Here is a 57,671-nt window from a genome sequence, read left to right as displayed (position 1 = left end):
TACTCTATGAAGCTTGTTAATATTCTCTTTTAATAGTTCTTCTGCTTTATTATAGGCCTTGTCGATTAAACTTCTCATTTCTCTATCTATGGCCGCAGCTACCTCTTCACTATAGTTTCTTGCTCTACCAAAATCTCTTCCTACAAATACTTCTTCCTCATCAGTACCATAAGTCATAGGACCTAAATTACTACTCATGCCATAGTGAGTTACCATTTTCCTGGCTAATTTAGTTGCCCTTTCAATATCGTTTTGAGCTCCAGTGCTTATATCCCCTAGAACTAAAGCTTCTGCAACTCTACCTCCTAATAAGGAAATCAACTCATCCTCCATTTTACTTTTAGTCATAAAATATCTATCTTCCTCTGGTAGATATGCAGTAAACCCTCCTGCCATCCCTCTTGGTATAATCGTTACCATATGGACTGGATCCGCATTGGGCAAAAGCCTAGATGTAATAGCGTGGCCAGCCTCATGATAAGCTGTTAATCTTTTTTCCTCTTCGCTAATAACCCTACTTTTCTTCTCAGGTCCAGCAACTACCTTAATAGAAGCTTCGTCTATGATATCCATAGGAATCTTCTTTAGATTCTTTCTCGCTGTTAGCAACGCTGCTTCATTAGTTAAATTTTCTAAATCTGCTGGAGAAAAACCTGGGGTCCTTTTTGCAACCACTTTTAAGTCTACATCTTCTTCTAAAGGTTTATTTCTAGTATGCACTTTTAAAATCTCTTCTCTAGCCTTTATGTCAGGTAAGCCTACGTATATTCGTCTATCAAATCTTCCTGGCCTTAAAATCGCCGGGTCTAATATATCGGGCCTATTGGTAGCTGCCATAACAATTATTCCTTCGTTAGTACCAAACCCATCCATTTCCACTAACAGTTGGTTCAAAGTTTGCTCTCTTTCATCATGGCCCCCACCAAGACCTGCTCCTCTTCTTCTACCTACTGCATCAATTTCATCTATAAATATAATGCATGGTGAGTTCTTCTTGGCTTGTTCAAACAAATCTCTAACCCTACTTGCTCCAACACCGACAAACATTTCAACAAAGTCAGAACCAGAAATACTAAAGAATGGTACACCTGCTTCTCCTGCTACAGCTTTACTTAAATAAGTTTTACCCGTACCTGGAGGTCCTACTAATAACACTCCTTTAGGAATTCTAGCACCTATTTCAATGTATTTTCTTGGATTTTTTAAAAAATCTACTACCTCTTTAAGTTCTTCTTTTTCTTCTTCTAAACCTGCTACATCCTCAAAGGTTATTCTATCTCCATCTTCTTCTTTATGCATTCTAGCTTTACTCTTTCCAAAAGACATTACCCTACTGCCTCCACCTTGGGACTGTTGCATGAAAGCAAACCAGAATACAACAATTATTAAAACCATGAAAATAGTTGGTAACGCAGTAATAAACCAAGGTTCAGAGGGTACAGGTTCTGCCCCATAACTCTCTATTTGACCAGATTCAACTCTTTCTTTTAAATAATCTACATAAAAAGTATCTTCCATATGTGTAGGTATCATAACTGTATACTGGGTTCCATCCTTTAATTTTCCTTTTAGTGTATCTCCTACAGTTATTATGCTTCCTACTTCATTGTTTTCTAAATGTGCTAAAAACTCAGTTACATCTATTTCCTTAACTTGCTCTACATCTTTCCCAATCATAGTAACTACAAAAATAATTATGATAAGTAGAAGCAAATATAGACTTGTTCCTCTAAAAAATTTTCTCAATCCAAGTCCTCCCTTCTATCTAATGCCAAGATTATATTCCTAGATTATAGCATATTTTCTGTTAAAAAACAACATTCTCACTCTTGTTTCATCTAACTATAAACTTCTTCCTTTAATGCTGCCACATATGGCAAATTTCTATATTGCTCAGCATAATCAAGACCAAAACCTACTACGAATTCATCAGGAATTGAAAAGCCTCTATAATCCACAGGCACATTGGCTTTTCTTCTATCTGGTTTATCTAAAAGGGTTACAATCTTAACGCTTTTAGCCCCTCTTTTTTTCAAATTATCTGTCAAATATGATAAAGTAAGGCCTGTATCTATTATATCCTCTACAATTAATATATCCTTATTTTCTATACTACAATCTAAGTCCTTAATTATCTTTACTATTCCTGTTGAAGTAGATGATTTGCCATAACTAGATACTGCCATAAAGTCCATCAAAACTGGCATATCAATATTCTTAGCTAGTTCAGCCATAAACATTACTGCTCCTTTTAATATACCCACTAACATTAAGTTTTTACCTTTATAATCTTCGGTAATTTGTTTACCTAGTTCTTTTATTTTTGCTTCTATTTCTTCTTCAGTTAATAATATCTCCTTTATAATATCCTCCATTTTTATCCTCCTTAAACCTAAAATTCTTTCAACAGCTGGATTACTAACACATTTTTTGTATCTTTAGTTATCTTAAATATATCACTAGTTCTATAGCCAACTACCCATAAAATATTTTCTTCATCAGTTATTAGTGGGATACTATCCCTTTTTTCTTTAGGGATTTTTTCATCAATAAAATAATTCTTTATTTTTTTACTTCCTTTCATTCCATAGGGTATAAAACGATCTCCATTTCTTCTATTTCTAATATATAGATCGCCTACTATTTTATCATAATCAAAGTATTTTACAAACTTACCTTTAATATCTGTTTTTATTTCTTCAATAGGTAATATCCTCAAATTTAAACTAAGTTGAAGTTCATCTATATATGTAAAACCTTCATGTTTTATTTTAAACAAAAAATCCCCTTGTTCAACACTTTTTCTCTTCTCTATTATAAAATCTTCATAGCTTGTCTTAGCTACGGTATTATTGACTAAGTCAATGCTCTTTCCTGTCCCCCTTTCTAAAAAAAGTGTTAATATATCTAAAATATGCCTATGGGTAAATCCTTGCAAGTCCCCATTTATTTCCAATATACAATTTCTTATAACCCTTTGTTGAATACTCCTATCTTCTTTAACAAATAAACTTCCATCTAGAATTATACTATTCTTTTCTCTTTTTTTCACCAATTTACTATAAGTTTCTTTAGAATATCTTTCTAAAAAATTACTATCAACAGATACAACTTCTGATGTTCTCCAGAGAGTGTCTATTATATTGGGATTAAAATATTTTTTTATATAGGGTATTAACTCTAATCTAATTCTGTTTCTATTATATATTGGCTCTAAATTGGTTTTATCAAGTCTAGTCTTAATATTTCTATCTAATAGATATTTTTCTATCTCGCTTCTTTCTATACCCAAAATTGGCCTTATTATATCTTCATTTTTATATTCCATTCCTTTTAATCCATCTATGCCAGTGCCTCTAAAAAATCTCATCAATAGTGTTTCAGCTTGATCGTTCTTATTGTGAGCAACAGCAATTTTACCTCCACCAATACTAGATAGTATTTCTCTAAAAAAACCATAACGTAAAGCCCTTCCAGCTTCTTCAGATGATAACCCCATTTCTTTCGCATATTTCTCCATATTTACTCTCTTTGAGTAATAAGGTAGATTTAAATCTTTGGCCAACTTTTCTACAAATTTTTCATCTGCTAAAGCCTCTTCACCTCGTACACCATGGTTTACATGGGCTATAAAAATATTAAAGTTCATATCCTCTTTTATATCTAATAGTATGTGAAGCAATGCCATAGAATCCGGCCCCCCAGAAAGGCCTATTACTATATTATCATTTTCTTCAATCAATCCATATTCTTTTATAGCTTCTAAAACTTTATTTTTCACAAATATCACCTATATATATTATACATAATATCGCTATTAACTTAAAATAGATTTTATCCCAAAAATAACAACAAAAACAAAACTGACTATACTAACTATTAATATATAGTCAATTTTGTCTAAACCTTCATAATTCTTCTCTTCCTTCAATAGAAAAGAAAGGGAATTTAAATATTGATTATACTTTGCAAACTTTCCTTGCAACCCATTCATTAAAAATTGTCTTTCTTTTCTTGTTATTGGGAATTTATCTATCTGATCTAAAACCTGCTCCAAGCTAAATACTAATGGATTATACTCATTCCTTCCTATCAAAGCTACCATAATCATAGTTACACTAAACAATGTACTTTCATCTTGATTATATTTACCTTTTACCTTCCAAGAATTTATATTGTAGGTGGGAGTGTACTCTTTAGTAGGCATGCCTTCTTCTGTTAAACTTCCAAAATCCACGAAATATATCATCCCTTTTATATCTATGATTATGTTCTCCAATTTAATATCCGTATATCTATAGCCTAATCCATTGATTTTTTCCATGATATTCACTAAAATATATCCTATTTTAAATATTTTCTTTGCAGCAATTTCTTTATTGCTACCTATTTCCTTTAGGTTCTTCCCTTGAATAAAATCCATTACAATAAAATAATGTTTTTTCTTACCGGTCTGCCAATCATCAAAGTCATATACCTCTGGTATAAAAGGGAGGTCTTTCAATTTTAACATTGCATTGTATTCATTAGTTGAGGAAAACAAATCTTCTGAAATTTTAACAGCCCTTATATTCCCCTTTTTATCTGTTGCCCTATATACTTTCCCAAAATTACCAGAACCTATTAGTTGGATAAGTTTATATTCGTTTCTATTCCATTTCCCTTTTATTATCATTAGACCACCTATACTATATATTGGTTAATAGAATATTCTTCCTCTTCTGCAAATGCCTTTATTGCTCCCTCAAGGGCATAACCTGTAGGAGTAGTACCACCTGTATCTATATTTTCAATTTTCTCTTTTAGTTCATCTATATCCATTGTAAAATCACATAGTAGCTGATAATATCCGTCTTTGCCTGGAAATGTCATAAACCCTACATGATTTTCTCCCTTTCTTTCTTTTAAAAACATCAACAATTCTAATACACTTTTTCTAGCTATGTTAATTTTATTTTTCATACTACCGCTTGTATCTAAAAGAATTAAGCATTTTAAATTAATTTCATTTCCTATTTTATCTATCATATTGATTATTTTATTTCTGTCATTAGGATTTATTTCATTTAGGTCAACATCCATTAGTTCTTTAAGTTCATTACTTACTACTTCCTCTATAGAGCTATAAACAGAATTAATAGTAACTCTACTTAATGTTTCTGAAAGATTGTCTAGGCTGGTTAGTTCACATACCCCTCCACCTCTTTCTGCCATACTTTCCAGTTCCAATATAGAATCCTTATTTCTATTATTATCAATAATCCCTATAGTATTTACCCTTATGTTGTTAGTTAGGGCCAGCTCGGCCATATCGGATGGATCTGGTCCTACATTAGATTGACCATCAGATATAACTATAATTTGATCTAACATGTTTTACCTCCTTTAATTTTTACTTGGATTATTGACAAGTTTTAAAAATATATTCACTTTTTCTCTATACCGTCTTCCAAACCTTTGTTACTAATAAAGTCATATCGTCTTTTATCTTACCATTACTTGCTTGTTTAACCGCTTCCATTATTTCATCAGCAATTTTCTTCGGATTTAAACTGTCTATTCCACCAATTACATCCTTCATCCACCTTTCTCCATTTTCTGTTGCTTCATTAGCTTCTAATACACCATCAGACATCATTATAATAATGTCTCCATCATCCAAATATTTTTCATAAACATTGAAGTCTACATCTTTTAAAATCCCTACTGGCAGTGATTGACAATTTATTATTTCTACCCTGTCTTTTTTTCTAATAAAAGTAGCTGGTGCCCCTGTTTTAATTATCTGTAATTTCCCAGAGTATAAATCTATTAAAGATATATCAAATGTTGTAAATACCTCATCGTTGGATTTTAACATTAATATGGAATTAATGGTTTTTAGGGCCAATTCCTTATCAAATTTAGCTTCTAGAAACTTTTCTAATAAATTTATTGCTATACTACTTTCATTATTAGCTTTTCTGCCTATTCCCATGCCATCACTTAAAGCCACAAAATAGCTGTTTTCTCCTTCTCCAAAGGTATAATTATCGCCTGATACTTCATTATAATAATTAGTTTTTGAAACTATTTCTGTTAAAGCATTATATCGATTACATCTTATTAATTTGAATCTTTGTCTCTCCTTCTTTGATTGGCTCATATTAAATTCTCCTTTTAGTGGAATCCCCAAAGTATCTGAGACTATTCTTCTAATATTGTCTTGACTATTTTCTTTTTTATAGGGTTTGTCCACTTCTACATATACTTCAATATTATGGTCTTCTAATTCTGCTACAATTACATCTCTTGCGTTTACCTTATTGTTTTTTAAATTAGTCAATACTTTTTCTTCAACATCTTCTTTAAAAATGGGATTAATGTATATATCTTTAGCCATATCTTCCATTATTTTTGATATTCCTTCTAATTGTTCAGAGACTAATAATCTATTTTCAATTATCTTATCTTTCCACATATTGTTGATCTTAAGATTTTCAAAATGCCTTTGTATTTCCTTGATTATTTCATCTTTATTTATACAATAGTCCTTTATAAAGGAAGGTAAATTTTCATCTTTTAAGGGTATCTTCTCTTCCAATAAGCTTACCGTCTTAAACATAGAATGGTATGTAGTATAAAATCCTTCTTCCCAACAAAACTTCTTCATCCCACAGTTAGAACAAATAGAATTAGCGACATCATCGATTAATTCGTAAACTTCCTTAACATTATTAATATTATTATTCTCTATTGAATTTTTAAAAGTTTGGCCTAATTCTTTAAATACTTCTGATATTTCATTCAATCTTTTTACCGTCATTTCATCCTTCCTATGGGAATAATTTTTTACTTTAGACCTTTTTGTTATAAACTCCATATTACTAAATATATAACCTTCTAGTGGCTTATATAGAAAACTAAAAAGAACAATAGATATAATCAATTCTTTTATATATAAAAAACTTGTTCCATAACCATTTATATAAAAAGATATAATTCCATTCCCTAATAAAAATCCCAAAACAGAGCCTGTCCTACCTAAATCTTTAAAAACTCCAGCTAACAAGCCTGCTAGTCCATATATAGCAAGAAGAAATGGCATTTCTGGTTGAGATACGTAGGATATCATCCCTAGAATCATTCCTACAGTTCCTCCTATAAAAGCTCCTTCTGTATACCCAAAAAATAGAATACATAATATACTTATTATATTTTTAATAGAAGCACCAAATAAAGAAATATTGTGAAAACCTGAGAGTATTAAGGCTAAAGTTATAAAAGCGCATATAATTCGTTCATTGGTATATATGCTACCCATTGCTTCTGCAGAAAAGCTATATAGAAAAATATATGTTAGAGTAAATACTACTAGTCCTTCAAATATGATGATGAATAAGTCGTAAACAAATATATTGTTTAATGTTAATAAAAATACAGATTTAATAAGTACAAAAATGATCCCTGTTATAATGGATGATTTTATTGATGAAAAAGTTTTTACTGATTTAACTCGATTAAATATAATCCAAATAGTCAGCATTGCGACAATATAGTCTATTCCATTTAATCCATGAAAAGAAATTAATCCTAATATAGAAAAAACACAAACAAAAATATTGGATCTTCCCGATAAGATGTAAGCAGCCATAAAAGTTAAACCAAATGGCGTCAATTTATCGATTATACTTGCTCTGCTAATGAAGAAAGCTAAAATAACAGGTAGTACATAACTCCAATTAATAACAAATGGACTTTCCTTCTTTTTCCCCTTAGCTGAAACATATTCTGTATTTAGCATTTCTATTCCCCCTATTTCTTAATCTTTTAAATACATACTATCAAAATTAGGGAAAATATTTTGTCAATACTTCTTGCTAAAACATAAGAAATTTTTGACATAATAGATTCATATATTCTATTATTTTCTAATCTAAAGAAAGAAAAAGATAGGGCTTGTTCTTGTAAAAATAGAGGTTCAAATCCTTAATGGAAAACAAATACATCTGATGTATATTTTTGTTTGAAGTCTTGCATATATCACTACAATCTAAATATCCACTTAATATAGTTTAATATAAATTTAAGGTTAAGTTGAAAAAAACAAATAAAAAAACCGGATTAATCCGGTTTTATAAGTCCATGCTTTTCCCTCTATACCTTTGGCCAAGTCCTCTCCTACCTTCCCTCATCTTTAGCTGATCTTGTTTTTCATTACTATCCTTTAAGAACTTAGACAACTTATCTTCAAAAGACATGTACTTTTGCTTTTCATCAGTTTTATTCCAATCGATTTCAACAGGATTGTTTGTTTTAGGTTTGGCTTGTCTAATGGAAAGGCTTATTTTCCCATCCTCAGATATTGATAAGATTTTCACTTTAACTTTTTGGTCTTTTTTCAAGTAGTCGGCTACCTTTTCAACATAGTCATCAGATATTTCAGAAATATGCACCAATCCACTTTCCCCTTGGGGCAATTGAACAAAGGCACCAAAATTCGTAATACCTGTGACTCTGCCCTCAACTACTTTTCCAACAGTTACGGGCATAAATAAACAATTCCTCCTTATAAAAAATATATTCTTACTCTAGTATATATTAGAAAACCATTATTGTCAATGAATTCTACCTTTTAAAGAAGCTAAACGGACTTTTATCCTTTTTCTTATCTATATAAATTATTTCCCTAGGTCTAACCATTCTTAGATCTTCCCTAGCAATCTTTTCAACAAATGTTAAAGAATCTTTGTTTTTAATCTCTTCATTTAATTCCTCTATATCTTTTTCAAGCTGAGCAATCTCCTCTTCCTCTTCTAGCTTTTTACTAGTTAAATCCTTGATCATAACGCTTTGGCTGATCAAAGTTTTACCAATCCAAAAAACTAAGAATAAAATTATTAAATGTCTTAATCTAAAACCTGCTTTTCTCCTTCCTTTTCTTTTCATATTACCACCACCTACATAATATATTCTACATTCTTTTAAAAAATCCTTTATTTTTTATTAGATATAATTTTTTTATATCTCTTTATTTCATTTATTGCTTCACTAGGAACTTTTCTTATTCTATTTATCTTTTTTATCTTAGGAGATAAAACATTCTTAATTTTTCTAAAAGGTAAGCTAATGGTTCTAAAAATACGACTAATTATAGTAATAATTCCTTTAAATAATTTTACCCACAATGGAAATATCAGTTTGCTCAACAATTTCAGGTAAATAAATCCCCCTAGAAAGAAACCGATAAAAATATATCCTCTTAAACTTGCCCAGTTACTTTTATTTATAATATAAAAAAATATAAATGATATCCCTATCCAAAATAATAAATCTTCTAAGATAGTAACTATTTTCTTTGGTTTGAAATAATACCTAGTAATCCTATATATATCATAGGCTAAGCCCGATATCAATCCTCCATATATAGAAGTTAAAAATATATAAAGCTGAATTTTTATTGTAGTATCCATACCTTACCCCTTACCTTATTTAAAAATCTTCCCAATAATATTTCCTTTCTGAGATAATTCCTTATCTATATAATTAATTCCATTGATTATCCCATCTATTTTTATATTCCCATCATCTAAATTTAATTTACCTACATTAAGTCCTTCTCCTTTTATAACCATACCTCCTTTTATTGTTCTAAGAATAATAGTATTATCATTGAAACTATCCACTTGTTCTACTCCCGTAATAGTAACTCTATTCCTATCTTCTACTAATATATTCTGATTTTTAAAATTCACCTTTGTTTCAGTCAATCCAATCCCCTCCCACTCTATTCTTTACTAATATTTATGAAAAAAAAAAGGCTTTTAGAACAAAGCCTTTAATCTATAGTTTTATATAATTCTTCTGCTTCATCTTTCTTAACATTATCATCAACTTTCAATACTTCAATCTTCATAGAGCCTGTACCAAAGTTGATTTGCACTATATCCCCTATCTTAACTTCATCTCCAGGCTTAGCTAATTTTTCATTTATATAAATCCTCCCCTGTTCACAAGCTTCTTTAGCTACAGTTCGCCTTTTGATTATTCTAGAATTCTTTAAGTATTTATCTATTCTCATGAAGCCACCTCCTTACTATGAAAAAAATCAGGTCTTAGACCTGATTTTTACTTATTTACAGCTTCCTTTAATCCTTTTCCTGCTTTAAATACAGGAGCTTTTGAAGCTGGTATTTGGATTACTTCTTCTGGGTTTCTTGGATTTCTACCTTCTCTTGCTTTCCTATCTCTTACTTCAAAGGTTCCAAATCCAACTAATTGTACTTTGTCACCACCAGCTAAAGTTTCTTCTACTACTTCCATGAAAGCATTTAATGCACTTTCTGCATCCTTTTTAGTTAAATTACTTTTTTCTGCTATGCTAGCAACTAGTTCAGCTTTATTCATAGTTAATTCCTCCTCTTATCCTAATCTTAATAATACTCTACTTAAGTTATTCTATACTGATTTTAAAAATCCTTCTTAAAACAATATATTTTTTGCCAAATTGCTAAAATATATGTAATTTAGCTTCATTCCATAGTATATCCATTTCTTCTAAAGTCATTTCTTCTAATTTTTTACCCATTTTTCTACTCTTTATTTCCATAATTTCAAACCTGTCAATAAATTTATTTACTGTTCTATTTAATGCAACTTCCGGATTAATATTTAAAAATCTACATACATTGACTACAGCAAATAATAAATCTCCTAATTCTACTTCTAACTTCTCAACATCACCACCTTTAAAGGCATTAATAGATTCAATAACCTCATAATATTCTTCCTTTACCTTGTCTAGGGCTCCATCTACACTCTCCCAATCAAATCCTATTTGTCCTGCCCTTTCTTGAATTTTATAGCTTCTCATCAATGAAGGAAGTTTAGGTATATCTTTTAATATACCGGTATAAGTTGATATTCCTCTTTCCTTATACTTTAGTTTATTCCAATTATATATTACTTCGTCAGATTTTTCTACTTTTTTTTCACTAAATACATGAGGATGTCGAAAAATTAATTTTTTATTGAGTTCAGTTGTAATATGGTAAAGGTTAAATATTCCTTCTTCTGAGGCTATTTGGCAATGAAAGATTATCTGAAAAAGAAGGTCTCCTAGTTCTTCAACAAGTCCATCCCTATCTTCTCTATCAATTGCATCCACTACCTCATAAGCTTCTTCAATAATAGATTGCCTTATAGACTCATGGGTCTGCTTAGAATCCCAAGGACATCCTTTCTCGCTTCGTAATAACTTCATTGTATTAATAATATCGGCAACATCATATATTTTTTTAATTATTTTATCCACTTTGGGAATATATATACTAGTTAAAGAGTCTATCTCATCAATTCTATCTAATTCATACATAGGAATTTTATAAAGTTTCTCTTCTCCCTTTATTCCTGCCCTATTGACTATATATATTTCATATTCATCCCCATATACTTCCGAAAGCACAAGCTTTATGTCGGAAGCGACTCTCCTATTATACACTTGTGTTATAATATAATCAATATTAATATCGATATCATTAAAATCAAATACAGTTCCATCAACTATTTTAAGACCGTTGTTAATAGGGTCTCTCTTTATTAGTTCAATTGTAGGTTCTATAAAACTAACACCTGTTAATATTTCCACCTCTAAATTCTCATCTTTTCTTTCTAGTAGAAGCTCTACTGTTTTCTCTGCAACCATAGGGTTACCCGGAACTAAATAATTAATAGATTTATAAGTCTTAGCCTTATTAATCAAATCATTTACTATATATTTATATACATCTAAAAATCCTTCTTCCTTTTCATAAACATAATCATAGGACTGGTATTCTATATTATTTACTTTAAAATATTCTACTGTAGGGTGTTTCTCTGTCCTTAAAAAGTTTTTATCTCCACTTTCTATTCTTTTTACTACACCTAAAGTTAGAGATTCCACATCACCAGGCCCTAAACCTAAAATATATATTTTACTCATATTTATTCTCCTTCGTTTAATAAAATTAACTTCTCATTAACTTAAACTTTACCAATAGGTTAGCAATTTTATCTCCTTTTGGCAATAGTTTGAAATCTTCATAGGTTAATGAACCAGTTAGTATAAGAAGTATAAAATAAGTTATTGCTGCAAAGATTATAGCTAGTATAGTAGATAGTTTATCTCCAATAATATTAATTAAGCTGGTATGAACTAATTTTGCAACTAATAACATCCCTATAGATGATGTCAAAGGTTTTAAAAATATTTCTCTAAAACTCAATTTTAATCTAGTATACTTCCGAACAGCCATTAAGTCAAGGATTGCAGCAATCAAATAGGCGGCTACAGTAGATACGGCTGCTCCTTTTACATTTATGGTTCTAATTCCTGTTAGGGTATAGGTTAAAAATACTTTAACTGCCGCCCCTATAGCTAAATTGACTACAGGTACTAATGGTTTCCCTAATCCTTGCAATATAGCCGTTAAGGACTGGACTAAAGTCAAAAATATAACCCCGAAAGAAAGTATGGATAATATTTCTCCAGTACTAATTATTTCCCATTTGCTTAATTTAAAATATAATAATCCAATAATAGGTTTTGCAAGGATAAACAATCCCAAAGCAGCAGGCAAACCAATTAACAAGGTAATTCTTATGCCTGAAGCGGTAATATTTCTAATTGCTTTATAGTTTTTCTTCATATTAGCAGTAGCAATGGCTGGAACTAAAGATATCGCTAAAGCTGTAGAAAAAATTAAGGGTAAATTGATTAAAGTTTGGGCATGCCCTGTAAGTTGACCATATAGAGCATTGGCTTCCTCCTTAGTAAACCCTATGCTACTCAATCGTTTAAACACCAATAATGTATCTATAGAGTTCATTATGGGAACTATAGCTGCCCCTATAGTTATGGGAATAGCTATGATCAATAAATCCTTTATTATTTTATTTACTGATTCTTCTTCTGCTTCTAAACTATTTTTTATTTCCTCTCCAATATCTCGTCTTTTAAATATATACATGAATATCATTGTTATAGCACCTGTTATAGCCCCTATGGAACCTCCAAAGGATGCTCCTCCTGCTGCTATGGGCAACCCTCTATCTAATAAATAATAGGTCACCAATAACCCTGCAACAACCCTAAAAAGCTGCTCCACAATCTGAGATAGTGCAGTTGGCGTCATAGTCTGTCTTCCTTGGAAATATCCTCTGAAAGCTGCCATAATAGGCACAAAGAATAGAGCTGGTACCAATGCTATAAGAGCATAATAAGCATCTTCATTCCCTAAGGATTCGACAATGTTTTTGGCATTAACAAAAACAAATAATGAAGTAAGTGCGCCAGCTATCAATAATCCTAAAAATGCTACCTTAAATACCTTATGAGCTCCCCTATGATCCTCTATGGCCCTTTTTTCCGAAACCAACTTTGCTACAGCTACGGGGAAACCTGCAGTTGATATAGTTAGCAGTAGTACATAAAGAGGATAAGCAGTTTGATAATATCCTATCCCTTCGCTTCCAAGTATATTGTTAAGAGGTATCCTATAAAAGGCCCCAAGTATTTTAACTATGGCACCAGCAATTCCAAGAATGGCCGCTCCCTTTAAAAAATTGTCCTTCGTCATTACATTTCCCCCTAATATTTAATACAAACTAAACCTATTATACCAAAAATATATTTAATATAATATAGTATTATAACATGGAAAACCAATATTATATATTTTAAGCACCTAATAGCTGCTAAATAATATAGCCTACCAAATTTGGTAGGCTCTTTTAGCTTTCCATCTGTTTTGACAAAAATCCTGCTGCTGTTTCTAATAACTTTGCTTCAGTTTCACCCATAATTACATTAGGCTCTTTTGACATTAAGATTACAGCTCCTATAGGATCTCCTTGCATGATTATTGGTGCTATTACTTGTGCTGTATATACATCGGGACTTTCATCTTCATAAAATAATTTAATAGGCTTATCTGTATCTTTTGTTAAATAAGTATTTCTTGATTCCATAATTCGCTCTAATTCTGGACTAATTCTTTTTTCAAGATACTCTTTTTTAGAGCCCCCAGCAACAGCAATTATATGATCCCTATCTGAAATAATAGCAGTAAATGTAGTAGCTTCATACAAGGACTCACAATACTCATTAGCAAATTCGTTTAATTCTCCAATAGGAGAATATTTTTTAAGTATCACTTCTCCTTCTCTATCTGTAAATATTTCTAATGGATCTCCTTCTCTTATTCTTAAGGTCCTCCTGATTTCTTTAGGTATAACAACTCTTCCTAAATCATCAATACGTCTAACTATACCTGTTGCCTTCATCTTTTCCCTCCTCAAGAAAATTTGTTGTGTATTTATTATTTTACTAATAGGAATTTTTTATACATTTATGGTAATCTTAAGTTAAAGTATTTACATTAATTGAAAACCTCCACTAAAAAGTGGAGGTTTATTAGTCATTTTTGTTACTATCTCTATCTTTATCCATATATATTTTTATATTTGCCTTTTCCTTTAAGTCCAATATTTTTTCATTATGTTTCTTATATTTCAATGTTAGAATTACGTCCTCTTTTAAATCCTCATATCTATCTATCCTATCCTCTATTAGAATAATATGATATCCTACTTCCGTCTTAATCAATCCACTAATTTCACCTTTTTTTAATTTTAAAGCTACATCCCCAATGGATTTATACCCTTCTAATAATGAATCCCTTGTGAAATAACCCAAATCTCCACCTTGTACCGCTGAATCAATATCTGCTGATTCCATACCTACTAGATTGTGGAAATCCTCACCTTTTTTTAGTTTTTCCAATATTTTATTACCTTCTTCCTCAGTTCTAACTAAAATATGGCTGGCTCTAATTTTGATAAAGGAATCCTTGTTTTTATCAAAATATTCTTTGACTTCATCTTCTGGCAAATCTACTTTATTAAAAAAGTCTTCTCTATGTTTTTCAAAGGTTAAAACCCTTTTCAAATCTCTTTTAAAAGCTTCTTCTGTAATTCCGTTATTTTCTAAATATTCCTTATACTGCTCTTCTCCACCCATTTCGGCTATATATCGATCTTTAAGGGCTTCTTCTACTTCTTTGTCTGTAACCGCTATGTTCATCTCATCTAGGTCTTTATTTATTACCTTCTCAATTATTAATGTACCTAATAAATCTTCCCTTAATATATCTTCATAAACTTTATTATCTCCTACTTCTTGAGACAAAATATCTTCTCCAAATTGTTGTTGACGGACTTTTTTTGCAAGCTCAAAATCTTCATTAAATTCTTTCTGAGTGATTATTTCATCATCTACTTTAGCCACTATACCCTCTTCTTTTCCTTTATTTTCACATCCTGAAATAAACCAAGACATTAAACCGACGATTACTACTAATATTAAAAATCTTTTATTTAGTCTAAACACTCATAACATCCTCTCTAATAAGTATACTTATATTATATAGTATTTCTTAGATTATGGAAACCTCTAATTTTTTCAATTAATCTCTTTAAATCCATTAATACATCTCCATTAAATCTATAACTAAAAGAAGGAGTATTTGATAGATCAAAGCTTATCTTTCTTCCATATTCTTCAGATAGATAATGAATCAAATCTGGAGAAATATATTCCATAGAGCTAAATTCTAAGCTAATTATGTTTCTAGACTGACTAATACTTTTAATATGATATCTACTTGCATTATTCTTAATATAGGAAATGTCCATTAAGTTTTTTACTTCTTTAGGTATATCACCAAATCTATCAATTAATTCGTCTAATAGTTCACTATAATCCTCTTCCTCTATAATAGCTGCAATTTTTTTATAGATTTCAATCTTATGTTCCTCATCTTCAATATATTCTGACGGTATATACCCATCTACCGTTAAATCGATTGTAGTATCTATAGTCTCTTCAAAGATCTCGCCTTTCATTTTTTTAATGGTTTGATTTAAAAACTTAACATAGAGGTCATAACCTATAGCTTCAATATGTCCATGTTGCTCTACTCCCAATAGATTCCCTGCCCCTCTTATTTCTAAATCTCTCATGGCGATTTTAAATCCAGATCCAAATTCAGTAAAGTCCTTTATAGCTCTTAACCTTTTTTCTGCCACTTCAGTTAGAACTTTGTTTTTCTCATAAGTAAAATACGCATAGGCCACCTTATTTGTCCTTCCAACTCTCCCCTTTAATTGATAGAGCTGGGACAATCCCATTTTATCTGCATCATATATGATAATAGTATTTACATTAGATATATCTAATCCTGTTTCGATAATGGTTGTACACACTAGGACATCATACTCATTGGATATAAAATCCATCATAACTTTTTCCAATTCTCTTTCACTCATTTGACCATGGCCAACTGTAATCTTGGCTTCTGGCACCAATTCCTTTAAATGTATTGCTATCTTATCTATATTTTCTACCCTATTATATACAAAATAGACTTGCCCTCCCCTTTCTATTTCTTTTAAAATAGCCTCTCTAATCATCTGTTCGTTAAACTCTACTACATAGGTCTGTACAGGATATCTTTCTTCAGGAGGTTCATCTATTATGCTCATGTCCCTAATGCCTATTAAAGACATATGGAGAGTTCTAGGAATTGGTGTTGCTGTAAGAGTTAGTACATCTACATTTTCCTTCAATCTTTTCAAGCTTTCCTTATGTTTTACTCCAAACCGTTGTTCTTCATCTACTAGAAGGAGACCTAAATCTTTAAATATCACATCTTTCGATAGAAGCCTATGGGTACCTACTACAATATCTATAGTCCCCTTTCTGATTCCATCAATAGTATCTTTCTGCTCCTTTGCTGTTCTAAATCTACTTAACATAGCTGCTTTAATAGGGAAGCTGCCAAATCTTTCCATTATAGTGTTATAATGTTGTTGAGCTAATATGGTAGTAGGTACTAAAAATGCTACTTGTTTCCCATCCATTATAGCTTTAAAAGCAGCCCTTAAAGCTACTTCAGTTTTACCATATCCCACATCGCCACACAGTAATCGATCCATTGGTTTTTCTTTTTCCATATCTCTTTTAATCTCTTCTATGCTTTTTGTCTGGGCATCAGTTTCCTCATAGGGAAATAAATCTTCAAATTGGTTCTGCCAAACGGTATCCTTTGAAAAGGAAAAGCCTTTTTGACTCTCTCTCTTGGCATAAAGCTCCAACAAGTCCTTAGCCATATCTTCAACAGCCTTTTTTGCCTTCTGTTTAGTTCTGGCCCATTCTACGCTACTAAGTTTATTAACCTTAGGTTTAATAGAATCTGAACCTATATATTTTTGTATTAAATTCATCTGATCTATAGGCACGTATAATTTATCATTTCCCTTATATCTAATGGTCAAATAATCTTTGATTATCCCTTGAATATCTAATTGCTCAATTCCTTCATACTGACCAATACCATGATTTTCATGAACTACAAAATCCCCTATTTTCAAATCAGAAAAACTAACAGTTTCCCCTCTAGGTTTCCTTTTACCTTTTCTGCTTTCTTTAGAAGAGCCAAAAATTTCACCATCAGAAATAATGGCCATTTTAATATCTGGATATTCAAATCCTCCATTAATGCTTCCTGATGTGATGAAAACTTGATTCGATTTAATATGCCGATTACCATTTTCCACAAAACTACATAAAAGGCCTAGATCCATCAAAGCAGATTGGAGCCTTCTTCCTCTTTCTTCTGTTCCCGACAGTATTATAACCTTATATCCTCGATATTTATAATGTTCTAGCTCCTCCTTTAATAAATCCATATCATTATGGAAGGACTGCATAGACTTAGTTGTAAATCTTAATAGGGATTCAGGTTTTAGTTTAGGATCGTTTCTTAATAGGGCTGAATTAGTTATAGTAATTTTTCCTCTAATATTCTTTTCTATATCCCTATATTCATAATTAATATCCTCATGCCCTGGAAGAACTTCTCCTGCCTCTAGAACATAAGAATATCTAAGCATATATTGCTCTTTTATGGTTTTTACCCTTTCTTCTATTCTTCTTGGCTCATCAATAAATACTATACTATTATCTTTAAAGTAGCTAAGTATATTTGATAGATACTCATCAGGTATATAAGGAACAATCATATCCATATTAGAAATATATAGCTTCTCTTTTAATTCTTCGATGTAACCCATAAACTTATCTTCTATATTCCGTCTTGTTTTTGAGCTCTTTTCTAGTTTATTAGTTGCCTTTTTTAAGGCTCTTTCCATATTTTTTATGACGCTATTCCTATAATCATCTAACACCAATACTTCTTTTACTGGCGGTACAAATACAGATTCTACCATTTCCAAAGACCGTTGAGTACCTATGTCGAAAGTTCTTATTGAATCTATTTCATCATCAAACATCTCTATCCTATATGGGTTTTCACTGTTAGGTGGAAAGAAATCTACTATTCCTCCCCTTATACTAAACTGTCCTATGCCTTCAACCATGCTTTCCCTTTCATAACCACAAGTTATAAGTTGTGTAGATAATTTCTCCAACTCTATTCTAGTTCTAAGATCAATTTTAATTGATTTTTCTTTAAATATTATAGGATTTATAAGTTTATTCAATATCCCTTCAATATGAGCCACAACAATTATTGGATCTCCTTCAATTAAACGAGAAAGTACCTTTAACCTTTCATTAGTCCTTTCGGAACTAATAGCATCTACCTTATAAAACAAAATATCCCTATTAGGAAACTTTTCCACTAAATTAGTATCAAAATTTTTAATATCTTCATATATTCTTTTAGCTTTTCTTTCATCATGAGTAAGTATTAAAACCTGTTTACCTAAATCTTGATTTATGGCATAAGAAATATGCCCTATATTTTGATCAATAATCCCATAAGTTGATATAAGGGCTTTCTTTTCCTCTATATCCTTTATCAAGTTCTTATAAGAAGCTAAATTCTTCAAAGGATCAATGAACATATTTAGCATTATATCAGCGCTCCTTAATTTAAACATAGGCCTTAAGCCCAGGAATAGTTCCTGGGCTTAGTTTCCTTTCTTGTTAAATTCATTCATAGCTTTATTTATATCATAAGCTATAATAGTCTCCACAGCTAAAGCAGCCTTTTCTATAGCAAAATCTATATCTGCTCTTTCATCCTTATTAAATCTACTTAAAACAAAATCAGCTAAATCTTGTCCTTCTCTTTTATTTCCTATGCCAATCTTGACCCTTGGAAAATTTTCAGATTGTAAATGGTAAATTATTGATTTTAATCCATTATGAGAACCAGCACTACCTTTCTTTCTAATCCGAATATGCCCAAATTCTATATCTACATCATCTACTACAACTATAATATTCTCTAAGGGAATTTTATAAAAATTATACAAGCCTAGCACTGCCATACCACTATTATTCATATAAGTCTGAGGTTTAATAAGTAGGACTTTTTCACCACCAATAGTTCCTTCACCATATATAGACTTAAATTTTAGTTTGTTTATTACAATATTATTTCTATAAGCCAATAAGTCCATAGTATCGAATCCAACATTATGTCTAGTATGAAAATAATTCTTCCCTGGATTTCCTAATCCAACCACTACAAACAATTCATCACCTCTTGAATTAATCAAATAGTATACTTACGGATTCATTATAATGAATTCTTCTTATAGCTTCAGCAAATATTGGCGCTACACTTACTACCTCTATCTTGCCAATTTTTTTCTCCTCTGCTAAAGGTATAGTATCTGTCACTACAAACCTTTCTATAACTGAATTTTCAATTCTTTCTATAGCAGGTCCAGATAACACTGGATGGGTAGCACATCCGTATACGGTTTTTGCTCCAAAGTTTTTTAATACTTGAGCTGCTTTAGTTATAGTCCCAGCTGTATCTATTATATCATCTACGATTATTACATTTTTTCCTTCAATATCACCAATTACATTCATTACCTCCGAAACATTAGCTTTAGGCCTCCTCTTCTCGATAATAGCTATAGGAAGATCTAATAGATTAGCAAAATTTCTTGCTCTAGCTACTCCACCTAAATCTGGAGATACTACGACAGTTTCCCTGTCCACAATGTCTTTAAAATATTCTGCTAAAATAGGAACCCCAGATAAATGGTCAACAGGAAGATTAAAATAACCTTGAATTTGTCCAGCATGTAAATCCATACTTACAACCCTATCAATACCTGCTGTAGTTAGTAAATCGGCAATTAATTTAGCTGTAATAGGCTCTCTAGCTTTTGTTTTCCTATCCTGCCTTGCATATCCATAATACGGAATTACAGCGTTTATACGCCCTGCAGAAGCTCTTTTGAAAGCATCTATAAGTATTAATACTTCCATTAAATTATCATTCACTGGAGTACAAGTAGGCTGGATGATAAATAAATCGCTGCCTCTAACGGTCTCGTCAATATTTACAAATACTTCTCCATCACTAAACTTTCCTACTTCACAGCAACCAAAAGGAACATCTAACTCCTTACATATATTTTTCGCCAACTCCCTATGGGCATTTCCAGAAAAAACTTTAATTCTACCCTTTTGTAATTTCATTTCAAATTCCTCCTATTAGTTTACTTATTACCTTTAAGGCCTTTTTTTTCTACCCATCCATCCTTATTTATCTGCCTAGCTCTAGCAATAGATAGATCGCCTTCCCCAACCTCTTCTGTTATGGTAGATCCTGCTGCTATATAGCCCCATTCCCTTACCACTACAGGAGCTACTAGATTGGAGTTGCTGCCTAAAAATGCATTGTCTTTAACCACAGATCTAAACTTTGACTGACCATCATAGTTTACAAACACTACACCACAACCTACATTTACATTTTTACCTACATCTGCATCTCCAATATAAGCTAGATGTCCAGCTTTTGAATTATCTCCAATTGTAGAATTTTTAACTTCTACAAAGTTACCAATCTTAATATTCTTGCCCAAGTGACTATTTGGTCGTAAATGAGCATATGGCCCTATTGTGCATCCATCTTCTATAGTGCTTTCACTAATAGTAGATGAATATATTTTTACCTTGTTGCCAATTTTACTATCTTCTATCCTACAATTTTCTCCTATTATACAATTTTCTCCTATAATAGTTCCCTTGGTAATTATTGTTCCAGGATATATTATACTATCTTTTCCAATATTAGCACCTAGTTCTATGTAGGTATTTTCTGGATTTATTATAGTTACTCCATTCTCCATATAGTTTTGATTAATTCTATTTCTCATTATCTTCTCGCACAAGGCCAATTGAACCCTTGAATTAATTCCATAGATTTCCCTTGAATCTTCAATTACATAAGCTCCAACTTTACAATCTTCCTCATTCAAAATTTTAATCACATCTGTAATATAATATTCGCCTTGAGCATTATCATTATCTATTTTGCTAAGAGCATGTTTCAATTTATCTCCTTTAAAACAATATATACCAGAATTAATTTCTTTTATTTTTAGCTCTTCTTCTGATGCATCCTTATGTTCAACAATTTTAAATACATGCCCATTACCATCCCTAACAATTCTACCATAGCCCGCAGTATCCTCCAAATAAGCTGTTAGGACAGTGCCATCGTAACCATTTTTATTATGGTAATCTATAAGCCTTCCTATTGTTTCACCAGTAATGAGAGGAGTGTCTCCATATAAAATTATTACATTACTATCGTCCTCTATATAGTCTATAGCCTGCATAACAGCATAACCAGTTCCATAAGGATATTCTTTGCCTATTGGCTGGGTTTTAAATATAATATTTGAGTCTTTGAACTCTTCTTTTACTTTTTCCCCTCCATGACCAACTATTACATAATTTTCTTCTATATCTGCATTTTTACTAGCATTTATTACATATTCTAATATAGGTTTCCCACATATTTTATGTAATACCTTTGGTATCTTAGATTTCATCCTTGTTCCTTCTCCAGCTGCCAATATTATAGATATATTCATGTTAACACCTCTTTTATATTTATCTATCCAAATTATATTTTAACCTATTTAATCTATAAGTCCACACTAAATATATAAATTCCTTAATAATCTTCCCTTTTATTATAATAAATTTTACCTTATAAAAAAAAGCTTCTATCGAAGTCCTTGAAACTCCTAACGAAAAGTCCTTTTAATTATTATTTTATAAATAAGAACTTTCCTATTGGTTATAAAAAAAGTAAAAAGGCCTTTAAGGCCCTTTTTACTCAGATATTAAAATTTTTTCATATTCTTCAAAAATTGCATCTTGAATTTTTTTCCTAGTTTCTGCATTAATAGGATGTGCAATGTCTCTAAATTCTCCATCTGGCATCTTCCTACTAGGCATAGCAATAAAAAGTCCGTTCTGTCCTTCGATTATCTTTATATCGTGTACAACAAATTCTTCATCAAAAGTTACAGATACTATTGCCTTCATCTTCCCTTCTTCGGTAACCTTCCTTACTCTTACGTCAGTTACTTTCACAGCTTATGTTCACCACCTTCCATAGAAGCCAAAAAATATTATTAAATATTCTCTATATTCTCTATATTTTTTAAAAATCCTTCTTATTTTGTAAATTATTTTGAATTTTTTTAACTTTTTATTAATTTTATTTTAAATTAATAGTTTTATTAATTAATTATATAGTTTTAACTTTCACTTCCACATGCCATTGAAATACACTTACATATTTTGTCATAGGCCTTTTATATTGCCTTTTTATTATTATAGTAATATGATATAATCAAGCAGTGACAAAAAACTCTTATTAGAATAAAATAATATTAATATGTAACTTGGTAATAATATTGAAAAGAAACATTCATTTTAAACGACATAGGAGGTAAGTTTATGTTTGAATTTTGCATAAATGACCATAAATACTCTCACGTTCATTTCATAGGAATTGGCGGAATTAGTATGAGTGGTTTAGCAGAAATTTTATTAACAGAAGGATATAAAGTTTCTGGCTCTGATATGAATAATAGCTATATAATAGAAAGATTAAAAACCTTAGGTGCTGATATATACATAGGTCACGACAAAGACAATATTAATGGCTCGGATTTAGTCGTATATACAGATGCCATTTCAAAAGATAATGAGGAACTAGTAACATCATTACAAAACAATATTCCAACTGTAGATAGAGCTACTTTTCTTGGTGCACTGATGAAGAATTACGAAAACTCAATTGCAGTATCTGGAACTCATGGAAAAACTACTACCACAAGTATGATTGCTACTATTTTAAATCGTTCTCTTTTAAGTCCAACCATTCTACTTGGAGGCCAATTAGATGAGATTGGTGGTAATGTTAAGCTAGGCACTAAAAAATATCTTTTAACAGAAGCATGTGAGTATAAGGGAAATATTTTAAAGTATTTTCCTACTATAGCTATTATTTTAAACATGGAAGAAGAACATTTAGATTATTTTCATAATATAGACCACATAGTAGATACATTTACTCAATACGTAGAAAACATTAAAGAGGACGGATATTTAATCATAAATACTGACGATTATAATTCTAAAAAAGTAATTAGAAATACTAAAGCAAATATAATTACTTTCGGATTAAATAATAAATCTGATTATTCTGCTGAAAATATTTCATTTACTTCAGAAGGCTATCCTAAATTTATGCTCAATATAAAAGGGGAATCCTTATATCCGGTAAAATTAAGCGTAATGGGAACTCATAATGTTTACAATGCATTAGCTAGTATTTGTGCTACTCATACTTTAGGAATACCTATTAACACTATAATAAAATCCATAGAAGAGTACAAAGGAACCCATCGACGACTGGAAATGAAAGGAATAATAAATGGAATAAAAATAGTTGATGATTATGCTCATCATCCTACAGAAATTAAAGCCTCATTGAAAGCTTTAAGGAATTCAACAAATAATAAAATTTGGTGTATATTCCAACCTCATACCTATACAAGAACAAAAATGCTATTAAATAGTTTTGCTGAATCTTTTTCAGAAGCAGATAGGGTAATAATACCCGATATATACGCCGCTCGGGAAAAAGATAATGGTATAGTTCATTCTACTCATCTAGTAGAAGCTTTGGTGAAGAATGGAATAGATGCAAAATATATATCATCTTTTGAAAGTATTGAAGACTATATTTTAAAGAACGCCAAAAAAGGAGATACTGTTGTCACTATGGGAGCAGGAAATGTCTACACTATAGGAGAGGCTCTCCTTGAAAGCAGTGAAAAAGAAGCTATTTAACCCCCCTAGGCTAGGGGGTTTTATCATTTAATGCTTTTATAAGAAGTCTTTTCTACGTTGTAAATTTCTTCTAATGCTTTTTTAACTTCTACTGGATCAAATATAAAGTAGGACAGTATTTTCCCATTTATACTTTTTAACTCTGCCTTTCCTGGCAAAGTATTAAATGTAAAATCATCCGATTTAATACCTAGAGCTTTCCTTGAATAGGAAAGACCTTCCCATAGCTTAATATCTGTTTTGACATAATCAAGACCTTTTTTTATGACCACAGGTAATCTGTAAGACAAAACTTTGTCTACAAAAGATTGAAGAAATTGTTGTTGAGCTTTAATCCTACCTAAATCTCCGTCTATATAACCCTCTTTGTTATTATTCCCTTTTCTATATCGTAAAAACTCTAGGGATTTTTTCCCATTTAGTACCTGTTTCCCCTCTTTTATATCTATTTTCAATGGAGGGTTAGCCGTTGGATCCTCATACTTCATATTAAAAGGTACCATCACCTCTACTCCGCCAATTGAATCGATAATATTTTCTACCCCCTTATAATCTACCATTATATAATGATGAATAGGAACACCTTCTAATATGTGAGACACAGCTTTTTTAACTCCCTCTACGCCATGATCCCCATATATAGCATTAATCTTTCTTTGTTCTCCATAGTTATATCCCTTCCTATGTATATAAGTATCTCTAGGTATAGAAATTGCGTTCACTTGCTTAGATAAAGGATCAAAGGTTGCAAATATAATAGTATCCGTTCTAATATCCTCCATGCCTAGTAAAATCACATTTATCCTATTATTGTCCTTAAATGCCTCTGAAAGAGAAGAATAAGTTTTAGTTTTAATACTTGTTTCTTCTAAAGCACTCTCTTCTTCTATTTTAGGTTCTCCACCACTCGTATTGGTTTCCATCCTATATTTATTAGATTTAATATAGGAATAGGAGCCCAAAAAAATAGCAATAAAGAAAAAAATAAAAGACACAATAAAAACTTTCCAAAAAGTTTTCATTATAATATCCACCTTCCACAAATAATATTTCTATATATTGTGTCCAATCTTTTCTTATATATATCAAATATACATTAAAAAACCTTCTTTATTGGTTGTTGAAACCAATAAAGAAGGTTTTAGAAATTCATCTATAGAAATTATCTTGAATAATCAAAAAATCCTTTTTTCGTTTTTCTACCTAAGAATCCTCCTCTTACCATCTTTCTAAGAAGTGGATGAGCTCTATATTTTGGATCTCCAAACTCAGTATATAATACATCCATAATAGCTAAACATACATCTAAACCTATTAGATCTGCTAAGGCCAGTGGTCCCATTGGGTGATTTGCGCCAAGTTTCATAGCTTCATCTATATCCTCTGCTGTCGCTACTCCATCTCCTAATATGCCAACAGCTTCATTAATCATAGGTATCAGTATTCTATTTACTACAAAGCCTGGAGCTTCCTCTACTTCTACAGGTGTTTTACCTAAAGCTTCAGATAAGTCTATTATTTTATTCTTAACTTCTTCCGAAGTTCCTATCCCCTTTATCACTTCAACCAGCTTCATTACAGGTACTGGATTAAAGAAATGCATCCCTATTACTCTATCAGGTCTATTTGTACTACTTGCTATTTCTGTAATAGATAAGGAAGAAGTATTTGTTGCTAATATTGTATCTTCTTTACACAATTCATCTAATCTTTTAAAGGTTTCTTTCTTTACATCCATATTTTCTGAAATTGCTTCAATAATTAGGTCACAATCCTTTAGGTCTTCATAATTAGTAGTGACTTCAACCTTTTCCAATATGTTATTTTTATCTTCTTCAGTAATCTTTTCTTTCTTAACTAGTCTATCTAGATTTTTATCAACTACTTTTAAGCTTCCCCTTGGATCTGATGAATCAATACTTCTAACCCACATAATTACATCATATTCTTTTTGGGCAAAAACTTGTACTATACCAGAGGCCATAGTTCCTCTACCTAATACACCTATTTTTTTCATCTAGACACCCCCAAATTTTATTTTAATTTATAGTTTGGTTTACGTTTCATTAAAAACGCATCCATACCTTCTTTTTGATCTTCTGTAGCAAAGCATAATCCAAACAAATCCCTCTCAATATCCATACCTGTTTCAATATCCGTTTCTATCCCTCTATTTATAGCAACCTTTGCAAACCTTACTGCAATTTGTCCTTTAGATAGAATCTTATTTGCCATAGCCATAGCTTCGTCCATTAGGTCTTCTTCTGGAACTACTTTATTAACTAATCCTATTCTATAAGCTTCTTCAGCATCTATCATATCTGCTGTAAATATTAATTCCTTAGCTTTTGCCAATCCAACTATACGAGATAGTCTTTGAGTTCCAGCAAACCCAGGAATAATTCCAAGACCTACCTCTGGCTGCCCAAATTTAGCTTTTGGAGAAGCTATTCTAATATCACAACACATAGCTAACTCGCAACCACCACCTAGGGCAAAGCCGTTTACTGCGGCTATAACAGGCTTCTCCATTAACTCTACTTTTCTAAAAAGTTTTAATCCTTTTTCTGCAAACTTTCTGGCCTTAAACATATCCATATCCTTCATCTCAGAAATATCCGCCCCAGCCACAAAAGCCCTTCCTTCTCCTGTAACTATCAATATATGTACTTGGTCATCCTCTATTATCATATCTATAACATTGTTAATTTCATCTAAAACATCAGAATTTAAAGCATTTAATGCATCTGGCCTATTGATAGATAAAACACCTATATTTTTATCCTTTTCAAATAGAATCCCCTTAAAATCCATAGAGTTTCCACCTCCATTAAAATTCTATTAACCTATCCATATTTTATCAAATATTATATAATAAAACAACTAAAGTTTGTTTATTTATTAACAATTTGTTTGATTAAACTATTTAAGATCTGACACATAGCATAAATAAAGACGGAACATTCCGTCTTTATTTATATCCAGGCTTACCCAAAAGTGTAAACATATTCTTTTTATATTCTTCTACTCCTGGTTGATCAAAGGGATTAACTCCTAATATATACCCACTAATAGCACAAGATTTTTCAAAAAAGTAGATTAATTTCCCCAAATAATATTCATTTAACTCTGGCAAGTTAATTACTAAATTAGGCACACCGCCTTTAGTATGTGCAATTAAAGTACCTTCAAAGGCTTTTTTATTCACATAATCTATTGTTTTATTGGCTAAAAAATTAAGACCATCTAGATTTTCCTTATCTACTCTTATTGTTATATCCTTAGCTGGTTTTTCTATATTTATTGTGGTTTCAAACAAGTTCCTTTTCCCATCCTGGATTAATTGCCCTAGAGAATGTAAATCAGTAGTAAAATTAGCTGAGGCAGGAAATATGCCCTTATTATCCTTTCCTTCACTTTCTCCGTACAGTTGTTTCCACCATTCTGCAAAGTAATGTAGATTTGGCTCATAATTTACAAGTACTTCTATATCCTTTCCTTTATTATATAAAATATTTCTTGCTAAAGCATATTGATAACAGATATTATGTTCTAAATCCCCTTTTGAATATTCATTCATACCTGCTAAAGCACCTTCCATAAGCTTATCTATATCAATTCCTGAAACAGCTATTGGAAGCAACCCTACAGCAGTAAGTACAGAGTACCTTCCTCCTATATCATCAGGTATTATAAAAGAAGTGTAACCTTCTCTTTCAGTTAACTCCCTTAAAGCGCCTTTAGAACTATCTGTAGTAATATATATCCTTTCTCTTGCTCCTTCTTTTCCATACCTTTTCTCCATGTATTCCTTGAAGATTCTAAAAACCAAGGCTGGTTCTGTAGTAGTTCCCGATTTTGATATTACATTTATACTTATATCTTTGTCCTCTAATAAATCCAATATATCAGATATGTAATTACTACTTATATTATTCCCGGCATAATAGATTTCAGGCCCTTTCCGTTTTTCTTCTGGTAGATTATTATGGAAACTATGATTTAAACCTTCTATGCATGCCCTAGCCCCTAAATAAGAGCCCCCTATACCTATTAAGATAAAGGCTTGAGAACTTTTTCTTATCTTTGCTGAAGAAGATTTGATCCTTTCCAACTCTTCTCTATCATAGTTCCTAGGCAACTCTAACCATCCGGTAAATTCCTTGCCTGCTCCTATGTTGTTTTGCAGCAATCTGTGAGAAGACTCTATCAAATATTCCATATATTTAATTTCATGTTTTTCAATAAAACCATTTGAATAGTCAAATGTAATATTATCCATAAGATAACCCCCATTTATTAGTTATAAATCACACTATATAATTTAATAATAAAAAGCCTTAGAAGTTTCCTTCTAGGACTTTTTATTAGTTTAACACTTCCATTAATACCATGGCAAAATCATCTTCTTGTTCTCCCCATCTAAACCTTTCCACATTCTCAACTATTTTATTCAATAGGTTTGTTTCATCGTTCTTTATGATTTCAACTATTCTATCTACTCCGAATTCATCTCCTTCGATGTTTTTTACCTCCGTTATACCATCAGTATAAAATAGTATTTTATCGCCTTTATCCAATACGATATCATTTTCTTCATAATATATTTCATTAAATATTAAAGATATAGGGAAGCCCTTTGTTGTCAATAGTTCTATTTCATTGGAGTTATATTTAATGGGAATACAATTATGGCCGGCATTGGCGTAAGTGAAGTGATTTTCCTTGGCATTAAATACTGCATAAAAAATTGTAAAATACTTATCTATTTCTAAGCCTAAAGTACTAAAATTTTTATGAAGTTCTGTCAATGCCATGGATGGACTTAATATATCGTCCTTTATGGCCCTCATAGTTTGTCTAACGAACATAGTCATCATAGATGCTGTAATGCCATTTCCTACTACATCACAGATATATATCCCCATGTTATCTTCATCAATACGATAAACATCAAACATATCTCCACTTAACATCTCTGAGGGCTTATATAAATGATCAATTTTCAATCCATTATATATACCTCTTTTAGGCAAAATCCTATGCTGAAGCCTTTTAGCAAACCTTAAATCTTTAACCATCTTTTTATTTCTTTCAATTAATTCTAGTTCTAGTTTTCTCTCCCTTGTCACATCTCTAAGGACTTCTACGGCAGCTATTGCATTACCATTAGGATCTAAAACTGGAGAACTTTTAACTGAAAAATATCTACCATTTATTATTTCTTCTTTTTGAACTGTCTCATTAGTCCTTATAGTCTTTTTAGATATACAAAAACCACAAGGTTCCTTTTTGCCAATGGATTGATAACATTTTTTACCTACTAAATCATCTCCTAAAGCTTTTTTCATAGCTTTATTGGCATATATAATAGTACCATTAATATCTACTACTCTAACCCAATCAGCCATACTTTCTAAAACATGATAGTTTAATATACTATATTCTTCCATATTATTAATTAAAGAGTTAGATTCTTCTCTAATAAGCATATTATCACCCTTTTAATAAAATAGGTACTTGGTTTAATAATATCATAATAATTTTTAAAATACAAAGTTTTTAAATATGTTTATCATTAATATTCATTTTACAAATTACTTTATTAGATATATATTACCATTTTTCTACTTATTTTTGACTCTCTATTAACATAAAGCGGAATATATAGTATTATATATATTATAATCAAAAATAGAAGGAGGAAACTATGATGAAAGAAAAAAAATATAAGCAAAAAAATAAAAATAGTCTGAGTAAATTGAAGCTTAAATTCTTATCACTAGTTTTTATAACCATTTTCTTAAGTATCATTCTTACATATTTCATTGTTAATGCTACTAAAATAAACTCAACTCAAAATTCACAATTATATATCCTTATAACGGCCATAGTAAACACATTGATAATTGGCCTTACTACAAGGGTTTTATTTAATAAAATTATTAATAAAACTTTAAATAATGTATCTTCTACAATAGAACATATAGCCAATGGGGAATACGCTAAATTGAATGAACTTAAAGATATTAAAGAGCTGCCCAATATAAATAATTCTTTAAATAGAATAATCTCAGCTAGTAATAGAATGGCTTCTGGTGTTAGGGACAATGCAAATGTCTTGGCTGATAATGCTAAAAACCTATCATCAGTAATAGAAGATACTACTTCTTCTATCGAAAACATAGCTATAAGCGTTAATGAAATTGCTAAGGGCTCAGAAGATACCTCTATGAATATTACCGAGTTAAGCGAAGCTATTTCAAACCTTAATAGTCTATCCCAAGACACAGAAAATTTCGCAGAACAAGCTGGGGAGCTTTCTATTTCCATGGCCAAGTCTGCTAAAAAAGGTTATGAAGATGTGGATCAGATTATACATATGGTGAATTTAATAGAAAATACAACAAAAGACACTTCCAATATTATAGAGGAATTAAACCATCAAATTCAGAACATCGACAATATAGTAATTATTATTAATGAAATAGCTGAACAAACTAATCTCCTTGCATTAAATGCTGCTATTGAAGCTGCAAGGGCAGGGGAAGCTGGTAAGGGTTTTGCAGTGGTCGCAGAAGAAATTAGAAAACTGGCTGATGCTACTCATACATATTCAGGAGAAATATCTGCAATTACTTCTAATGTTACCAATAGTAGTAAAAGTGCAGTAAACAGTATCGATGAAGTAAGTGAGGTTGTAGAAGAAAGCGTAAATATAGCCGATTTAACTAAAAAATCCTTTGATGATTTATTGATTAAAATTGATCAAATCAATATCTTAATAGTAGAAATTACAGAAGCTGCAAAGGATGTGCGTAACAATAGTGAATATATTCTAGAAAGGGCATCTGAAATATCTGCAATTTCAGAAGAAACAACAGCAGCCTCTGAAACTAGTGCTGCTGCTGTAGAAAACAACCTTGCTTCTATGGAAGAAATTACTGCATCTGTTGAAAACCTATCTTCAATTGCCGATAAGCTAAATAAGATGATAGAGAATATTAAAATTTAGTTTTCCTATGCTCTATATTCTACCTTTATTTCTTCTTCTTCAAGATATCTAGCTAAGGCATATATCAAATCAGAAAGTCTATTAACATACTTAATCACCAAAGGATCTACTTCTCTATAGGATCCTAAGGTGATTATTCTTCTCTCAGCCCTTCTGCATATAGTCCTGCACACATGAAGGTAACCTGACTTTTCCCCTGAACCAGGGACTATAAAGCCTATAGGATTATTTAATCTTCCCATATATTCATCAATATTTTCCTCCAAGTATTTAATATCTTCCTCTACTATATGGTATTTTACTTTGGTCTTATCTTCTGTAGCTAAATTACTAGCTACAGTAAATAGCTTGTTTTGAACTTCTTGGATTATGTTGTATATTTCCTCTTCATCAATATAATTCTTAGCTAGACCCAAAAAGGATACCAGCTCATCTACAGTCCCATAGCTTTCCACCCTAATATCATCCTTAGATACCCTTTTGTTATCGAATAAAGAAGTGGTTCCTTTATCCCCAGTTTTAGTATAAATACTCATAAAATTTCCCCCTTCATTCTTTTAATTTAATTATACCCTCAAATTAACTATATCTTCACTAATTTTTTGGTGGTCTTGGACCATAGTATTGATAATAATCTACTTTAATTCTGCCATTGTAGAGTTTTCTTTTTCTATCTGCATCTTTCCCATATAATCTTTCGAAATCTTTATTGGAAGTTAAAACATAGATAGAATAGGTATCCAACTTTCCCAAAAACTTTCCCATATCCTTATATAATTTATCTACTTCTTTTTCTTCTCCTAGTCTTTCACCATAAGGAGGATTGCAAATGATTACTCCATAATCGTCTTTAAATTTAAAATCTCTAAAGTCCTTAGTAATAAATTTTATATCTCCTTCTAAACCTATATTGGCTGCATTTTCTTTTGCTATACCTATAGCCTTTTTATCTATATCTGAACCAATAATATTTAAATTAAAATCTTTAAGCATTACATCCCATGCTTTCCTTCTTGCATCCTGCCAATATTCTTTTTTAACCCTAGGCCAACCTTCAGAAGCGAAATTTCTATTCAACCCCGGTGCTATATTTTTGCCAATCATTGCTGCTTCTATAGGAATAGTTCCCGAGCCACAGAATGGATCTAATAAAAACCTATCCTTATTCCAATAGCTTAATTGGATTAAAGCTGCTGCTAAAGTTTCCTTGAGAGGGGCTTCTACGCTATGGGTTCTATATCCTCTTTTATGTAACCCAGATCCAGAGGTATCAATAGTCAAGGTTGCAGTATCTTTGAGTAAAGATACTTCTATTGTAAATTTAGCCCCAGTTTCTTCAAACCATTCTTTTTTATATTTAGTTTTTAGCTTCTCTACAACGGCTTTTTTCACAATAGCTTGTGAATCTGAAATACTAAATAACTTTGAATTGACAGATTTTCCCTCTACAATAAATTCGCCATCTTCAGTAATCCATTCATCCCATGGTAATGCCTTCGTCTTTTCAAATAATTCCTCAAAAGAAGTAGCTTTAAACTCCCCCATTTTTAATAATACCCTATCAGCAGACCTTAACCATAGATTAGTAATAGGAATATCCTTTTCTGTAGCTCTAAAGGTAATCTTCCCATTTTCAACTACCAAATCATTATATCCCAAATTTTGCAATTCCCTTTTTACAACAGCTTCTAACCCAAAGGTTGTAGTTGCAATTAACTGAATTTGTCCCATTTTATACTTCCTTTCTAATTGGATTCAATTCTATTATACCTAAAAAAATAAATAATTACTTCCCTCTTGTGTATTTTTTATATTACTTGGGTATTAATCTATATAGATTGTTCTTTAGGAATATAATTAAAAAATTAGGAGGTTTTAAAATATGAAAAGCATAGGAAAGTTATATCAAAGTGGAGATTGGAAAGGTGAAAAACATGTGCCTGTTATTCATGCACCTGAAAAAGTTAAAAAGGGAGATTTAGTAGAAGTTAACCTTAACATTGGTGAAGAAATTGCTCATCCAAATACTCAAGAGCATTACATAGCATGGATTAAGCTTTATTTCCACCCAGAAGGAAGTAATTTCCCAGTAGAAATAGGTAGTTATAATTTTAATAGTCATGGAGAACACGGTGCATTTACAGAGCCTTATGTATCGGCTAAGTTTAAGGTTGAAAAATCCGGAACTCTTCATGCTACAAGCTATTGTAATATCCATGGTCTATGGGAAAATAGTGTAGAATTAATAGTAGAGGACTAGTAAGTCCTCTTTTTCTTTTCCCCTTGACAATAAGTGGTTTATATATTAATATACATTTAAAATCAATATAAAACGATGACGGATAATAGTAGCCTATTATGGTTAAAATACAGAGAATAGATCATTGGTGAGAGATCTATAACCTAATAATAGAGTGAATTACGAATCCAAAGTTTCAATAGGAAACTATTGCGATTATCACACGTTACGTGATTAGAGGCTTTATGCAAATTAAGGTGGTACCACGGGTGTCTTCTCGTCCTTTTAGGAGAAGATGCCCTTTTTTAATGAAAATAAAAATTAATGTAATTTTTAGGAGGTTATATAATGGCTAATGTATTTGATGTATTACAGGAAAGAGGTTATATCGATCAGGTAACCTATGAAGAAGAACTAAAGGAACTTTTAGATAAGGAGTCTGTAACCTTTTATGTTGGATTTGATGCCACTGCTGATAGCTTGACTTTAGGTCATTTTATTCAAATAATGGTAATGATGCATATGCAAAGAGCTGGACATAGACCTATTGCTTTACTAGGCGGTGGAACTACCATGGTAGGAGACCCTTCCGGAAGAACTGATATGAGAAAAATGCTAACTAAAGAAATGATTGATCACAACGCTTCAAAATTTAAAGAACAACTTTCAAGGTTCATCGATTTTAATGATAATAAAGCTATACTAGTTAATAATGCAGATTGGTTATTAAATTTGAATTTCCTAGAATTCATGAGAGAAGTTGGGGTCCATTTTTCTGTAAATAGAATGCTGACCTTTGATTGCTATAAAAATAGATTAGAGCAAGGACTAACCTTCTTTGAATTTAGCTATATGTTGATGCAATCCTATGACTATTTAAAACTATATAGGGATTATAATTGTCGCCTCCAAGTAGGGGGTAGCGACCAATGGTCCAATATATTAGGAGGATATGAGTTAGTAAGAAAGCTGGAAGGAGACAAAGTCTATGCTATGACCTTCAAGTTACTCTCCACTGCCGCAGGAATTAAAATGGGTAAAACTGCAGCTGGTACTATATGGTTAGACCCTAAAAAAACATCTCCTTATGAATTTTACCAATACCTAAGAAATTCTGATGATAGAGATGTAGAAAAGTTCTTAAGTCTATTGACCTTCTTACCTATGAATGAGGTAAAAAGGCTAGGAGGATTAGAAGGTGCTGAAATCAATAAAGCAAAAGAAATCCTAGCTTTTGAAGTAACCAAAATGGTCCACGGGGAAGAAGAAGCTATTAAAGCACAAAAAGCATCTAGAGCATTATTTGCTGGCTCTAAAGAGGAAGGTTCTATACCCTTCACAGAATTTAACAAGAGTGTATTTGAAAAAGGTATAGGAATATTAGATTTATTAAAAAATGTAGGTCTTACTAAATCCAATAGCGAAGGTAGAAGACTTATAGAACAAGGTGGAATATCTATAGATGATGTAAAAGTTGAAGACATAGATAGAATCATTACCTTAGATGACTTTAAAGACGGTAAAGTCCTTATTAGAAAAGGTAAGAAAGTATATCATCAAATAAGAATAAAATAATGCAATATAGATTAGGTAAAGGAGGCTATCTCAAAAATGGTTAAGTAAATTCACTTTGAGGTAGCCCCTCTTTTATTTTCACATCAATTCCAATATTATGTTGACCTACCATCTATTGAGTATTTATTTAATAGAAATTTAATGTTATACTTTTAAAAAATAAGAAATATGAAAGGGGGCCGGATCGAATCTAAATAATAAGGAGGATATAATATGAATAAAAATGGTAAAAAAGTATTACTTTCATTAGCTGCAACTATGCTTTTATCAACATCAATAGGACAAGCTGCAAGTATAAACTATAAGGGTAATACCAATTATAGATCCTATAACAGTGAACAGAGTAGAGAGGGTTATGTTATTACTTACAATAATTACTCTAATAATTATTTAAAAAATAGGTACAGTAATGTAATTATTAGATTAACTCCAAAATATTGGGATAATAATAACACAAATACGCCAACAAAACCTGAAACTCCTGTGGAAGATGTAAAAACTCCAGATTCAGATATAGATAACAGTAAGAACAACAGCAATAAAACTCCTGAAACAAAACCAAGTAATCCTGCTACTGAAGTCGAAGTAGGAGCAAATACTTCGATAGAAAGAGAAGTGGTAAGACTTGTAAATATAGAAAGAGAAAAAGCTGGACTAAATCCATTAGCCTATAGTGAAGAATTATCTAAGGTAGCTAGAGCAAAATCCCAAGACATGGCCAATAAAAATTATTTTAGTCATACTTCTCCTACATATGGAGATCCCTTTAGTATGATGAGAAGCTTTGGCATTCAATACAAGACGGCTGGCGAAAACATTGCTAAAGGGTATTCCAGTGCTAAATCTGTAGTCAACGGCTGGATGAATTCATCAGGTCATAGGGCAAATATACTTAATCCAAGCTTCGGAACTATTGGGGTTGGTTATGTTAAAGCTAATGGTACTACCTATTGGACTCAGATGTTCACAAATTAGCCCTTGACTTTAAGATAGTAAAAGTATAAAATTAGTAGTTAGAATTCTAATTATTAGAATTCTAACTACTTTTTTGTTTGAGGTGAATATATATGGATAATACTATTATAGATATTAGATATGGTTTAGTTAAATTTATGTCATTATTTCATAGATTGTTTACTCCAACCTTTAAAAAGGTAAAGGATGATATATACTGCTGTACTAAAAACCAAGTAAGGGCAATAATGATTCTTGGTAAAACTAGAGAAATCACTCCCACTATATTAGGAAAATGTATGGACATGGAAAAAGGCAGCATTACCACTTTAATTGATTCTATGGAAAATATGAATCTAGTATATAGGGAAGATGATCCAAGAGATAAAAGAAAGACTATTATTAAATTATCCGAAGAAGGTAAACAATATTATGCAAAACAAGAAGAAGAGTTTAATAAACGAATAGAAGAACTTTTTCATATTCTTTCTGAAGTAGAAATCAATAAATTTAATGAAAGTTTAAAAACCATCGTAGAAATATTGGAAAAAGTGAGGGATGATTAATGAATGAAAGAAATGAAAGATCAAAATTTTTAGGTGAAGAAGAAATTGGTAAACTTCTTTTGAAGTTTTCTATACCTGCTATAGTAGGTATGTTAGTAAATGCATTATATAATATAGTAGACCGAATATTCATAGGTAAGGGAGTAGGCAGCATAGGAATTGGTGCTATATTTGTCACTTCACCTGTTGCTTTAATTCTTATGGCCTTTGGTATGCTAATAGGATTTGGTGGAAATTCCTTATCATCTATAAGATTAGGAGAAGGTAAGAAAGATGAAGCAGAAAAAATCTTAGGAAATGCTCTAGTATTATTATTCATTATTTCAATAACGCTTAGTATTTCAGGCCTAATTTTTATTGAACCATTACTTAAAATTTTTGGTGCAAGTGAAACCATACTGCCTCATGCTGTAGATTATATGTCTATAATCCTTATAGGAGCACCTTTCCAAGCTGTAGGCTTTGGAATTAACGCTTTTATTAGAGGAGAAGGTAATCCAAAAATTGCAATGGTTACCATGCTAATTGGAGCAATCCTTAATATAATATTAGATTATATATTCATATTTATATTCAATATGGGAATAAAAGGGGCAGCATTAGCTACTATTATTTCTCAAGCAGTTTCTGCCATTTGGGTTCTCAGTTATTTCTTTGGTAGTAGAAGTATGTTGAATTTAAAAAAAGAAAATATGAAATTGAGAAAGAATATTATTAAAAGTATTTTTTCCATTGGTTTTGCACCTTTTAGTATGCAATTAGCTGCTAGTTTAGTAACAGCTATTTTAAATAATAGTTTAAATACTTATGGGGGAGACATTGCTGTTTCAAGCATGGGAGTTATCCATAGTATTACTATGCTAATACTTATGCCAGTCTTTGGTATAAATCAAGGAGCTCAACCTATTATCGGTTTTAACTATGGTGCAAAAAAATATACAAGGGTAAAAGAAGCTCTAAAAAAAGCAATAATGGCTGCAACTGCCGTATTAACTTTAGGTTTCCTAATTACTCAGACAATACCCCATAGGTTATTTGGTATGTTTTTAGAAAAAGGACCTGAGATGGATAAGATAGCAGATGTTGGTATTAAGGGATTAAAGATTTATTTAGCTATGTTACCTATTATAGGTTTCCAAATAGTTAGTTCCAATTATTTTCAAGCTACTGGCAAACCTAAGCAATCTGCCTTTTTAAGCCTATCTAGGCAAGTGTTAGTTCTAATACCAGCCCTATTGATTTTACCAAGGTTTTTTGGTCTAACAGGAGTATGGTTAGCAGGTCCAGTATCGGATCTGACTGCATCAATTGTAACCGCTTTATTTTTGATAAAGGATTTAAAAGAATTAAATAATGGTATTCACATAAATAATAGGATGATCGAAGAAAGGTAAAACAAATGAGTTCTCTTTTGGCTTCATGCCAAAAGAGAACTCATTTTATTAAATCTATGAAATGCTTAGTCATCTTAGCAGTATAACCCCAGATTATATAATCATTATAATTATAAAAATAGACTGAATGTTTATCAAACCGCCAATTATAATTTTTCCCATTAGGTATTAGATTATATGGGAAATCCTCACTTATAGCTGGATGCAAATCTATATAATATAGATTTGGCTCATTATTAATAAAAAAATTTATAGGAACTGTGAATATATGATCTACCTCATCCTTATTTGGTATAATCTTATCCACATCTATATTGTGAATTGTGGCTAAAAAAGAATGGATTACTGTATTCGCATGGGAAACAAGATAATCTAATTCTCCTATTATATTTATATTTTCTTTCTCAATATTAAGTTCTTCCATAGTTTCCCTTATGGCTGCTTCACTATAAGTTTCATCTTTTTCTACTTGTCCTCCTGGAAAAGATATTTCTCCAGGTTGTCTTTTTAAATCTTTAGCTCTTAGCTCATATATTATTTCCCATTTTCCCTTATTCTCTATTAAAGGAATAAGAACTGCATATTTTTGTTTGACCTCCAATGGTTCTACTCTTCTTTCCTTTATCTTATTAATAATATCTTCTATATCCATAGATATACCCCCATAAAAAATTTAAGCGGTCATACATGACCGCCTTTTTATATTATAACAGAGCTTCTCCTTCATCCCAATCTACTGGACAAAGCCCCCCTGTTTTAAGTGCCCTTAACACCCTTAATGTTTCGTCAACAGATCTTCCCACATTTAGATCATGTACTACAGAATATCTAACAATGCCTTCTGGATCAATTATAAATAGCCCCCTTAGAGCAACGCCTTCTTCTTCAATTAATACTCCATAATCTTTTGCAACCTTCTTTGTCATATCTGATGCTATTGGGAAATTAATTTTTCCTAGACTTGAATTAATCCAAGCCTTATGGGAATGTTCACTATCCACACTTATAGCAAGTACTTCTGCATTTTCTTTTTTAAAATCTTCATATCTCTTACTATATCCTGTAATTTCTGTAGGACATACGAATGTAAAATCCAATGGGTAGAAGAACATAACTAACCATTTGCCTTCATAATCCTTTAACCCAATTTTACAAAAGTCACTTCCGTCCCCTTCACAAGCATTCATTATAAAATCTGGTGCTTTTCTTCCTACTAACCTTTCCATTTCTTACCTCCTATATATAAGTCTATTCTTTTGTAACTATCTTATTTATATCCAATAATTAATTTTTTAAACATATAATGATAGCAATTATCGTTATCATAATAAGTTTCCATTTTTGCCCCTAATAGCATAAGCGAGAACTTATTACCATTTATTTAAAAACCCTAAAGCCAATGGCTTTAGGGTTTTTATTACTTAATTATTTAATTGGTGTAACGTCTTCTGCTTGAGGGCCTTTTTGTCCTTCAACTATTCTAAAGGATACTGCTTCCCCTTCTTCTAAAGTTTTGAATCCTTGTTTGTTAATTTGAGAAAAATGTACGAATACATCATTTCCTTCTTCAGTTTGAATAAATCCAAAACCTTTTTCTGAGTTAAACCATTTAACTGTACCGTTAGTCATTCTTAATTACCTCCAAAAATTTATTTCCTTTAATTCACAGGGCCTTAATAAGAAATAAAGATTTGGAGATTAAATAATCTATTTAAATCTTATTTCTTTAAACCAATTTCTGTTAGACAATATTTAAAATAAAATGTTACTGATGAATTAAAGTTTCAATTTATTATAACCCGTATTCTAAAAAATAGCAACTAGTATTTAATATATATTTTTGCTTGAAACATTGATTAAGGATAAAGGTTAGAATAAAATTTTACCAACCTCTTTAATAATCTCATCTTTAGTAAAAAAAGATAATAAATCCACTTTTTCTATTATTCTATTTACTATCCCAACTTTTTCATTCTCCTCTGATCTTAAACTTTGTTTTATCAAGTTTAATAATTCATGGTATGAGTAAATCTTAAACCTTTCTATCTCATAGATCTCTGCTAATCTATCTAATAATAATATAAAGATATCTTCATAATCTGATTCTTTTTCCACTCCCAAGATTGTTGCTATTTTAGGGATAAGAATCTCAAACACTGCTCTTTTGTTAGGCATCCCTTCTATTTTAAATATTTCTTTTAACTTTAATACCTTTTTTTCATCTAATTTAAATAAGAAATCTATAATATAATCTTCATCATTTATAGGTTCAATATAGTAATGATGTCCTTTAAGTCCTCTCAACACTTTTAATCCATCATAATAACCTAATTTAATATTATATCTGGCAGTTTCTCTATCGAAATCCAAAACCCTTCCTAAATTGTCTTTAGGTGAAATAGTTAAAATGTTTAGTCCACGGGAATCTATCTTTTTAACGATACCTGGAGCATGAGTTCTAACTAGTATTAAATTCTTATATCCTTTATCCTTTAATAAATTAGCAGGTAAATTATTATAAATTCCCCCATCTATATATCTTTTTCCATCTATTCTTTCCGTTTTAAATACAGGTAAGTAAGCACTAGCTAATAAATACTCTACCAGTTGTCCTAAAGGAATGTTTTCAATATATATCTCCAATGGCTTAAAGTCCGTCAATGAAACGGAAACTATGCCAAAGTCCTTACCTGAACTTCTAATTTTTTCTTCATCTATTAATTCCATTAATAAATTTTTCAAAGGTGTTATATCCAGACCTTTATCAACAAAAAACCCTTTAATACTATCTACCAATAGTAAAATATCTTCTTTGCTCAGTTTGCCGCTTTTTATCCTTTTTAGTTCTTCTTCACTAGCATTGATAACTTTAGAATAAGAAATATTATGCCATATTTCGTAGGCCTTCTCAAAATCACCTTGAACTATCATGGCCCCATTCAAAGCTCCTACAGAGGTACCTGCTATGCCTTTTATCTCAATTCCTTCTTCCATTATTGCTTTATAAGCTCCAATATGATAGGCACCCTTGGCTCCACCACCTTCTAATACCAACCCATACAAATAACCTTACCTCCTTCTCCCCAGTTTTATCAACTTTTGCATAAAGGAACTAAATATTCTAAGATCTATTTATCCTCTAAAACTGAAGTACAATTTGGACATCTTGTAGCTTCTATAGGTATTTCACTATAACAATATTTACATTTTTTAGTTGTTATAGGAGCTTGTTCTTCTTTTCTCTTAAATCTATTGATCTGCTTGATGACTATAAATAGAGAAAAGGATATTATTAAAAATTCAATAACGGTATTTAGAAATACACCATAATTTAGGGTAGCAGCACCTGCATCTTTAGCTTGTTGTAATGTTGAATAATTATTCCCATCTAGACTAATAAAAAAATTAGTAAAATCAATATTTCCAATCAATCCACCAACTATAGGCATTATTACGTCATTTACTAAAGAAGATACTATTTTCCCAAAAGCTCCTCCAATAATAACTCCTATTGCTAAATCAATTACATTACCTTTTACTGCAAATTCTTTAAATTCTTTGAGCATTTATATTCCTCCCAGCCATAAATTTTTGTTTGTTAATTATTACCCATTCTAGATGTAATAAAAACATCTGCCATTAAACAGATGTTTTATATTATATTTATAATAGTTGAATCCGTTTTAAAAAGTCCTTCTTTACATAAAATTTCTAAATTCTTAATAGTTTCCTCTATAGTATTGCCTATAATACCAATGTTTGGTTTTACTATTATATTTTCATTGGCCAAATAGGCGGCAATAACTGCCTCTTCTGCTGATGTAGATAGTTTCATAGCACAAGTATCTTTAGCTCCATCACATATCATGCCAGTAAGGTTAGCTAACATATTATTAGAAGCCCCACTAATCTGTTCTTGACTACCACCCAACATCCAAGATATAGCTGCACTAGCTCCTACACCGGCACCAATGGCGCATCCACACATGGCTGATAGTTTCCCAGTATGCAACTTTACATATTTGTTTATTATATGGGCTAAAAATATTGCCCTTTTCAATCTTTCTCTCGATATATTATTTTCTTCTGCTACAACTATTATTGGTAAAACTACACCCAGGCCTTGATTTCCACTACCTGAACTAGTCATTATTGGGCAATTGCCTCCGCCCATCCTCATATCTGCAGCTGCTGCTGTTAAAATTCTTGCTCTAGTTGGCCCGTCAACCTTTAATCTTCCTTGTCTCTCTAACTCTATAAGTCCTCTACCTATATTTAACCCATTTTCTGCCTTCATTCCCATTTCTGCAGCATTTTTATTCATATCTATTCCATCATTTATAAAGGCTATGGAGTTTAAAGGAATTGTTTCCACAATTTTTACTATATCTTTAAAAGTCAAATTCTTTATAAAATCTGCTACTAAACCCTTGTCCTTGTTTAAAACACCTTTATAAACTATTTTTCCATTTACTTCAACCCTGTCAATATGATTATGAGCATCCTTTAATACTACTTTTACCGTTTTTTCTTTACTTATGGCAACGATCTCTATATAAACATCTGGGGTGTTTCCCAAGTAACTTACTTCTACTTTTCCTTCTTCTAATACTTTATGTGCTTTTCTAATATGTTCCTCCTTTATGCTCTTTAAGACCATTAACTCATCATCTGGATTGCCACCTAAAATCCCCAACACTCCTGCTAAATCTAATCCCCACTCTTTTGTATTAGGAATAATCACCGATTTCCCGTTTTTAAATATATTCTTACTTGTTTTTATTTCAAGGCTATCAATTTCATCTTTTAAATATCTATTTGCTACAGAGGCTGCATAAGCTACAGCTACAGGTTCTGTACAGCCTAAGGCAGGTATAGTTTCATCTTTTATTATGATTAGCAGTTTTTCTATAATTTTGTTATCCACCATATCAGCACCGCCTTTCTGTTATTATACTCTTACTCCATTGTTTTGCAATAACCATGCCAACATCAAAAAATAAAAGGACCTCCTGATCATTACTCAGTTTGTCCTTTTATTTGACTAAAATTTTAATAAGAGGTCTTTCCCATTATTGAGAATTATATATTAAACTATTGGAATAAGCCTATATAAATGTGTAAATATAGAGGAATTATTATATTTCTCAGGGTTGCAATTTTTTTGCACTATTGCAAATTATATTTATTCAATTTCCTATATAGGGTAGATAAGTTGATTCCCAATATTGAAGATATTTTTTCTTTATCTTCTGTAGTCTTCCCATATTCCTCTAAATAGGATTTAAGTATTTCCCTTTCATAATTATCTAAAATGTCCTTTAGCCTATTATTTTTCTCTGTTTTTACAAGACAATCATTGGAATAATCCCTTATCCCATAGGGTAAATTTTCAAATCTTATCTTCTTTCCTTTTACTACATTTACCAAATACTCCACTACATTCTCCAGTTCTCTTACATTGCCTGGCCAGTTATATTTATTGAATGCATCTTTTACATCTTGGGATAATACTTTCAATTCTTTCCCTAATCTATCACAGTATTTTTGAAGTTGATATCTGCTTAAACTTTCAATATCCTCTATCCTTTCCCTCAATGGAGGAATATAAATTGGTATTACATTTAATCTATAATACAGATCCTCTCTAAATTCTCCTTCTTGTATCATCTCTTCTAAATTCCTATTTGTAGCAGCTATTAGCCTAAAATCCACAGAAATTAACTCTTTGCCTCCTACCCTCATAAATGCTCCTTCTTGTAAAACCCTCAAGATCTTTGGCTGAAGATGTAGAGGCAAGTCTCCTATTTCATCTAAAAACAAAGTACCACCATTAGCTAATTCGAATTTCCCCATCTGTCCTTGCTTATTTGCTCCTGTAAAAGCTCCGCCATCGTAACCAAATAGTTCACTCTCTAATAGATTATCCGGGATCGAGGCACAATTTATAGCTACAAAAGGAAAATTACTCCTACCACTAGCATTATGGATAGCCCTAGCAAATAATTCCTTGCCAGTTCCACTCTCTCCCCTTAATAATACTGTAGATTTGCTAGATGCTATTTTACTAGCTAAATTCTTTACTTCTAACATTTTAGGACTATCTCCAATTATATGATCAAAGGTTATACTGCTTCCACCTTCTATTAATCTGTAAGCACTCCTTACCATATTAGATGTTTCGTGGATTTCAATTATATTGCTTACTTTTTCATCCTTTATCATTACTGGGATTGTCTTTATTATAAAACTTTTTCTCTTACCTTTTACAGTTATCTTTGTTTCAATAGGAGTTTGAGCTTTCAAATCAAAATCTAATTCTGGCAAAATTCTCGATATAGGTTTGTTAATTAAATTTTGAGCCTTAATCTGTAAATAGTCTTCGGTTTTAGAGTTGATAAACTTTATACTTCCATCAACATCAGTACATATTATTCCATTACCAAGACCATCTATTATCATTTTAGTTTCTTCACCTTGTATGGTCAATGCAGTTATCATATTAGTATATTTCAAATTACCTGCTAATAGATCTCCTAATTTGCTTAAAAAAATTATTAGAGAATCATAATCTTCTTGAATTTTATTTTTCTGTTCTATATCAAAGGCTATAAGTCCAATAACTCCTAATAATTCTCCCTTGCTAATAATTGGATATCCAACAGTGGCCAATTCAGCACAATTGCCCTTCAAACTACAACCAAAACATTTCTTACTTATATTAGGACTATCAATAAATTCCGGTTTCCCTTTATTAGCCACTAATTCAAAGGAACAGTTTTTAGGCAAAGTTTTGCCTATTAGTTCTTTATACATACCAGTAGCTGCAACTCTTATTAACTTTTTATCTACAATGGTTACATCTACATTTAGTACTGCTGAAATAGCCTCAGCAACTTCTTGAACGGAATTTTGTATATTAAACAACTCCACTTAAACCACATCCCTCTATAATCAACTAGGAATTGTTCCTATTTCCATCATAAAATATTTGGTCTAATACTATAACAATTGATAAAATAAATGGTTGGTCTTCCTCATCTAATATATCTACAGAATAGGTATCAGAAAAGGAAATCCACTTCTTGTTTATCCATGCAACTGGTTGGCCATTTTTTAAAATATTAAAATCATGATGGAATACATCCCCATCAATAGTCAAATCACCATAGGAGCTTTCAATATAAAATTTAGGTTTGAAAAAAGTAAACTCTTTTTTAATTTTTCCTATAAGACTTCCATCTCTATAGATATGATACTCTGGCAAAAATCTAAGTAGCTGCTGTTCTATATATATAAGCTCTCTTCCATTTAAATCATATATATTAAGTTTGTTACCTAAAGAGAATATTTTACCTACTACCTCGTATTGGGGATAGCCATGCTCATCTTCAATATTAAATCTATCTGCAAATGTAAAAATTTTTTCTTTTATTATATATCTCATCACATTCTCCTTCTATTGCATTTATTTTAATAAACCTTAGACACTTACATTATATTATATATAAATGAATATATCCATATACTATATCATTTAGGTTCAATAAAACAATAAAATATGATAATATATTATATAATTATCTATATATTCATAAAGGAGAAAAGATAGATGGAGAAAAGAAAATCTTGGAATGAATATTTTATGCAAATAGCCGAAATAGTGGCTACTCGTTCTACCTGTGATAGGGCAGAGGTTGGATGTTTAATCGTCAATGATGATAACAGGATAGTCTCTACTGGATATAATGGCTCTATATCTGGCAATCCTCATTGTGATGATGTAGGACATACTATGAGAGATGGTCATTGTATTGCTACTATACATGCTGAAATGAATGCCCTACTATATTGTGCAAAGGAAGGTATCTCAGTTAACGGGTGTAAGATATACGTTACCCATTTTCCTTGTCTTAATTGCACCAAGGCATTAATACAAGCTGGAATTAAAAAAATTTTTTACAAGCACAGCTATAGGATCGACGATTATGCTTTAGAATTATTGAAAAAAAATAATATTCCTTATGAAAAAATATAATACTAATGGAATATTCCATTAGTATTATATGCCTAAAGCTTCTTTTGCTAACATATCTGCTTCCTCATTATATTTATTTCCGGAATGGGCTTTGATTTTTATAAACACTACTCTTAATCTATCTTTAATGGAATCATAATATTTTTTATATTTTTTAGTACCATATTTATTAGTTTTCCATTCTCCGACTGCCCATTTTTCTATCCCTGCATAATCATAGTGTAGATAAAGAACTTCCTTATGTCTATTTAAGGCCTCTTCCATTGCAAATATGGCTCCCTTTATTTCTCCAGCAACATTTCTCATATCTACTAGATTGGCATCCTCTTCTTTTTTTGAGTAAGTTTCTTTTCCTTCATCTGTAAATATAACGGCACCAAAACTATAACATCTATTATTCAAATCAAAGCTACCATCTACATAAGCAGCCATTTCATTTTCTTTTAAATCCATTATATCCTTTTCTTCAGATAATTTTCCTGCTCCTTCCATAAAACCTAAAGCTTCTTCATAAGTAGAAAATTTCTTATACTTTGCATTAGAATATCCCTTTACCTGAGTCTGGCATTCATCCCAAGTTTCATATATACCTGTTTTTCTGCCTTCTTTGACTGCATAATAATATTTAGCCATAGTTCACCCCTTAAATTCATATTAGTATATCCATTCTACTACTTCTTCCATAGATTTTCTAGTCTTTGGTCTTTTTGGATCCTCTTTTCTATAGCCAAAAACCACCATAGAAGAAACACCAAAGTGTTCTCTATCGATAATCTCCTCTTTTTCCAATAATATCTCTAACTTTTCTCTATGAAATCCTTCTATAGGACAAGAATCAATACCAATTTCTGCAGCTGCAGTCATCATATTCCCAAGGGCTATGTAAGTTTGCATTACTGCCCAATCAAATATATTTCTATCTTCTTCAAGAAGTTTAAAATCCTCCTTCTGGAAATTCCTATATCTTTCTATTCTTGCTTCCGCCAAATCTCCAGGTATATTATGAACATCCTCAACCATGTATTTAATATAATCGGAACTAAATATCATATCCCTTTTTTTACGTGCTAATATTATAACCAAGTGGCTTAAAGTAGGCATTTGCCTTTGAACTCCCCATGCAACAGGTAAAATTTTTTGCCTAAGATTTTCATTTTCTATTACAAGGAATTTCCAAGGCTCAAATCCAAAAGAACTAGGGGATAGTCTCCCTACCTCCAGTATGAATTTTAAATCTTCTTCCGCTACCTTTTTATTCTTGTCGAACTCCTTACAAGCAAATCTAAACCTATGAGCTTTTAAAATTTCTTCCTTTTTTCTATCCATTATTAATCCTCCTGTTAATTATTTTATATTGTCTATATACCCTATTATTTGAAATAACTGATAATTTATTTAAAACTAAATATTTCAAATAATCTAAAATGTTTACTTGTTCTAAATATTATAAATGGTATAATTAAATTGTGTCAGGTACTATTTTGTCAAATATTATATTATAAAGGAGGCTTTATAATGGATATTAGTTTAATCGGAGTACCCATTATGTATGGTTGTGATCGCCAAGGCGCTCAATATGGACCAGAAAAGTTAAGACATAAGGGCATAATAGAGATAATAAAGAAGCACGGGAAAAATGTTTATGATTTAGGTAATCTGTTTATCCCAGATATTCCAGTAGAAAATAAATATGCCCACCATAAAAAAATCAAGTATTTAAAACCTGTAGTTGATATAAATACCAACTTAGCCCATTCAGTCTTTAGTGCTTTATCTTCAAAAAGTTTTCCTTTCATAATTGGCGGAGATCATTCCATCGGTTTAGGCAGTATCTCAGGTTCTAGTAAATTTCATAATAATTTGGCAGTAATATGGATTGATGCCCATGGCGATATTAATACTGGTGAGACTTCTCCATCAGGTAATTCTCATGGTATGCCTTTGGCTGCAGCTTTAGGAGTTGGAGAGCCTTCATTAGTCAACGTATACTATAATGGACCTAAAGTAAAACCTGAAAACGTATTCATTATTGGTGCTAGGGATTTAGACCAAGGAGAGATTGAGCTTGCTGAAGAATTAAATTTAAACCTATATACAATGGACTCTATTAGAAAAGTTAGCCTAGAATCTGTAATACAGGAAATTATTGACATAATAAACAAATCTAATGTAGATGGAATTCATTTAAGCTTTGATATTGATGTATTAGATAAAAGCCTCGTACCTGGAACTGGAACTCCAGTAGAAAAAGGTTTTAGTCTAGATGAAGGGAAGATACTTCTTAAAGAGTTGCTGGCCCTAGGAATGATTAAATCTATGGATCTAGTAGAGTTAAACCCTCTACTAGATGAAAATGATACCACAGCTGAACTCTGTATAGAACTAGTGGATTGGATTTTTAAATATTTATAATTTTTTTAAATATAAAGGATTTTTATAAATAACTAAAGAAAAAGGAGGTTTTGCTTTGAAAGCACTAATAACTTTTAAGTACACAGACGAAGAGTTTAAAACTTTAGAAAACTTAGGTTATGAAATAATATTTAAGGATGAAAGGGATATAAGTTTTTCTGATGAAATGAAAGATGCAGATATTTTGGTATGTTTTGATCCTTTCAATAAGCTGGATATCAGTATGTTGCCGAAACTTAAATGGATACAGCTTCTAAGCGCTGGTATCAATCAAGTTCCAGTAGATAAAGTATTAAATCAAAATATTATTCTTACAAACAATAGGGGAGGATACAGTATTCCTATAGCTGAATGGATCATACTTAAAACATTAGAGATGTATAAAAATAGTAAAGAGTTTTATGAAAAACAAAAGAATAAAAACTGGAAAATAGATACTTCTCTCTTAGAGATTTATGGAAAAACCATAGGTTTTATAGGAACTGGTTCTATTGCTCAAGAAGCAGCAAAGAGGTTTGAAGGGTTTGGTGTAGATATAATTGGAATAAACGCTAGCGGAAAAAAAGCAGAACATTTTCATGAATGTTTCTGTGTAGATAAATTAGATGAAATAGTAAACCAATGTGATGTTTTAATAGTAGCAGCACCTTATACTGAAGAAAGTCATCACCTTATAGATGAAAATGTATTCAAAAATATGAAAGATGGAACCTATCTAATCAATATAGCTCGAGGTAGTATAATAGATGAAGAAGCACTTATTCGCAATTTAAAATCAGGAAAGATAAAAAAAGCGGCTTTAGATGTATTTGAAATTGAACCATTACCAGAGAATAGTCCTCTATGGAATATGGATAATGTAATAATCTCTCCTCATAATTCTTGGGCTTCAGAGATGAATTTTAGAAGGAGGTATGAAATTGCCTATAAAAATATGAAACGGTATATAAATAATGAAGATTTAATCAATATTGTAGATTTAAAAAGAGGATATTGACTTATATGTCGATATCCTCTTCATTATATACTATAATAGAATGGATAAGGATAATTTTATTGAATAATAACTATACAAATATATAGAAAAAATGAAACTCAATTAAAAATCGAAAAAAATAAAGCTATCTAGAAAGATTTTTAGACTTGTTTAGAAAATAATATTAAAGGTCTTCTTAAGTTAAGAAGACCTTTAATATTATTGGTGGAGATAAGGGGATTCGAACCCCTGACCTCTTGACTGCCAGTCAAGCATTCTCCCACTGAACTATATCCCCATCGTATAAGATAATACTACTTTTTACTATTCTGGTCAAGTAAAATTTTCATAATTAATCAAAGCTATTATTTAACCTCAAAAAAGGGTATTATATAAATGTGATATAAAATTGGTAAAGGAGTGGTAATAAATGAACCCAATGTTACAAAAATTAGTTGACCAAGATTTCATGACAGAGTCTCAATGTGAATATCTAGAAGAAGTCATTAAAAGAAAAGAATCTATCATAGTTTCAGGCCATAAAGGCTGGGGAATTCGTCCCTTAATGGCTACTTTAATGGCTGTAGCCAAAATGAATTCCAAAGCCATTCAAGTTAAGGGTTTTGATGATTTAAAAAATGACAAAACTGAATACTTCTTGATTCCAGGGATAAATGATATTGATTTTGAAAAATTAATCGCCCAAGCTATGGCTACCCCTAATACATCTTTCATAAGTATAAAAGATCCAGAACATCCTTATTCAATTTTTAAACTTTTAAGAGAAGTTTTCAAGGAAAATAGAGATACTTCTAAAGTATACCAAATTCTTGAATGCGCTAAAATAGATGATATGCCTAAACTAGTTAAAATAACCCAAATTACTTTAGATGAAAAAGGTAAACTAATAAAAGTTGATTTTAAAGAATAAGGTATAGAATTTTAAATATAGTGACGAAAAACTCGTCACTATATTTAATTTAAATTAATGAAGAGCAATTCCTGATAGCTTTATGGCCTTTCTGGTTATTCCATATACAAAAACTGTACCTATTCCATTTACTATAGTGGTAGGAATTACTACACTTACTATTAACATTTTCAAGGGAACAGGTAATCCTGTAATAAAAGAGGCAGACCCTAAAAATATTATTCCACTTATAAAAGTTCCCAAGCCTCCAATCACTCCAACTACAATAGGGTTATTTTTGAATCGACTAAGATATTTAATAACAATAAATAATGCTAAACATGTAATTAGTTTATCTATTATATTAGGTAATTGACCTCCTGGAAAAGTGGTAGCCATAGCAGAAAGTAATCCTGCTAGTAATCCTGTCAATATAGTATTTTCAAATTTATTATTTAATAAAAGGGAAACAAACATAAAAGATAGAAGAAAATCAAATTTCATCCCACCTAATATCCCTGGCGTAATTTGATGTAAAATAAAACCGATGGCTAATAGTAATGTTGTAAAAATATTGTTTTTCAATTTCATTATAAACGCCTCCTTATTTATTTTTCTTATTATATTTTTCCGGTAATTCCAATCATATTGTTCTGTTCACAACATTCTACTTCACCACCTTTCCATTTAATCAATAAAAAAAGCCTTCCATCCCATAAAAGGACGAAAGACTGCTTTCGCGGTGCCACCTTAATTAGACTATCTATTGGATAATCTCGCTTCTACAGATACCTAGCATAAAGCTATATATCCTATTCCTATAACGGGAAATCCCCGGTATTGACTACTCTAATTTTTACCATTTCGCCAAACTCCTTGTAGATCCATTCACTAAAATTATGGTATCGGGCTTCCACCAACTCCGACTCGCTAAAACCACGTCCATTTAGTTACTATTTCTACGCATTGAATTTAACTTAATTGAAATAATTGTATGATATTTAGATAGAAAAGTCAAGTAAAATTCTTTTATAATATAGGATCCTTTTTAGATATTGTATTTTAGGGTATCATGATTATAACACTTTAGAAAGGGGTAATTTATAATGAAAAAAACTAAAATCGAAGCTAATTTAAAAGGAAATATGGGATTTGAAATGAAATTAGATGGTCATAACTTCATTACTGATGCTTCTGAAGAAATTGGAGGCAATGATTTAGGTCCTCGTCCTAAACAACTGTTGTTAGTAGGTTTGATTGGTTGTACCGGTATCGATGTAATGTCTATATTAAAAAAGATGAAGGTAGAACTTGAAGACTTAAAAATCCAAGTAGAAGCCGATAATACAGGAGAACATCCAAAAGTTTACGAAAATATTCATTTAACATATGTATTTAAAGGGAAAAACCTTCCGAGAAAAAATATTGAAAAGGCCGTATTTCTTTCTCAAGAAAAATATTGTGGTGTAACTGCAATGCTAAAAAAAGTCACATCTGTGACATATGATATAGTAATTGAAGACTAAAAAGCAACAAATGTTGCTTTTTATTTCTTTACTGGAATCTGAATCTCTGTTATAAACTCTTTTTCCTTGGATGTTCCATGTATATCTAAACGATAGATTTCCATTGGTCTTCCACTAAGTTTATATCCATTTTTCTTAATAAAATCCATCATATTTTCAAAATATTTTTGACTTTTTTTATAAGAACCACCATAAATCAATGTTATAAAATGTCCCGAAGGTAATATCATATTATAATCTTCCTCTTCATCGTCTACAAAAAAGAATGCCTTTTCATATAAACTATAGTTCTCCCTTTTCAATCCTTCATCAGCAATAAAAACTCCCATATCTTTATTCCCGAATAGGAATAATTTAGAATCATCTCTACCTTCTAATTTGCGAAAAGCTAAATCTACTTCTTCATCTTTTGACATAATACCTTCAATCAAGATGATCTTTCTCTCTTTTATCTTCTTTACCATTATTTCTCCGTAAGAATCTATATTTTTAAACTCTTCTAAATTAACCAGTTTTTCCTGTAAATTTTCTTTCAACTCCAATAGAGGTTTAATCTTTTCCTCAATTAATTCTATTTCTTTTCTCATTAAATGGATAGTAGTGTCTATACTCCTATTCTCTAGGTATTCTTTTATTTGTTTTGTAGAAAAATCAAGTTTTCTCAAATCTTTAATTATATTTAATCTCCAAATATCATCTATAGAGTATACTCTATACCCATTAGGCCTTCTTTTTGGATTGATAAGCCCTTTCTTTTCATAGTAACGTATAGAATCTGGTCCCAAATTATATAATTTGCATATTTGTCCTATAATATATTCTTTCTTCATATATTTTCCTCTCCTATACTTCTTCTTGACATTAGTATTGTACCAAGGTTTATATTAGTAATCAAGGAGTGATTTCTATGCAACAAAGTAAGTCAAAGTCATATTTGACTAAAAAATTTTTTAAATATCTAATACCTTCCGTAACCGCCATGTGGTTTTTTTCTATTTATACCATGGTAGATGGGATATTTGTTGGAAAAGGAGTAGGCCCTATTGCCCTAGCAGCTGTTAATCTTTCTATGCCTTATATTAATGGTGTTTTTGCAGTATCCCTATTAATTTCAGTAGGGTCTTCTACCTTAATAACATTCTATTTTGGTAAAAATGAAAAGAAAAAAAGTAATGAAATATTTACTTTAAATATAATTCTTATATCTATTATAGGTATTGTATTAACTGGGCTTTCATTAGTCTTTATTGAAAAAATAGCATATTTTTTAGGTGCAAATAATGAAACATTACCTTATGTTGTAGATTATTTAAAAATAATAATTATTTTTAGTACTTTTTTTATGGTAGCTTATTCACTAGAAGTTCTAGTTAAAGCCGATGGATTCCCAATCTACTCTATAATATTCGTCACACTGGCTGCTATAACCAATATTGTACTAGATTATATTCTTGTGATCCGTTATGACTATGGAATAAAAGGTGCAGCATTTGCTACTGGTGCTTCCCAGTTTATATCCTGTATGGCATTTTTATTCCACTTTTTATTTGGAAAATCCAATTTGAAATTTGTTAGACCAAAACTCAATTTTTCTCTCATAAGTAAATTATTTACCATAGGTATCCCTGAAGCACTAACTGAATTATCAGCAGGTTTCACTACCTTTGTATTTAATTTTGCCATTTCAAAACATATCGGTACTTATGGTCTAGCAGCCTTTGGAGTTATTATGTACCTAAATAATTTAGTCCTTATGACCATGGTAGGTATAAATCAAGGAATGCAACCTTTGATTAGTTATTATAATGGAAAAGAAAATTATAAAAATATTGATAGTTTATTAGCCTTAGCTTTAAAAACTTCTTTAGCTTTTGCAGTTTTGTTTTTTGGAATTTCTCAACTATTTCCAAATGAATTGGTTTCCCTTTTTATAAATCCATCTAATAGGAATACATTCTTATTAGCCATAAAGGGTTTAAAGGTATTTAGTTTTGGATTTCTAATTTGTGGATTTAATATTGTCCTTGCTGGCTATTTCACTGCATTAAAAGAAACTGTTAAAGGAACAGTTGTTTCAACATTAAGAGGATATATTCTAATCACTTTAACACTGTTAATTCTTCCAAATATATGGGAGAGTTTTGGTATCTGGATCTCTTCTTTAGTTTGTGAGATTCTAACATTAGGTATAGCTTTAACCATATATACAAGGTTTCAAACTGAATTTAAGGATATTCCTTTATAATTTTTCTATATTTATTTTATATTTAGCATATACTAATTAAACATCAAGATGAAAGGAAGAAGCCTATGGATGATAAGTACATTGTTATAACTGATAATAAGTTTTCTGAACCCATGTCTAAAAAGGAAGCAATAAAATTAGTAAAAGATTATGACAATAAAGGCATAGTTGGATATATTGTATCTGAAGAAGAAGCTAAAAGGATAAAAGATCCAAGTAATTTTAATGAGCCTAAATGGGAATAAATTATAAATAAAGTTTAAAACTCTAGTTTCATGAAATATTATTGAAACTAGAGTTTTACTTTAAAGGAGAACAAAGACAAATAAAATAGCTTTCTTTTTAGCGCTTATTTGACACTAAAAAGAGTTGTTATCCCTCTCTCCCTTAACAACTATTATCCAATACATTTAATATCCATCTTTTATAGTCAATAAATTCTTTGCTTAATACAAATTTTTCTCCTCTTGGTTTTTGATCTTCTATTTTTAACTCTTGTGTTATTCGTCCAGGCTTTCCAGCCATAATATAGATGCGATTAGACAAAACAATCGATTCATCTATATCATGGGTAATAAATAAAGTGGATAATTTAATCTTTTCCATAACATTCTGGTACCAACTATGCATAGTTCTTTTGGTTATAGCATCCAAAGCACTAAAAGGTTCATCTAATAAAGCAACTTCCTGGGAAAATAAATATGTCCGAAGTAATGCTGCCCTTTGCCTCATTCCTCCAGATAACTGATGAGGATATTTATCTTGGTTTCCATCTAGCCCAAAAGTTTTAAAATATTTTTCAGCTTTTAAATTTGCTGATCTCTTGTTTTCTCCTTTTATAATAAGAGGTAGTGATACATTGTCCAAGACCGTTTTATATGGTAATAATAGATCCTTTTGTAGCATATAACTAATATGCCCAGACTCTCCTGTGATATCTTTATTGTCTAATAAAACTTTTCCTCCATCTGGAACTAATAAACCAGATATGATATTAAATAATGTAGTCTTTCCTACTCCGCTAACTCCTAATAAACATACTATTTCACCTTCATTTACTTCCAATGAAATATCTTTAATTATCTCCTTCTTACCATAAGACTTTGATATATTATTTACACTAAGTTTTGCGATAGTGTCAAGTTACTGTAGGAAAAAAATAATTAGTATTATCCCCAGTTTGATGGAGTATGCTAAAATACTTAATTTAATATACTTATTACAATATGTTTTTTTGGCATAACAAATAAACAATAATATTTTTTAAAACATCGGTTATCTTAAACTCTATACAACCTCTGTTTTCTCAAATATTATTGCTTAGTATATTTATATTAAAATGCCTTCAAAAACCCTTTTATGCACCCCTTAATGCCTTTAATGTCTGCCTTTGCCATGTTCGCCTTCCATCGTTTATACATGGTAGGTTGTCTATACTCCCTGGCAATGCTGTCTTTATCTTCTTCTTTACTATTCTTTTCTCTTTTTTTGTTTTCTTTTTTCTTCTTGCTCATAAGTTCATATATATCTCCGCCATTTGCTTTGTATACTCTTAATCTTGCTATTTGATCTGCTCCTATTAAACTCCATCCCATTGGTCGTGAACTTAATCTAGAGGATAATACATGGCTTATATGGCCTTCTGCGCTACAGCCTATATACCCTTCTTCCATACCTTTTTCTATCCCTTTCCAGTTATTTAGTATATATCGTTTGCTTTTCTTTACTGCTTCTTTTTTAGTTTCTGATTCTGTTTCTGCTGTTATGAAGTTTAGTAATTCTATCACGCCTTTTTTATTTAGATTTCTTATATAAGTCCACAATGGTTCAAATGTTTGTGGCATATGGGCCGTTGCTGTTTTTACATATTTGGATAGATGAAAGTAATCTAATACATATTCGCTTCCCTTAATCCAATTCAATCCTTCTTTTATCCAACTTGCACCATCGCCTGAAATGTATATCTTTTCTACTCTATCTAAATCATAGGCTTCTTCTAAATAGTTAGCTACATCTAACCATAAATCTTCACTGGCAATTAAAGAGCCTGTAAATAGTCTTTTATTTATTAGTTCGTATCTGCCTTTTGATTTAAATCTTTTTCCTTCATGGACATATATTAATTTTATTTCCTTATTACGCCCATTTTGCAAGGCTACATGATCTTCGTCTGCTTCTATGTATAGGGTTTTTACTACCCTTTTCTTAAGGGGTATTTCTGCTTCATCGTTTTCTACGTTACCTAACCTTCTTATGGTATTCATTACTGTTTGTCTTGTTACTTGTACATTATTTGATGCCCTTTTCCCAGATTTCTCATAGGAAGTCTCAATGGCTTCTTCTATTAGTTCTGATTCATATGATAAGTCCATTCTTTCATATGGATATATTCCTACTAGTTCATCTGAAAGATATCTATAACTTCCATCTTTTTTGCTTTTATAGTAGGTCCTTTCATAATTTACTTCTCCAAATTTTGTAATTAAAGTTTTTCTATCATTTCTTCTTTGTATGTAATACTCCCTTTTCCTTTTACTAGATTCCCTTATTACTTCATCTAGCATCTCTAAGGCTTCTTTTACTATCATAACTCCTATCTCATCCAATGATTTACTGGTATTTTGAATAAATTTGGATATATCTCTGCTATTTAACATCAAATCTTCTATATTATCCTTAATATCTTTAGTGATTTTTTCAATAATTTGGTGTATAATTGTATTCATAAGAATAGCCTCCTTTATGTTATGTTGTTGTTTAGCATACTTCCATCATAACATATGGGGCTATTCTTTTTTGTATTTTTTCCTACAATTATTTTACACTAAGTTGCTTTCTCACTTAATTTTAACTGTATTTAGCTACATAATAGACTGCTTTAAAAAATAACATCAAGTGGATTTTCTAATATAGGAAATGTCACCTTATATTTTAAATCTATATCCTGCTCCCCATACGGTTTCAATAAATGTGCGACCTTTAGGATTATCCTCAATTTTTTCTCTTATTCTTGCTATATGTACAGTTATAGTTGATGCATCTGATAAAGAGTCATAACCCCAAACCCTTTCAAATAGTTCCTCTTTGCTAAAAACTCTATTTGGATTTTCTACTAAAAACAAGAGCAAATCAAACTCCTTCTGAGTTAAGAAAACTTCATTATCATCTATATAGACCCTACGGTCTTGCTTATTAATAGATAATGGTCCAACTGTTAACAACTTCATTTTAGAACCGTGTTTAAACCTTTCATATGTCTTTATATGACTATTTACTCTCGCTACCAGTTCACCCATGCCAAAAGGTTTAGTTATATAATCGTCAGCTCCTAAGTTTAATCCTTTAATCTTAAATATTTCATCGGATTTTGCAGATACGATAAGTATAGGTATTTGCTTTGTATTGGATATTTCTCTTAATATATCAAAGCCATCCCTTTTAGGAAGCATCAAATCTAAAATAATTAAATCAAAATCTTCATTTTTAATATACTCAAAACCAGAATTACCATCAAAAGCACATACAACTTCATAACCACTCATTTCCAAATAATCTTTTTGAAGCTCCGATATGCTTTTATCATCTTCAA

At 30.9% G+C, this 57,671-nt stretch carries 57 protein-coding genes, 1 tRNA gene and 2 other annotated features (1 of these 60 running past the window's edge); of the genes, 14 read left to right on the top strand and 44 right to left on the bottom strand.

The genetic code is table 11. The features are described from left to right. From ftsH to spoVG, 21 genes are all read right to left on the bottom strand, one after another. A protein-coding gene (gene ftsH / locus C3E89_RS02665) for an ATP-dependent zinc metalloprotease FtsH (RefSeq protein ID WP_272876554.1) crosses the window boundary here: on the bottom strand, positions 1 to 1,746 show its 5' portion. It extends 69 nt beyond the left edge of the window; the window shows 1,746 of its 1,815 coding nt (coding positions 1–1,746); its start codon is at positions 1,744 to 1,746; its stop codon lies off the left edge, out of view. Positions 1,747 to 1,838: 92 nt separating this feature from the next. Beyond that, complete coding sequence (gene hpt, locus C3E89_RS02660; RefSeq protein WP_236910952.1) at positions 1,839 to 2,375, bottom strand: hypoxanthine phosphoribosyltransferase; 537 nt, start codon at positions 2,373 to 2,375, stop codon at positions 1,839 to 1,841. A gap of 17 nt (positions 2,376 to 2,392) precedes the next feature. Further along, a complete protein-coding gene (gene tilS / locus C3E89_RS02655; RefSeq protein ID WP_236910951.1) occupies positions 2,393 to 3,781 on the bottom strand; it encodes a tRNA lysidine(34) synthetase TilS in 1,389 nt (462 codons plus the stop codon). A 36-nt stretch (positions 3,782 to 3,817) separates the two neighbouring features. Beyond that, the gene (locus C3E89_RS02650; protein ID WP_236910950.1) at positions 3,818 to 4,675 is read right to left on the bottom strand and encodes a protein kinase domain-containing protein; all 858 of its coding nucleotides are present in this window, start codon (positions 4,673 to 4,675) and stop codon (positions 3,818 to 3,820) included. An 8-nt stretch (positions 4,676 to 4,683) separates the two neighbouring features. Further along, positions 4,684 to 5,373: a vWA domain-containing protein gene (locus tag C3E89_RS02645; RefSeq protein ID WP_236910949.1), complete on the bottom strand. Its 690-nt coding sequence runs from the start codon at positions 5,371 to 5,373 to the stop codon at positions 4,684 to 4,686. 64 nt (positions 5,374 to 5,437) lie between these two features. Further along, a complete protein-coding gene (spoIIE, locus tag C3E89_RS02640) occupies positions 5,438 to 7,783 on the bottom strand; it encodes a stage II sporulation protein E (protein ID WP_236910948.1) in 2,346 nt (781 codons plus the stop codon). Positions 7,784 to 8,114: 331 nt separating this feature from the next. Next, a complete protein-coding gene (locus C3E89_RS02635; RefSeq protein ID WP_236910947.1) occupies positions 8,115 to 8,531 on the bottom strand; it encodes a S1 RNA-binding domain-containing protein in 417 nt (138 codons plus the stop codon). A gap of 76 nt (positions 8,532 to 8,607) precedes the next feature. Beyond that, the gene (locus C3E89_RS02630) at positions 8,608 to 8,928 is read right to left on the bottom strand and encodes an FtsB family cell division protein (RefSeq protein WP_236910946.1); all 321 of its coding nucleotides are present in this window, start codon (positions 8,926 to 8,928) and stop codon (positions 8,608 to 8,610) included. 47 nt (positions 8,929 to 8,975) lie between these two features. Beyond that, positions 8,976 to 9,452: a spore cortex biosynthesis protein YabQ gene (gene yabQ / locus C3E89_RS02625; protein ID WP_236910945.1), complete on the bottom strand. Its 477-nt coding sequence runs from the start codon at positions 9,450 to 9,452 to the stop codon at positions 8,976 to 8,978. 15 nt (positions 9,453 to 9,467) lie between these two features. Next, on the bottom strand, positions 9,468 to 9,749 hold the full coding sequence (gene yabP, locus C3E89_RS02620; protein ID WP_236910944.1) for a sporulation protein YabP: 282 nt from the start codon (positions 9,747 to 9,749) through the stop codon (positions 9,468 to 9,470). Between the two features lie 68 nt (positions 9,750 to 9,817). Continuing rightward, on the bottom strand, positions 9,818 to 10,060 hold the full coding sequence (locus C3E89_RS02615) for an RNA-binding S4 domain-containing protein (protein WP_236910943.1): 243 nt from the start codon (positions 10,058 to 10,060) through the stop codon (positions 9,818 to 9,820). Between the two features lie 47 nt (positions 10,061 to 10,107). After that, on the bottom strand, positions 10,108 to 10,386 hold the full coding sequence (locus C3E89_RS02610) for an HU family DNA-binding protein (RefSeq protein WP_236910942.1): 279 nt from the start codon (positions 10,384 to 10,386) through the stop codon (positions 10,108 to 10,110). 103 nt (positions 10,387 to 10,489) lie between these two features. After that, positions 10,490 to 11,962, bottom strand: a complete 1,473-nt coding sequence (gene mazG, locus C3E89_RS02605) for a nucleoside triphosphate pyrophosphohydrolase (RefSeq protein WP_236910941.1) — start codon at positions 11,960 to 11,962, stop codon at positions 10,490 to 10,492. Between the two features lie 25 nt (positions 11,963 to 11,987). Next, complete coding sequence (locus C3E89_RS02600) at positions 11,988 to 13,598, bottom strand: putative polysaccharide biosynthesis protein (protein WP_236910940.1); 1,611 nt, start codon at positions 13,596 to 13,598, stop codon at positions 11,988 to 11,990. 154 nt (positions 13,599 to 13,752) lie between these two features. Next, on the bottom strand, positions 13,753 to 14,304 hold the full coding sequence (gene spoVT / locus C3E89_RS02595) for a stage V sporulation protein T (protein ID WP_236910939.1): 552 nt from the start codon (positions 14,302 to 14,304) through the stop codon (positions 13,753 to 13,755). 130 nt (positions 14,305 to 14,434) lie between these two features. Then, the gene (locus C3E89_RS13415) at positions 14,435 to 15,409 is read right to left on the bottom strand and encodes a SurA N-terminal domain-containing protein (protein WP_236910938.1); all 975 of its coding nucleotides are present in this window, start codon (positions 15,407 to 15,409) and stop codon (positions 14,435 to 14,437) included. Positions 15,410 to 15,441: 32 nt separating this feature from the next. Beyond that, complete coding sequence (gene mfd, locus C3E89_RS02585) at positions 15,442 to 18,957, bottom strand: transcription-repair coupling factor (protein WP_236910937.1); 3,516 nt, start codon at positions 18,955 to 18,957, stop codon at positions 15,442 to 15,444. Between the two features lie 57 nt (positions 18,958 to 19,014). After that, entirely contained in the window at positions 19,015 to 19,584 is a 570-nt protein-coding gene (pth, locus tag C3E89_RS02580) for an aminoacyl-tRNA hydrolase (protein ID WP_236910936.1), read from the bottom strand. A 16-nt stretch (positions 19,585 to 19,600) separates the two neighbouring features. Then, positions 19,601 to 20,548, bottom strand: a complete 948-nt coding sequence (locus C3E89_RS02575; RefSeq protein WP_236910935.1) for a ribose-phosphate pyrophosphokinase — start codon at positions 20,546 to 20,548, stop codon at positions 19,601 to 19,603. A gap of 20 nt (positions 20,549 to 20,568) precedes the next feature. Beyond that, positions 20,569 to 21,954, bottom strand: a complete 1,386-nt coding sequence (glmU, locus tag C3E89_RS02570) for a bifunctional UDP-N-acetylglucosamine diphosphorylase/glucosamine-1-phosphate N-acetyltransferase GlmU (RefSeq protein ID WP_236910934.1) — start codon at positions 21,952 to 21,954, stop codon at positions 20,569 to 20,571. A 244-nt stretch (positions 21,955 to 22,198) separates the two neighbouring features. Further along, on the bottom strand, positions 22,199 to 22,462 hold the full coding sequence (gene spoVG, locus C3E89_RS02565; protein WP_236910933.1) for a septation regulator SpoVG: 264 nt from the start codon (positions 22,460 to 22,462) through the stop codon (positions 22,199 to 22,201). Between the two features lie 369 nt (positions 22,463 to 22,831). Between spoVG and murC the strand changes: the two genes are divergently transcribed. Then, positions 22,832 to 24,232, top strand: a complete 1,401-nt coding sequence (murC, locus tag C3E89_RS02560) for a UDP-N-acetylmuramate--L-alanine ligase (protein ID WP_236910932.1) — start codon at positions 22,832 to 22,834, stop codon at positions 24,230 to 24,232. Between the two features lie 23 nt (positions 24,233 to 24,255). Here murC and C3E89_RS02555 read toward each other — a convergent pair whose 3' ends face one another. The 5 genes from C3E89_RS02555 to C3E89_RS02535 form a co-directional block, all read right to left on the bottom strand. Next, entirely contained in the window at positions 24,256 to 25,254 is a 999-nt protein-coding gene (locus C3E89_RS02555; protein WP_236910931.1) for an LCP family protein, read from the bottom strand. Between the two features lie 140 nt (positions 25,255 to 25,394). Then, complete coding sequence (locus tag C3E89_RS02550) at positions 25,395 to 26,249, bottom strand: 3-hydroxybutyryl-CoA dehydrogenase (protein WP_236910930.1); 855 nt, start codon at positions 26,247 to 26,249, stop codon at positions 25,395 to 25,397. A gap of 17 nt (positions 26,250 to 26,266) precedes the next feature. Continuing rightward, the gene (locus tag C3E89_RS02545; protein ID WP_236910929.1) at positions 26,267 to 27,046 is read right to left on the bottom strand and encodes a short-chain-enoyl-CoA hydratase; all 780 of its coding nucleotides are present in this window, start codon (positions 27,044 to 27,046) and stop codon (positions 26,267 to 26,269) included. A 157-nt stretch (positions 27,047 to 27,203) separates the two neighbouring features. Then, entirely contained in the window at positions 27,204 to 28,514 is a 1,311-nt protein-coding gene (locus C3E89_RS02540; RefSeq protein WP_236910928.1) for a glucose-6-phosphate isomerase, read from the bottom strand. 85 nt (positions 28,515 to 28,599) lie between these two features. After that, positions 28,600 to 29,724, bottom strand: a complete 1,125-nt coding sequence (locus C3E89_RS02535; protein WP_236910927.1) for a SpoIIE family protein phosphatase — start codon at positions 29,722 to 29,724, stop codon at positions 28,600 to 28,602. A 221-nt stretch (positions 29,725 to 29,945) separates the two neighbouring features. Here C3E89_RS02535 and C3E89_RS02530 point away from each other — a divergent pair, with 221 nt between their 5' ends. After that, positions 29,946 to 31,247, top strand: a complete 1,302-nt coding sequence (locus tag C3E89_RS02530; protein WP_236910926.1) for a methyl-accepting chemotaxis protein — start codon at positions 29,946 to 29,948, stop codon at positions 31,245 to 31,247. 5 nt (positions 31,248 to 31,252) lie between these two features. Here the strand turns inward: C3E89_RS02530 and C3E89_RS02525 are convergent, their stop codons facing one another. After that, positions 31,253 to 31,783 carry a cob(I)yrinic acid a,c-diamide adenosyltransferase gene (locus C3E89_RS02525; RefSeq protein ID WP_236910925.1) on the bottom strand — a complete coding sequence of 177 codons (531 nt, stop codon included), beginning with the start codon at positions 31,781 to 31,783 and terminating at the stop codon, positions 31,253 to 31,255. 58 nt (positions 31,784 to 31,841) lie between these two features. Beyond that, positions 31,842 to 32,978 (bottom strand): THUMP domain-containing class I SAM-dependent RNA methyltransferase, encoded by a 1,137-nt coding sequence (locus tag C3E89_RS02520; RefSeq protein ID WP_236910924.1) that lies wholly within the window; start codon positions 32,976 to 32,978, stop codon positions 31,842 to 31,844. A gap of 151 nt (positions 32,979 to 33,129) precedes the next feature. Between C3E89_RS02520 and C3E89_RS02515 the strand changes: the two genes are divergently transcribed. From C3E89_RS02515 to C3E89_RS02495, 5 genes are all read left to right on the top strand, one after another. After that, positions 33,130 to 33,507 carry a class II SORL domain-containing protein gene (locus C3E89_RS02515; protein WP_236910923.1) on the top strand — a complete coding sequence of 126 codons (378 nt, stop codon included), beginning with the start codon at positions 33,130 to 33,132 and terminating at the stop codon, positions 33,505 to 33,507. A gap of 66 nt (positions 33,508 to 33,573) precedes the next feature. Next, positions 33,574 to 33,774 (top strand) — a binding site (T-box leader). A gap of 60 nt (positions 33,775 to 33,834) precedes the next feature. Beyond that, the gene (gene tyrS / locus C3E89_RS02510; RefSeq protein ID WP_236910922.1) at positions 33,835 to 35,061 is read left to right on the top strand and encodes a tyrosine--tRNA ligase; all 1,227 of its coding nucleotides are present in this window, start codon (positions 33,835 to 33,837) and stop codon (positions 35,059 to 35,061) included. A 213-nt stretch (positions 35,062 to 35,274) separates the two neighbouring features. After that, positions 35,275 to 36,036 carry a CAP domain-containing protein gene (locus C3E89_RS13410; RefSeq protein ID WP_236910921.1) on the top strand — a complete coding sequence of 254 codons (762 nt, stop codon included), beginning with the start codon at positions 35,275 to 35,277 and terminating at the stop codon, positions 36,034 to 36,036. A 92-nt stretch (positions 36,037 to 36,128) separates the two neighbouring features. Continuing rightward, positions 36,129 to 36,581 (top strand): MarR family winged helix-turn-helix transcriptional regulator, encoded by a 453-nt coding sequence (locus C3E89_RS02500; RefSeq protein WP_236910920.1) that lies wholly within the window; start codon positions 36,129 to 36,131, stop codon positions 36,579 to 36,581. Then, positions 36,581 to 37,975: an MATE family efflux transporter gene (locus tag C3E89_RS02495; RefSeq protein ID WP_236910919.1), complete on the top strand. Its 1,395-nt coding sequence runs from the start codon at positions 36,581 to 36,583 to the stop codon at positions 37,973 to 37,975. The genes C3E89_RS02500 and C3E89_RS02495 overlap by 1 nt, the downstream gene beginning before the upstream one ends. 40 nt (positions 37,976 to 38,015) lie before the next feature. Here C3E89_RS02495 and C3E89_RS02490 read toward each other — a convergent pair whose 3' ends face one another. From C3E89_RS02490 to C3E89_RS02455, 8 genes are all read right to left on the bottom strand, one after another. Next, positions 38,016 to 38,627 carry an NUDIX hydrolase gene (locus C3E89_RS02490; protein ID WP_236910918.1) on the bottom strand — a complete coding sequence of 204 codons (612 nt, stop codon included), beginning with the start codon at positions 38,625 to 38,627 and terminating at the stop codon, positions 38,016 to 38,018. Positions 38,628 to 38,679: 52 nt separating this feature from the next. After that, on the bottom strand, positions 38,680 to 39,201 hold the full coding sequence (locus tag C3E89_RS02485; RefSeq protein ID WP_236910917.1) for a peroxiredoxin: 522 nt from the start codon (positions 39,199 to 39,201) through the stop codon (positions 38,680 to 38,682). Positions 39,202 to 39,400: 199 nt separating this feature from the next. Further along, complete coding sequence (locus tag C3E89_RS02480; RefSeq protein ID WP_005582562.1) at positions 39,401 to 39,604, bottom strand: cold-shock protein; 204 nt, start codon at positions 39,602 to 39,604, stop codon at positions 39,401 to 39,403. A gap of 240 nt (positions 39,605 to 39,844) precedes the next feature. Next, positions 39,845 to 41,038 carry a patatin-like phospholipase family protein gene (locus C3E89_RS02475; RefSeq protein ID WP_236910916.1) on the bottom strand — a complete coding sequence of 398 codons (1,194 nt, stop codon included), beginning with the start codon at positions 41,036 to 41,038 and terminating at the stop codon, positions 39,845 to 39,847. 65 nt (positions 41,039 to 41,103) lie between these two features. Next, positions 41,104 to 41,541: a large conductance mechanosensitive channel protein MscL gene (gene mscL, locus C3E89_RS02470; RefSeq protein ID WP_236910915.1), complete on the bottom strand. Its 438-nt coding sequence runs from the start codon at positions 41,539 to 41,541 to the stop codon at positions 41,104 to 41,106. A gap of 86 nt (positions 41,542 to 41,627) precedes the next feature. After that, positions 41,628 to 42,905 (bottom strand): L-cysteine desulfidase family protein, encoded by a 1,278-nt coding sequence (locus tag C3E89_RS02465; protein WP_236910914.1) that lies wholly within the window; start codon positions 42,903 to 42,905, stop codon positions 41,628 to 41,630. A gap of 239 nt (positions 42,906 to 43,144) precedes the next feature. Continuing rightward, positions 43,145 to 44,908, bottom strand: coding sequence for a sigma 54-interacting transcriptional regulator (locus tag C3E89_RS02460; protein WP_236910913.1), 1,764 nt, complete (start codon positions 44,906 to 44,908; stop codon positions 43,145 to 43,147). A gap of 25 nt (positions 44,909 to 44,933) precedes the next feature. Then, positions 44,934 to 45,422: an LURP-one-related/scramblase family protein gene (locus tag C3E89_RS02455; RefSeq protein ID WP_236910912.1), complete on the bottom strand. Its 489-nt coding sequence runs from the start codon at positions 45,420 to 45,422 to the stop codon at positions 44,934 to 44,936. Between the two features lie 165 nt (positions 45,423 to 45,587). On the opposite strand from C3E89_RS02455, the gene C3E89_RS02450 reads away from it, so the two are divergent. Further along, the gene (locus tag C3E89_RS02450; protein ID WP_236910911.1) at positions 45,588 to 46,013 is read left to right on the top strand and encodes a deoxycytidylate deaminase; all 426 of its coding nucleotides are present in this window, start codon (positions 45,588 to 45,590) and stop codon (positions 46,011 to 46,013) included. Positions 46,014 to 46,037: 24 nt separating this feature from the next. Here the strand turns inward: C3E89_RS02450 and C3E89_RS02445 are convergent, their stop codons facing one another. Together C3E89_RS02445 and C3E89_RS02440 are read right to left on the bottom strand one after the other, a co-directional pair. Beyond that, positions 46,038 to 46,646, bottom strand: coding sequence for a ribonuclease H1 domain-containing protein (locus C3E89_RS02445; RefSeq protein ID WP_236910910.1), 609 nt, complete (start codon positions 46,644 to 46,646; stop codon positions 46,038 to 46,040). A gap of 21 nt (positions 46,647 to 46,667) precedes the next feature. After that, positions 46,668 to 47,339 (bottom strand): NAD(P)H-dependent oxidoreductase, encoded by a 672-nt coding sequence (locus C3E89_RS02440; protein ID WP_236910909.1) that lies wholly within the window; start codon positions 47,337 to 47,339, stop codon positions 46,668 to 46,670. Positions 47,340 to 47,528: 189 nt separating this feature from the next. On the opposite strand from C3E89_RS02440, the gene rocF reads away from it, so the two are divergent. After that, positions 47,529 to 48,425 carry an arginase gene (gene rocF / locus C3E89_RS02435; protein WP_236910908.1) on the top strand — a complete coding sequence of 299 codons (897 nt, stop codon included), beginning with the start codon at positions 47,529 to 47,531 and terminating at the stop codon, positions 48,423 to 48,425. A gap of 55 nt (positions 48,426 to 48,480) precedes the next feature. Continuing rightward, positions 48,481 to 49,422, top strand: a complete 942-nt coding sequence (locus tag C3E89_RS02430) for a phosphoglycerate dehydrogenase (RefSeq protein WP_236910907.1) — start codon at positions 48,481 to 48,483, stop codon at positions 49,420 to 49,422. Positions 49,423 to 49,624: 202 nt separating this feature from the next. Here the strand turns inward: C3E89_RS02430 and C3E89_RS02425 are convergent. Continuing rightward, positions 49,625 to 49,699, bottom strand: a tRNA-Ala gene (locus C3E89_RS02425). A gap of 132 nt (positions 49,700 to 49,831) precedes the next feature. Between C3E89_RS02425 and C3E89_RS02420 the strand changes: the two genes are divergently transcribed. After that, the gene (locus C3E89_RS02420; RefSeq protein ID WP_236910906.1) at positions 49,832 to 50,332 is read left to right on the top strand and encodes a hypothetical protein; all 501 of its coding nucleotides are present in this window, start codon (positions 49,832 to 49,834) and stop codon (positions 50,330 to 50,332) included. A 54-nt stretch (positions 50,333 to 50,386) separates the two neighbouring features. On the opposite strand, the gene C3E89_RS02415 is transcribed toward C3E89_RS02420, so the two are convergent. Then, positions 50,387 to 50,902 carry a tryptophan transporter gene (locus C3E89_RS02415; protein ID WP_236910905.1) on the bottom strand — a complete coding sequence of 172 codons (516 nt, stop codon included), beginning with the start codon at positions 50,900 to 50,902 and terminating at the stop codon, positions 50,387 to 50,389. A gap of 125 nt (positions 50,903 to 51,027) precedes the next feature. Further along, positions 51,028 to 51,287, bottom strand: a binding site (T-box leader). A 130-nt stretch (positions 51,288 to 51,417) separates the two neighbouring features. Here C3E89_RS02415 and C3E89_RS02410 point away from each other — a divergent pair. Next, positions 51,418 to 51,837: an OsmC family protein gene (locus tag C3E89_RS02410; RefSeq protein WP_236910904.1), complete on the top strand. Its 420-nt coding sequence runs from the start codon at positions 51,418 to 51,420 to the stop codon at positions 51,835 to 51,837. A 20-nt stretch (positions 51,838 to 51,857) separates the two neighbouring features. On the opposite strand, the gene C3E89_RS02405 is transcribed toward C3E89_RS02410, so the two are convergent. Beyond that, the gene (locus C3E89_RS02405; RefSeq protein WP_236910903.1) at positions 51,858 to 52,667 is read right to left on the bottom strand and encodes a MerR family transcriptional regulator; all 810 of its coding nucleotides are present in this window, start codon (positions 52,665 to 52,667) and stop codon (positions 51,858 to 51,860) included. Positions 52,668 to 52,744: 77 nt separating this feature from the next. On the opposite strand from C3E89_RS02405, the gene C3E89_RS02400 reads away from it, so the two are divergent. Together C3E89_RS02400 and C3E89_RS02395 are read left to right on the top strand one after the other, a co-directional pair. Then, complete coding sequence (locus tag C3E89_RS02400) at positions 52,745 to 54,082, top strand: MATE family efflux transporter (protein WP_236910902.1); 1,338 nt, start codon at positions 52,745 to 52,747, stop codon at positions 54,080 to 54,082. Between the two features lie 65 nt (positions 54,083 to 54,147). Further along, positions 54,148 to 54,327: a hypothetical protein gene (locus C3E89_RS02395; protein WP_236910901.1), complete on the top strand. Its 180-nt coding sequence runs from the start codon at positions 54,148 to 54,150 to the stop codon at positions 54,325 to 54,327. Between the two features lie 142 nt (positions 54,328 to 54,469). On the opposite strand, the gene C3E89_RS02390 is transcribed toward C3E89_RS02395, so the two are convergent. The 3 genes from C3E89_RS02390 to C3E89_RS02380 form a co-directional block, all read right to left on the bottom strand. Further along, positions 54,470 to 55,216 carry an ABC transporter ATP-binding protein gene (locus C3E89_RS02390; protein ID WP_236913426.1) on the bottom strand — a complete coding sequence of 249 codons (747 nt, stop codon included), beginning with the start codon at positions 55,214 to 55,216 and terminating at the stop codon, positions 54,470 to 54,472. A 200-nt stretch (positions 55,217 to 55,416) separates the two neighbouring features. After that, entirely contained in the window at positions 55,417 to 56,808 is a 1,392-nt protein-coding gene (locus tag C3E89_RS02385; RefSeq protein ID WP_236910900.1) for an ISLre2 family transposase, read from the bottom strand. A 198-nt stretch (positions 56,809 to 57,006) separates the two neighbouring features. Further along, positions 57,007 to 57,671: response regulator transcription factor (locus C3E89_RS02380; protein ID WP_236910899.1), on the bottom strand; the 665-nt coding region annotated here is incomplete at its 5' end.

It is taken from the genome of Clostridium sp. Cult1, assembly GCF_021655095.1.
In the GTDB taxonomy this organism is placed as follows: Bacteria; Bacillota; Clostridia; order Tissierellales; family Tepidimicrobiaceae; genus Schnuerera.
This window is presented reverse-complemented; position numbering and strand designations above follow the sequence as displayed.

Bases quoted from the DNA above. Each gene is read 5' to 3' on its own strand.
- hpt (WP_236910952.1), bottom strand. From the start codon at position 2,375: ATGGAGGATATTATAAAGGAGATATTATTAACTGAAGAAGAAATAGAA.
- C3E89_RS02650 (WP_236910950.1), bottom strand. From the start codon at position 4,675: ATGATAATAAAAGGGAAATGGAATAGAAACGAATATAAACTTATCCAA.
- C3E89_RS02645 (WP_236910949.1), bottom strand. From the start codon at position 5,373: ATGTTAGATCAAATTATAGTTATATCTGATGGTCAATCTAATGTAGGA.
- spoIIE (WP_236910948.1), bottom strand. From the start codon at position 7,783: ATGCTAAATACAGAATATGTTTCAGCTAAGGGGAAAAAGAAGGAAAGT.
- C3E89_RS02635 (WP_236910947.1), bottom strand. From the start codon at position 8,531: ATGCCCGTAACTGTTGGAAAAGTAGTTGAGGGCAGAGTCACAGGTATT.
- C3E89_RS02630 (WP_236910946.1), bottom strand. From the start codon at position 8,928: ATGAAAAGAAAAGGAAGGAGAAAAGCAGGTTTTAGATTAAGACATTTA.
- yabQ (WP_236910945.1), bottom strand. From the start codon at position 9,452: ATGGATACTACAATAAAAATTCAGCTTTATATATTTTTAACTTCTATA.
- C3E89_RS02615 (WP_236910943.1), bottom strand. From the start codon at position 10,060: ATGAGAATAGATAAATACTTAAAGAATTCTAGAATAATCAAAAGGCGA.
- C3E89_RS02610 (WP_236910942.1), bottom strand. From the start codon at position 10,386: ATGAATAAAGCTGAACTAGTTGCTAGCATAGCAGAAAAAAGTAATTTA.
- mazG (WP_236910941.1), bottom strand. From the start codon at position 11,962: ATGAGTAAAATATATATTTTAGGTTTAGGGCCTGGTGATGTGGAATCT.
- C3E89_RS02600 (WP_236910940.1), bottom strand. From the start codon at position 13,598: ATGACGAAGGACAATTTTTTAAAGGGAGCGGCCATTCTTGGAATTGCT.
- spoVT (WP_236910939.1), bottom strand. From the start codon at position 14,304: ATGAAGGCAACAGGTATAGTTAGACGTATTGATGATTTAGGAAGAGTT.
- mfd (WP_236910937.1), bottom strand. From the start codon at position 18,957: ATGCTAAATATGTTCATTGATCCTTTGAAGAATTTAGCTTCTTATAAG.
- C3E89_RS02575 (WP_236910935.1), bottom strand. From the start codon at position 20,548: ATGAAATTACAAAAGGGTAGAATTAAAGTTTTTTCTGGAAATGCCCAT.
- glmU (WP_236910934.1), bottom strand. From the start codon at position 21,954: ATGAATATATCTATAATATTGGCAGCTGGAGAAGGAACAAGGATGAAA.
- murC (WP_236910932.1), top strand. From the start codon at position 22,832: ATGTTTGAATTTTGCATAAATGACCATAAATACTCTCACGTTCATTTC.
- C3E89_RS02555 (WP_236910931.1), bottom strand. From the start codon at position 25,254: ATGAAAACTTTTTGGAAAGTTTTTATTGTGTCTTTTATTTTTTTCTTT.
- C3E89_RS02550 (WP_236910930.1), bottom strand. From the start codon at position 26,249: ATGAAAAAAATAGGTGTATTAGGTAGAGGAACTATGGCCTCTGGTATA.
- C3E89_RS02545 (WP_236910929.1), bottom strand. From the start codon at position 27,046: ATGGATTTTAAGGGGATTCTATTTGAAAAGGATAAAAATATAGGTGTT.
- C3E89_RS02540 (WP_236910928.1), bottom strand. From the start codon at position 28,514: ATGGATAATATTACATTTGACTATTCAAATGGTTTTATTGAAAAACAT.
- C3E89_RS02535 (WP_236910927.1), bottom strand. From the start codon at position 29,724: ATGCTTATTAGAGAAGAATCTAACTCTTTAATTAATAATATGGAAGAA.
- C3E89_RS02530 (WP_236910926.1), top strand. From the start codon at position 29,946: ATGAAAGAAAAAAAATATAAGCAAAAAAATAAAAATAGTCTGAGTAAA.
- C3E89_RS02525 (WP_236910925.1), bottom strand. From the start codon at position 31,783: ATGAGTATTTATACTAAAACTGGGGATAAAGGAACCACTTCTTTATTC.
- C3E89_RS02520 (WP_236910924.1), bottom strand. From the start codon at position 32,978: ATGGGACAAATTCAGTTAATTGCAACTACAACCTTTGGGTTAGAAGCT.
- C3E89_RS02515 (WP_236910923.1), top strand. From the start codon at position 33,130: ATGAAAAGCATAGGAAAGTTATATCAAAGTGGAGATTGGAAAGGTGAA.
- tyrS (WP_236910922.1), top strand. From the start codon at position 33,835: ATGGCTAATGTATTTGATGTATTACAGGAAAGAGGTTATATCGATCAG.
- C3E89_RS13410 (WP_236910921.1), top strand. From the start codon at position 35,275: ATGAATAAAAATGGTAAAAAAGTATTACTTTCATTAGCTGCAACTATG.
- C3E89_RS02500 (WP_236910920.1), top strand. From the start codon at position 36,129: ATGGATAATACTATTATAGATATTAGATATGGTTTAGTTAAATTTATG.
- C3E89_RS02495 (WP_236910919.1), top strand. From the start codon at position 36,581: ATGAATGAAAGAAATGAAAGATCAAAATTTTTAGGTGAAGAAGAAATT.
- C3E89_RS02490 (WP_236910918.1), bottom strand. From the start codon at position 38,627: ATGGATATAGAAGATATTATTAATAAGATAAAGGAAAGAAGAGTAGAA.
- C3E89_RS02485 (WP_236910917.1), bottom strand. From the start codon at position 39,201: ATGGAAAGGTTAGTAGGAAGAAAAGCACCAGATTTTATAATGAATGCT.
- C3E89_RS02480 (WP_005582562.1), bottom strand. From the start codon at position 39,604: ATGACTAACGGTACAGTTAAATGGTTTAACTCAGAAAAAGGTTTTGGA.
- mscL (WP_236910915.1), bottom strand. From the start codon at position 41,541: ATGCTCAAAGAATTTAAAGAATTTGCAGTAAAAGGTAATGTAATTGAT.
- C3E89_RS02465 (WP_236910914.1), bottom strand. From the start codon at position 42,905: ATGGTGGATAACAAAATTATAGAAAAACTGCTAATCATAATAAAAGAT.
- C3E89_RS02455 (WP_236910912.1), bottom strand. From the start codon at position 45,422: ATGAGATATATAATAAAAGAAAAAATTTTTACATTTGCAGATAGATTT.
- C3E89_RS02450 (WP_236910911.1), top strand. From the start codon at position 45,588: ATGGAGAAAAGAAAATCTTGGAATGAATATTTTATGCAAATAGCCGAA.
- C3E89_RS02445 (WP_236910910.1), bottom strand. From the start codon at position 46,646: ATGGCTAAATATTATTATGCAGTCAAAGAAGGCAGAAAAACAGGTATA.
- C3E89_RS02440 (WP_236910909.1), bottom strand. From the start codon at position 47,339: ATGGATAGAAAAAAGGAAGAAATTTTAAAAGCTCATAGGTTTAGATTT.
- rocF (WP_236910908.1), top strand. From the start codon at position 47,529: ATGGATATTAGTTTAATCGGAGTACCCATTATGTATGGTTGTGATCGC.
- C3E89_RS02420 (WP_236910906.1), top strand. From the start codon at position 49,832: ATGAACCCAATGTTACAAAAATTAGTTGACCAAGATTTCATGACAGAG.
- C3E89_RS02415 (WP_236910905.1), bottom strand. From the start codon at position 50,902: ATGAAATTGAAAAACAATATTTTTACAACATTACTATTAGCCATCGGT.
- C3E89_RS02410 (WP_236910904.1), top strand. From the start codon at position 51,418: ATGAAAAAAACTAAAATCGAAGCTAATTTAAAAGGAAATATGGGATTT.
- C3E89_RS02405 (WP_236910903.1), bottom strand. From the start codon at position 52,667: ATGAAGAAAGAATATATTATAGGACAAATATGCAAATTATATAATTTG.
- C3E89_RS02400 (WP_236910902.1), top strand. From the start codon at position 52,745: ATGCAACAAAGTAAGTCAAAGTCATATTTGACTAAAAAATTTTTTAAA.
- C3E89_RS02395 (WP_236910901.1), top strand. From the start codon at position 54,148: ATGGATGATAAGTACATTGTTATAACTGATAATAAGTTTTCTGAACCC.
- C3E89_RS02385 (WP_236910900.1), bottom strand. From the start codon at position 56,808: ATGAATACAATTATACACCAAATTATTGAAAAAATCACTAAAGATATT.